The sequence below is a fragment of the Streptomyces sp. NBC_00377 genome, assembly GCF_036075115.1.
GTDB lineage: Bacteria > Actinomycetota > Actinomycetes > Streptomycetales > Streptomycetaceae > Streptomyces.
On record NZ_CP107958.1, the window covers coordinates 3,036,096 to 3,092,489 of the forward strand.

Sequence of the window (56,394 nt, forward strand, 5' to 3'; positions counted from 1 at the left end):
GTAGCTGCTGCGCAGCCGCCGGTACACCGAGCCGGGGTCGGCGTCGAACTCCGCCGTGAGCAGCGGCTGGACGGGCAGCGAACCGAGTGTGGGGCTGCCGGCCGGTGCGAGGGCGTGCGGGTGGGCTTCCATACCGCACACGCTTACCGCACCGGCCGCACACCCGCAGTGATCACGGCACGAACTGTTACGTCTCGGTGATCCAGCGTTACGTCCGGGGTTGTCCCGGGGCTCCCTCAGCCGTCTGCCAGGGCCGCGGCCAGCGCCTTCGGCAGCGGCCTGCTGTGCAGCACCGCCAGCCGCTGGGTCGCCCGGGTCAGCGCCACGTACAGGTCGCTCGTGCCGTACCGGGCCGGTTCCACCACCAGCACGGAGTCGAACTCCAGGCCCTTGGACTGGCGCGGGTCGAGCAGCACCACGCTCCGGGTCAGGTCCGGCTCGGCGCCGGCCGTCACCCCGTCCAGCCGGGCGGCCAGCTTGCGGTGCAGGTCACGGGGGGCGATGACGGCGAGCCGGCCCTCGGCGGGGGTGAGTTCGCCGACGGCCTCGGCGACCGCGCGCGGGAGGTCGTCGGTGGCACGCGCCCAGGGACGTACTCCGGTCGACCGCACGGAGCTCGGCGGTTCGAAGCCGGGGTGCTCAGCGCGGACCACCGCCGCGGCCACGTCCATGATCTCGGCCGGGGTGCGGTAGTTGACGCCCAGCCGCGTGTGCTCCCAGCGGTCCTGGACGTACGGCCGCAGGATCTCGGCCCAGGAGCCGACACCCGCGGCCTCGGCGGTCTGCGCCGGGTCGCCGACCAGGGTCATCGAGCGGGTCGGACTGCGCCGCATCAGCAGCCGCCACGCCATCGGCGACAGCTCCTGCGCCTCGTCGACGATGATGTGCCCGAACGCCCAGGTCCGGTCGGCGGCAGCGCGTTCGGCGGCGCTGCGGTGGTCGTCCTCCTCGTGGCGTTCGGCGAAGCGTTCGGCGTCGATGATGTCGTGCGCGGACAGGACCTCGGAGTCCTCCTCGTGCTTGTCGTCGAACTCGTAGGTGCGCGAGGCGTACGAGACGTCCAGGACGCCCTGTGCGTAGGCGACCTGTGTCTCCCGTTCGCGCTCCGCGCGGGCCCGTGCCACCCGGTCGTCCTCGCCGAGCAGCTCGGCCGCCTCGTCGAGGAGGGGCACGTCCGCCACGGTCCACGTCCGGGTCGTCGGGCGGCGGATGGCGGCCGCGTCGTCGTCGGAGACGTACCCGCCGGGGTCGGCGAGGAAGTCGGCGACCAGGCGCTGCGGGGTCAGCCGCGGCCACAGCTGGTCGACGGCGGCCCAGACCTCGGGGTTCTCGGCGAGTTCGTCGCGGATCTGGGTGATGTCGCTCGGGTCGAGGAGGTTCGAACCGTCGTAGGGGTCCGTGCCGATGCGTTCGGCGACCATCTCCGTGAGCGTGTTGAGGATGTGGCCCTCGAAGAGCTCGCGGGCCGCGTTGTGCGGGAGCTTCGCGGCGCGGGTGCGCTCGCGGGCCATGTTCACCAGGCCGTCGTCCAGCATCAGGATCTCGCGGTCGTGCGCGATGGCGATCACCGGATCGGGCAGCGCCTGCGAGTCGCGTACGACCTCGGCGAGGACGTCCGCCATGTCGGCGCGGCCCTTCACCGCCGCCGCCTCGCGGGTGTCGGCCGCCGTCGCCTTCACACCGGGGAAGAGTTCGCCGACCGTCGCCAGCAGCACGCCCGTCTCGCCCAGCGCGGGCAGCACCTCGCCGATATAGCCGAGGAAGGCGGGGTTGGGACCGACGATGAGCACAGCCCGTTTGGCGAGCAGCTCCCGGTGTTCGTAGAGGAGGTAGGCGGCGCGGTGCAGGGCGACGGCCGTCTTGCCGGTGCCGGGGCCGCCCTCGACCACGAGCACTCCCCGGTGCGGCGCCCGGATGATCTCGTCCTGCTCGGCCTGGATGGTCTGCACGATGTCGTTCATGCGGCCGCTGCGCGCCGAGTTGAGCGCGGCGAGCAGCACGGCGTCGCCGGTCGGGTCCTCGTGGCCGGTGCGGGTGGTGTCGCCGATGTCGAGGATCTCGTCGTGCAGGGCGGTCACCCGGCGGCCCTCGGTGGTGAGGTGCCGGCGCCTGCGCAGCCCCATCGGGGTGTGGCCGGTGGCCAGGTAGAAGGGGCGTGCGACGTCGGCGCGCCAGTCGATGAGGACCGGGGTGCGCTCGGCGTCGTCGGCGCGCAGCCCGATGCGGCCGATGTGGTGGTCGGTGCCGGAGGTGAGGTCGATGCGTCCGAAACAGAGGGAGCCGTCCACCGCGTTCAGCGCGGCCAGCAGCCCTGAGCGTTCGGCGACGAGGATGTCCCGTTCGAGCCGGGCCTGCATGGGTGTGTTGCCCTGGGCGAGCGCGTCCGTCACGGAGCCCTCGGTGTCACCGCGCAACGCGTCCACGCGCGCGTACAGGCCGTCGATGAATTCCTGCTCGCAGCGCAATTCATCATCCGGAAAGTCGGCGTTTGACAATTCCACTCCCGCCCGCATATACTGTGGTCACTGAACTTCTTTGCGACTGTATTCATGGGAAGTCGCGAACCAGCAAATATACGCAGAGAAATCCCCCGGGCGCAATTGCCCGGGGGATTTCTTCGTATGACGTCAGCTCCGTACGCTCACCGCGCCTCACCCGGCAGGACCTCGTCGAGCTCCGCCAGGAGGCGGCGCTTGGGCCGCGCGCCCACCATCGACTTCACGGGCTCACCGGCCCGGAACACCATGAACGTCGGCATCGACAGCACCTGGTACCGGTTGGTGGTCTCCGGGTTGGTGTCCACGTCCAGCTGCACCACCTTCAGCCGTTCCCCCTCCTCCGCGGCGAGCGCGGTGAGCACGGGCCCCATCTGCCGGCACGGCGGACACCAGTCCGCGGTGAACTCCACCAGCACCGGCAGGTCCGCCCCGAGCACCTCCGCCCCGAAGTCCGCGTCCGTCACCTCGGTCACCCCGTCCGCCTTGATCACCGTTCCTGCCCTCCCAGCTCGCACTCGGGCTCCGGACCACCCGGAACCCGCGCCTCGGCGGCCAGCTCGTCCCGCGCCAGCTCGGCCCGCACGAGCTGCCCTGCGACCGTCTCGCGGACCGCCCGCAGCTCCCCGATCAGCGCGTCCAGCTCATCCAGCTTGCGCCGGTAGACCGCGAGCGACGCCGGGCACGAGTCGCCCTCCGGGTGCCCGGCCCGCAGACACTCCACGAAGGGCCGCGTCTCCTCCAGGTCGAACCCGAAGTCCTGGAGGGTCCTGATCTGCCGCAGCAGCCGCAGATCACCCTCGTCGTACGTCCGGTACCCGTTGTCCCCGCGCCGCGCGGGCAGCAGCCCGCGCGACTCGTAGTACCGCAGCGTCCTGGTGGTGGTCCCGGCCCGTGCGGCCAGCTCGCCGATGCGCATGTCCACGAACGTAAGGCTTGACGCCCACGTCAAGGCAAGAGCGGTTTTCGCTCGACCGGTGAGGTGAGCACGATCGAGGTCGTCGTGCGGCCCAGGGCGGAGACCGCCTCGAGGACGTCCTCCAGGTGGACGGTGTCCCGGACGGCGACCTTGAGGATCCAGCAGTCCTCGCCCACCACGTGGTGCACCTCGGTGATCTCGGGGCGCCCGATCAGCTCCAGGGTCCTCGGGTGCTTGAGGTGGTAGCCGCCGTGCGGGTCGACCCGGATGAACGCCTGAATGCCGTAGCCGAGCCGGGCCGGGCTGACGTGCGCGCCGTAGCCGCTGATGACGCCCGCGGCCTCCAGTCGCCGTATCCGCTCCGTCACCGCCGCCGGGCTCAGCCGCACCCTGCGGCCCAGCTCGCTGAGCTTGATCCGGCCGTCGGTCTGGAGCAGTTCCAGGATCTGCCGGTCCAGCGCGTCGAAGGCCACCGGCGTTTTGTCGGCCGAAGCCCGCGGATGCCGAGTTTCTTTCGGTCCGACGGCCCGAACTCCCATGGTCACCCCTTCAGTGCACGCGTCTGCGCCGGGAGAATCATGGTCATGGAAATGACGCAGGAGGGAAAGGCCCGCGAGGTATTGGTGATCGGCGGGAACCGCTATTTCGGCAAGCGGCTGATCGCGCGGCTGCTGGCCGCCGGGGACCGGGTGACGGTACTGAACCGCGGTTCGTCGGCGCCGCCCCCGGGTGCGGTCCACCTGACCGCCGACCGCGACGACGAGAACGCGCTGGACTCGGCGCTCGGCGCCCGCACCTTCGACGTCGTCGTCGACCAGGTCTGCTACACCCCGCGCCAGGCGGCGGTCGCCCGCCGGGTGTTCGCCGGCCGCACCCGGCGCTATGTGCTGACCTCCACGGTCGAGGTGTACGCGTACGAGGACTCCCTCGCCCGGGTGCGGGAGGAGGCCGTCGATCCGCTGGGCGTGGAGGTGGATCTCGCACTCCCCTGGGACGACGCGGAGTTTCTCGCGTCCCACTACGGCGAGGGCAAGCGGCAGGCGGAGGCGGTGTTCGCGGCGGAGCCGGCCTTCCCGTACGTGGCCGTCCGCGTCGCCCATGTGCTGGGCGGGGCCGACGACTTCACCGGCCGGCTGGAGCACTACGCCTCGCGCATCCGCGCGGGCGAGCCGATCACCGTGCCGGCGGTGAACCACCCGGCGACGTACATCCACGTCGAGGAGATCGCCGACTTCCTGTTCTGGACGGTCGGCCAGGACTTCACCGGCCCGGTCAACGCGGCCTCGCACTCCACGCTGACCACGCACGAACTGTGCGAGGCGGTGGCGGCGCACGTCCCCGGCGGCCGGACGGTGTTCCGCGAGACCGAGGCCGGCGCGGTCTCCCCGCTCTCCTTCCGCCGCTTCTACGGCATGGACAACACCCGCGCCACCCGGCTCGGCTTCGCCTTCGGCGACGCGCGAGAGTGGCTGGGCCGCGCGGCCGGGGAGACCCTGCGCGAGGCGGCATGAGAAAAGACCGGGCGGCCGAGCCACGGGGGAGTGCTCGGCCGCCCGGAGACGGTGGGGCTGGGCCCGGGTGTCCGGCCCCGGTTCAGGCGGGGCCGGACACCCGGAGTCGGGAGGATCAGGCCTTGGCGAGTTCCTTCTCGCCGCCCTCGCGCTGCTCGGGCACATCCACCGGCGCGGCGGCGTCGTCCTCGTCGAGCAGGGTCTTCTCGTCGAAGGGCAGTCCGCCGCCCAGCACCAGGTGGACCCGCTCCTTGTCGATCTCCTTGGTCCAGGTGCCGACCAGAACGGTGGCGACGGCGTTGCCCGCGAAGTTGGTGAGGGCGCGGGCCTCGCTCATGAAGCGGTCGATGCCGACGATGAGGCCGATGCCGTCCACCAGGGCGGGCTTGTGCGACTGGAGACCGCCGGCCAGGGTCGCCATACCGGCGCCGGTGACACCGGCCGCGCCCTTGGAGGCGACGAACAGGAAGAGCAGCAGCGGGATCTGCTCGCCGAGGGACATCGGCGTGCCCATGGCGTCGGCGATGAACAGGGACGCCATGGTCATGTAGATCATGGTGCCGTCGAGGTTGAAGGAGTAGCCGGTCGGGACGGTGATGCCGACGACGGGCTTGCTGACGCCCAGGTGCTCCATCTTCGCGATGAGCCGCGGCAGGGCGGACTCGGACGAGGAGGTGGACAGGATCAGCAGGAACTCACGGGCCAGGTACTTGAACAGGGAGAGGATGTTCAGACCCGAGACGACCTTCAGCAGAGCGCCGAGGACGATGAAGACGAAGAGGAAACAGGTGGCGTAGAAGCCGAGCATCAGCACGGCGAGGCTCTTGAGCGCGTCCACGCCGGAGGAGCCGACGACCGCGGCCATGGCGCCGAAGGCACCGATCGGGGCGGCCCACATCACCATCGCGAGGACGCGGAAGACGAGGCGCTGGATGTGCTCGACACCGCGCAGGATCGGCTGGCCGGCCGAACCCATGGCCTGGAGGGCGAAGCCGCAGAGCAGGGCGATGAGCAGGGTCTGGAGGACCTCGCCCTCGGTGAAGGCGGAGACGATCGTGGTGGGGATGATGCCGAGCAGGAACTCGGTGGTGTCCTTGGCCTCCGGCGAGACCTGCGCCTGCCCGGTCTCCTTCACGGCGTCCGTGATGGCGAGGCCCGTGCCCGGCTCCAGGATGTTGCCGACGACGAGGCCGATGCCGAGCGCGACCAGCGACATGACCATGAAGTAGCCGAGGGCGATGCCGCCGACGGCGCCGACCTTGGCGGCCTTGCGTACCGACCCGATGCCCAGGACGATCGTGCAGAAGATGATCGGCGAGATCATCATCTTGATCAGGTTGACGAAGCCGGTTCCGATGGGCTTCAGCTCGACGGCGAAGTCGGGGGCGGCGAGACCCACGGCGATGCCGATGGCGACCGCGACGATCACAGCGATGTACAGGTAGTGGGTGCGGTCCCGCTTGACTGCGGGTGCGGCAGGTGCCGTATCGGGGGTGCTGCTGGCGGCCACGGCTGCCCTCCTTGACGTCTTCGTCGGCATCACCGGCGTGCGGCTCACGTCCGGGGAGTTGTGGGGGATGCCGTGACTATCTCCCGCCCTGTGAGGGCGGTCACCCTTCCGTTCATTTAGTTCACACTTAACCTCGGGGGCACACTGACGACATGCGCATCCCCGCCCTGCCCAGACCCCGCAGCCTGGCCGGCCAGCTGTTCGCCATGCAGGCCGTGCTGATAGCGGTCGTCGTCGCGGGATACGCGCTGTTCACGTACGTCAGCGACCGCAACCAGGCGGAGGAGGCCGCGGGCCGCCAGGCCACGGCCGTGGCCCGCTCGGTCGCCGACTCCCCCTCCGTGCGGGCGGCGGTCCACACCACGAACCCCACCGCCACGCTCCAGCCGTACGCCCTGCGGGTCATGAAGGACACGGAGGTCGACTTCGTGACGATCATGAACCCGGCGGGCATCCGCTGGACCCACCCGGACGAGACCCAGATCGGCCAGCGCTTCCGCGGCAACACGGCGAGGGCCTTGAAGGGCGAGTCCTTCACCGAGACCTACACCGGCACGCTCGGCGCGTCGGTCCGCGCGGTCACCCCGATAGAGGACGGCGACCGGATCATCGGCCTGGTCAGCGCGGGCATCAAGGTCGAGTCGATCAGCAAGCGGGTGCAGGACCAGGTGACGGCCCTGTTCGCGGTGGCCGTCGGCGCGCTCGCCCTCGGCGCGATCGGCACGTACGTCATCAACGCGTCGCTGCGCCGGCACACCCACGGCATGAACGCGGCCGAGCTCAGCCGGATGCACGACTACCACCAGGCCGCGCTGCACGCGGTGCGGGAGGGGTTGCTGATGCTCGACGGGCAGTACAAGGTGGCGCTGATCAACGACGGAGGCCGGGAGCTGCTGGGCGTCTCGGGAAAGGTGGTGGGCATGTCGGTGGCGGACCTCGGACTGCCTGCCCCCCTGACGGGCGCGCTGCTCTCCTCGGAGCCCCGGGTGGACGAGGTGCATCTGACGGCGGACCGGGTGCTCGTGGTGAACACGTCGCCGGTGTCGGGCGGCGAGCGCAGGGGCGCTGTGGTCACCCTACGCGATGTGACCGAACTCCAGTCCTTGATGGGCGAGTTGGACAGCGAGCGCGGGTTCACGCAGGCGCTGCGCTCACAGGCCCATGAGGCGGCGAACCGCCTGCACACGGTGGTGTCGCTGATCGAGCTGGGCCGGGCCGAGGAGGCGGTCGACTTCGCGACGGCGGAGCTGGAGCTGGCCCAGGCACTGACGGACCAGGTGGTCGCGGCGGTCAGCGAACCGGTCCTGGCGGCCCTGCTGCTGGGCAAGACCGCCCAGGCGAACGAGCGGGGCGTGGAACTGGTCGTGTCGCAGGAGAGCACCCTCGACGACGGTCTGCTGCCGGAGTCGCTGCCCGCCCGGGATCTGGTGACGATCCTCGGCAACCTGATCGACAACGCGGTGGACGCGGCCCAGGGGAGCACCCGGGCGCGGGTGACGGTGACCGCCGCCACGCAGGGCGCCGAGCTGATGCTGCGGGTGGCGGACACGGGGGCGGGAGTGGACCCCGCCCATGCCTCCCTCGTCTTCGAGCGCGGCTACTCGACGAAGCCGGCGGGGCCCGGCGGACGGGGCCTCGGCCTCGCGCTGGCCCGGCAGGCGGTACAGCGGCACGAGGGGACGCTTTCGGTGGCGGAGGCCGCGGGCGGCGGGGCGGAGTTCCTGGTACGCCTGCCGTTGCCGACGACGGCCGCGTCCGCCACGGGCGGTTCCGGCACGGGCGGTTCCGGTACGGGCGGTTCCGGTACGGGCGGTTCCGGTACGGGCGGTTCCGGTACGGGCGGTTCCGGTACGGGTGCGTCGGCGTCGGGGTCTGGAGGCAGGGGATGACGAGCGACGAGCCGATCAGAGTGCTGGTGGTCGAGGACGATCCGGTCGCCGCGGACGCCCATGTGATGTACGTGGGACGGGTGCCCGGGTTCGTCGCGGTGGGCAAGGCGCACACCGGCGCGGAGGCCCGGCGCCTGCTGGACCGTACGCCGGTGGATCTGCTGCTCCTGGACCTGCACCTGCCCGACGCGCACGGGCTCCAGCTGGCCCGCTCGCTGCGTGCGGCCGGATATCACGCGGACGTGATCGCGGTGACGTCGGCGCGCGATCTGACGGTGGTGCGCGAGGGCGTCTCGCTCGGGGTCGTGCAGTACGTACTGAAGCCCTTCACGTTCGCCACGCTCCGTGACCGGCTGGTGCGGTACGCCGAGTTCCGGGGGGCCGCGGGCGAGGCGAGCGGCCAGGACGAGGTGGACCGCGCGCTGGCGGCACTGCGCGCGCCCGGGCCCGCCGCACTGCCCAAGGGGCTGAGCGCCCCGACGCTGGAGCGGGTGACGGAGGTCGTCCGGGAGGGGCCGGAGGGCCTGACCGCGGCAGGGGTCGCCGAGGCGGTGGGCATCTCCCGCATCACGGCCAGGCGGTATCTGGAGCATCTGGTGGAGGCGGGCAGAGCCGAGCGGAAGCCGTTGTACGGACAGGTGGGGAGACCGGAACTGGTGTACCGGTGGATACGGACGGCCCGGGGGAAGTGACGGCCGCGCAGGTTCCGACAAGCGGTGACCATGTCCGAACACCCCGTAGTCACCGCGCTCCCGGACCCCTACCTTGTCCTGCGTGCCCAGACCTCCGAGCCACACCCGTCAGCCCGGTCCCCCCTTCGACGCTCCCGCCTCCCGCAGGCTCCGCACGGCCCTCGGCATGACCCCGGACCACGTCGCCCACGGGCTGCGCGCCTCCTACGCCCTCCCCCACGCCACCTCCGACCTCGTCCTCGCCTGGGAGCGCGGGGCGCTCACCCCGACACACTCCGAACTCACCGCGCTGGCGGGCGTGTTGTGGTGTTCGCCGGGTGAGCTGATCGGCAGGCCGCGCACCCTGCGCGAACACCGCGTCGCCCGGGGCTTCGCCCCTCAGGACGTCGCCCGGGCCGTGGGGCACGAGTTCCCGGCGTACGCGCGGATGGAGGAGAGCGGGCAGTGGCGCGGCACCGACCGGCAGTCCGCCGCCCTCGCCGAACTCCTCGGCCTCTCGCCGCCGGACCTGGTCACCGTCACCGGCCAGGAGGGCAGGCTGGCCGATCTGCTGCGCACCGCCGCACGGACCCGCTGGCAGGCCTACGTCGGGCCGGTGAGCAGGATCGTGCCCCTGGACCGGCGCCTGCTGGAGGAGACCCTCCAGGAGCTGCACCAGGACTACCAGGGGCAGATGGCCGCCACACTGAGCTGGAGCGGTGGCAGCGCGGCCGACGACGCGAGCGACGCGGGCCGCGACTTCCTCGACGGGATCGTCGACACCTTCTGGACGAGCCTCGGGAACCGGACCGGGTAGGAGCGGTCCGGGACGGCGAATCCCGGAACGCGCCTGGAGACCGAGCTCTCCGGCAGGCGAACGTGCTAGAAGACCGACTCCGCTTCCTCGATCCGGTCCGCCGGGACGGTCTTCAGCTCGGTCACCGCCTCCGCCAGCGGCACCATCAGCACGTCCGTCCCGCGCAGCGCCGTCATCCGCCCGAACTGGCCGCGGTGCGCCGCCTCCACCGCGTGCCAGCCGAAGCGGGTCGCGAGGACACGGTCGTACGCCGTCGGGACACCGCCGCGCTGGACGTGGCCGAGAATCACCGGTCGGGCCTCCTTGCCGAGCCGCTTCTCCAGCTCGTAGGCCAGCGCCGTACCGATGCCCTGGAACCGCTCGTGACCGAACTGGTCGATCGCGCCCTTGCTGTAGTCCATGGTGCCGTCGGCCGGGTGCGCGCCCTCCGCGACGCAGATCACCGCGAACTTCTTGCCGCGCGAGAACCGCTCCTCGACCATCTTCACCAGGTCGGCGGGGTCGAAGGGCCGCTCCGGCAGACAGATGCCGTGCGCGCCCGCCGCCATTCCGGACTCCAGCGCGATCCAGCCCGCGTGGCGGCCCATGACCTCGACCACCATCACCCGCTGGTGGGACTCCGCGGTCGTCTTCAGACGGTCCATCGCCTCCGTCGCGACGCCGACGGCGGTGTCGAAGCCGAAGGTGCGGTCCGTCGACGAGATGTCGTTGTCGATGGTCTTCGGGACGCCCACCACGGGCAGCCCGGCGTCCGACAGCATCCGCGCCGCCGTCAGTGTGCCCTCGCCGCCGATCGGGATGAGCGCGTCGATCCCGAAGTCGTGGATCATGTCGGAGGCGCTCTCGCACGCCTCGCGCAGCCGGTCGCGCTCGAGGCGGGACGAGCCGAGGATGGTGCCGCCACGGGCCAGGATGCCGCTCACCGCGTTGAGGTCGAGCCCTCGGTAACGGCCGTCCAGCAGTCCGGCATAGCCGTCCTCGAAACCGATGACCTCGTCGCCGTAGTTGTCGACGGCGCGGTGCACGACCGACCGGATGACCGCGTTCAGGCCGGGGCAGTCTCCACCTGCGGTGAGAACTCCGATACGCATCGTGCTGTGTCTCCTGCTCGCTGTTGGTGCCGGTGAGCCGGATCCGATTGTTTCACGCCGTCGAACGGGCTGTCTCTTGACGGGCGCCTTAACCACGGCCGGAGGTATTGTCAAGAGGGATCTGCTCACCTAGGTGGGCGATTTTTGTGCCCTCGTGAGGAAACGGAGAGCTCGCGTGACCCGCAGCGTGTACGTGACCGGAATCGACCGCGGCGACGGCCGTCAGGTCGTCGAGCTGGGAGTCATGGAGCTCCTGACCCGGCAGGTCGACCGGGTGGGCGTCTTCCGCCCCCTCGTCCACGACGGGCCGGACCGGCTCTTCGAGCTGCTGCGTGCGCGCTACCGGCTGGCGCAGGATCCGGCCACGGTCTACGGCATGGACTACCACGAGGCGTCCGCCCTCCAGGCGGAGCAGGGCACGGACGAACTCGTCTCGACCCTCGTCGAGCGCTTCCACGGCGTCGCCCGCGACTACGACGTCGTCCTGGTGCTGGGGACGGACTACGCCGACACCCAGTTCCCGGACGAACTCGCCCTCAACGCGCGCCTCGCCAACGAGTTCGGTGCGTCCGTGATCCCGGTGGTGGGCGGCCGCGGGCAGACGGTCGAATCCGTGCTCTCCGAAACCCGCAACGCCTACCGGGCGTACGAGGCCCACGGCTGTGACGTCCTCGCCATGGTGACGAACCGGGTGGACCGGGAGGACCGGGAGGAGATGGCCGCCGGGCTGGCGACCCGGCTGCCCGTGCCCTGTTACGTCCTGCCCGACGAGCCGGCCCTCTCCGCGCCGACCGTCGCGCAGATCAGCCACGCGCTCGGCGCGAAGGTGCTCCTGGGCGACGACTCCGGGCTGGCCCGCGACGCGCTCGACTTCGTCTTCGGCGGGGCGATGCTGCCGAACTTCCTCAACGCCCTGACCCCGGGCTGTCTGGTCGTGACCCCGGGTGACCGGGCCGACCTGGTCATCGGCTCGCTCGCCGCGCACAACGCGGGCACCCCGCCGATCGCGGGCCTGCTGCTCACCCTCGACGAGGTGCCGAGCGACGCGATCCTCACGCTCGCCGCGCGCCTCGCGCCGGGCACGCCCGTCGTCTCGGTGCCCGGCAAGAGCTTCCTCACCGCCGAGCAGCTGTTCTCCCTCGAGGGCAAGCTGAACGCGGCCACGCCGCGCAAGGCCGAGACCGCCCTGGGCCTGTTCGAGCGGCACGTGGACACCAGCGAGCTGCTCGGGCGCGTCTCCGCGCCGAGCACCGACCGTCTCACTCCGATGATGTTCGAGCACAAGCTCCTGGAGCGGGCCCGCGCCGACAAGCGCCGGGTCGTCCTTCCGGAGGGGACCGAGGAGCGCGTGCTGCACGCGGCCGAGGTGCTGCTGCGCCGGGGGGTCTGCGACCTGACCCTCCTCGGCCCCGTCGAACAGATCCGCAAGAAGGCGGCCGACCTGGGCATGGACCTCGGTGACGCCCAGCTGATCGACCCGGCCACCTCCGAGCTGCGTGACTCCTTCGCCGAGAAGTACGCCGGGTTCCGCGCCCACAAGGGCGTCACGGTGGAGCTGGCGTACGACGTCGTCTCGGACGTCAACTACTTCGGGACGCTCATGGTGCAGGAGGGGCTCGCCGACGGCATGGTCTCCGGGTCGGTGCACTCCACGGCCGCCACCATCCGGCCCGCCTTCGAGATCATCAAGACGAGGCCGGACGCCGACATCGTCTCGTCGGTGTTCTTCATGTGCCTCGCCGACAAGGTCCTCGTCTACGGCGACTGCGCGGTGAACCCCGACCCGGACGCCGAGCAGCTCGCCGACATCGCCGTCCAGTCGGCTGCCACCGCCGCCCAGTTCGGGGTGGAGCCGCGGATCGCGATGCTGTCGTACTCCACGGGTACGTCCGGCTCGGGCGCCGACGTCGACAAGGTGCGGGAGGCGACGAAACTCGTCCGCGAGCGGCGCCCCGACCTGAAGATCGAGGGTCCGATCCAGTACGACGCCGCCGTGGAGCCGACCGTCGCCGCGACCAAGCTGCCGGGCTCCGAAGTGGCGGGCCAGGCCAGCGTGTTGGTCTTCCCCGACCTCAACACCGGCAACAACACCTACAAGGCCGTGCAGCGTTCGGCCCGGGCGATCGCCGTCGGTCCGGTGCTCCAGGGCCTGCGCAAGCCCGTCAACGACCTGTCCCGGGGCGCCCTGGTCCAGGACATCGTCAACACCGTCGCCATCACGGCGATCCAGGCCCAGACCCCGAGCGAGAAGGCTTCCCGGCAGTGACTGCGACCCGTGTCCTCGTCCTCAACTCCGGCTCCTCGTCGGTGAAGTATCAGCTGCTCGACATGCGGGACAGCAGCCGGCTGGCGAACGGCCTCGTCGAGCGCATCGGTGAGCAGTCCTCCCGGCTCAGGCACACACCCCTCGCGACCGGTGGGGAGAGCCGTGAGTGGACCGGGCCGATCGCCGACCACGACGCCGCGCTGAAGGCCGTGGCGGAGGAGCTGGCGAAGGACGGCCTCGGCCTCGACTCCCCCGAACTCGCCGCCGTCGGGCACCGGGTGGTGCACGGGGGCAAGTACTTCACCGAGCCGACCGTGATCGACGGCGCCGTGCTCGCGGAGATCGAACGGCTGATCCCCGTCGCCCCGCTGCACAACCCCGCCAACCTCACCGGCATCCGCACCGCGACGGCCCTGCGCCCGGACCTGCCCCAGGTCGCCGTCTTCGACACCGCGTTCCACACGACGATGCCGGAGGCGGCGGCCCGCTACGCGATCGACGTCGGGACCGCCGACGCGCACCGCGTGCGGCGCTACGGCTTCCACGGGACCTCGCACGCGTACGTCTCCCGGGCGACGGCGGAGCTGCTGGGCAGGAGCCCCGAGGACGTGAACGTCATCGTGCTGCACCTCGGCAACGGGGCGTCCGCCTCGGCCGTCGAGAAGGGCCGGTGCGTGGACACCTCGATGGGGCTGACTCCCCTGGAGGGGCTGGTGATGGGCACGCGCTCCGGGGACATCGATCCGGCCGTCATCTTCCATTTGGCGCGAGTTGGTGAAATGTCCATCGACGAAATCGACACTCTTCTCAACAAGAAGAGCGGGCTCGTCGGGCTGTGCGGCGACAACGACATGCGGGAGATCCGGCGCCGGGTCGACGAGGGCGACGAGCGGGCGAAGCTGGCCTTCGACATCTACATTCACCGGCTGAAGAAGTACATCGGCGCCTATTACGCGGTACTCGGGCACGTGGACGCGGTGGCGTTCACCGCCGGGGTCGGGGAGAACGCGGCGCCGGTGCGGGAGGCGGCCGTCGCGGGCCTGGGCCCCCTGGGCCTGGCGGTGGACGACGAGCTGAACGCGGTACGCGGTGACGCGCCGCGGCTGATCTCGCCCGCCGGCGCGCGGGTGGCGGTGGCCGTGGTGCCGACGGACGAGGAACTGGAGATCGCGACACAGACCTACGCACTGGTGAGGCGGTAATGATATGCGGCTCCACCGCGGACAACTGAGCAGGAAAGCAACTGAGCACACTCCCGCCCATTTGTATCTTCCGCCAGACGGAATATTCCGTAGCGAAACAAACCGATAGGATCGCCCCATGCGCCGTTCGAAAATCGTCTGTACTCTCGGCCCCGCGGTCGACTCCCATGAAATGCTCGTGTCGCTGATCGAGGCCGGCATGAACGTGGCCCGCTTCAACTTCAGCCACGGCACGCACGCCGAGCACCAGGGCCGTTACGACCGGGTCCGGGCCGCCGCCAAGGAGACCGGCCGGGCCATCGGTGTCCTCGCCGACCTCCAGGGCCCGAAGATCCGCCTCGAGACCTTCGCCGAGGGTCCCGTCGAGCTGGTGCGCGGTGACGAGTTCACCATCACCACCGAGGACGTCCCCGGCGACAAGACGATCTGCGGCACGACGTACAAGGGCCTGCCGGCCGACGTCTCGCGCGGCGACCAGATCCTCATCAACGACGGCAACGTCGAGCTGAAGGTCCTGGACGTCGAGGGCCCGCGGGTGAGGACGATCGTCATCGAGGGCGGTGTCATCTCCGACCACAAGGGCATCAACCTGCCCGGCGCGGCCGTCAACGTGCCCGCGCTGAGCGAGAAGGACGTCGAGGACCTGCGGTTCGCGCTGCGGATGGGCGCCGACCTGGTCGCGCTGTCCTTCGTCCGCGACGCCAAGGACGTCAACGACGTCCACAAGGTCATGGACGAGGAGGGCCGCCGGGTCCCCGTCATCGCCAAGGTGGAGAAGCCGCAGGCGGTGGAGAACATGGAGGACGTCGTGGCGGCGTTCGACGCCGTCATGGTGGCCCGTGGCGACCTGGCCGTCGAGTACCCGCTCGAGAAGGTCCCCATGGTGCAGAAGCGCCTCATCGAGCTGTGCCGGCGCAACGCCAAGCCGGTGATCGTGGCGACCCAGATGATGGAGTCGATGATCACCAACTCCCGTCCGACGCGCGCCGAGGCCTCCGACGTGGCCAACGCGATCCTGGACGGCGCGGACGCGGTCATGCTGTCCGCCGAGTCGAGCGTGGGCGCGTACCCGATCGAGACCGTGAAGACGATGTCGAAGATCGTCACCGCGGCCGAGCAGGAGCTGCTCAGCAAGGGCCTCCAGCCGCTCGTGCCGGGCAAGAAGCCGCGCACGCAGGGCGGTTCGATCGCGCGCGCCGCGTGCGAGATCTCCGACTTCCTCGGCGGCCGGGGCCTGGTGGCCTTCACCCAGTCCGGCGACACCGCCCGCCGCCTGTCGCGCTACCGCGCGGCCCAGCCGATCATCGCCTTCACCACCGACGAGGGCACCCGCAACCAGCTGACGCTCAGCTGGGGCGTCGAGTCGCACATCGTGCCGTTCGTGAACAGCACCGACGAGATGGTCGACATGGTCGACCAGGAGATCGCCAAGATCAACCGCTTCAGCCCCGGCGAGATCGTCATCATCACCGCCGGCTCGCCCCCCGGCGTGCCCGGCACCACCAACATGCTCCGCGTCCACCACCTCGGCGGCGGCGCACGCGACTGACCCGTCCGGCCCCGTGAAGGGGCCCGTACGGCGCTGAGGGCGCCCCCTGGTCTCCAGGGGGCGCCCTCAGCTGTTGCGGCTCCCGAACGGGCTTGTGGGGCGATCGCGCTGCTTGCGTCCGCCCCGCGCTGCTCAGCCGGTCGTGTACTGGTGCAGTCCGGGGACGGTGAGCGTGCCACCGAGCTGGCCGGCCTGCTGGACCTTCACGTTGGTGAAGTAGATCAGCGGAATATTCAGCGGCGGCGGACTCTTCGGGCTGAACGTGACGGGGATCAGCCCGAACAGGTTGCCGGAGATGCTCTCCGTGTACATGATCGTGTCGCCGTCACGGATGGTGGACGTGGTGCCCTTGCCCGCCTGCACGTGATAGGTCTTGCCGCTCTGCTTGTCGTCCACGGTCTGGTGCAGGTCGCCGATGTCGGTGCCGTCGGAGATGACGTACTTCAGCACCTCCTTGACCGTGCCGTTGGCCGTCTTCACCTTGACGACGCCCTGGTAGTCGGCGCCCTTGAGGAGCAGCGAACTGGCGTTGAGGTACCAGGGGTCGTCGGGCAGCCTGATCTTGTTGTCGATGCCGCCCTCGTCGTCCGTGGCGGCGGGGCAGTCCTCGGCGTCCACGCCGGCGCTCTCCGAGGGGCTCGGCGAGGCCGCGGCGTCGGCGGCCTTCGCCTTCTCGTCCGCGGCGGCCTTCGCCTTCGCGTCGGCGGCGTCCTCGGCGGTGTCCTTCGCCTTGTCGGTGACGGTGCCGGTCGTGTCCTTGGACGTGCCGGACGAGCCCTTGCCCGAGGAACCGGAAGAACCCGAGGAACCGGAGCCGGAGTCGTCCGAGGAGCCCGAGCCGGAGTCCGACGACGGGTCGCCTGCCGTGGCCGAGGCGGACGGCGACGGGGTCGAACCGGCCGTCGCGTCCGCCTCCTTGCCGTCGAAGAGGTCGGTGATGGCATCGCCGACGGTCTCCAGGACGTTCTTGCTCGTCTCGGAGGCCGACGGGCTCGCGGTCGCGGTGTCGCCGGACGTCGTCGCCTTCTCGGGCGCCGCGGCCGCGGAGGACGCGGCGGGGGCGGGCTCGGCCGCGTCGTCGGAACCTGAATCCGACGAACCGGAGTCGCCCTTGTCGCCCGAGTCGTTCGACGTGTCCTTCGAGTCGTCCTTGGAACCGTCCTCGGAGCTGTCCTTGGAGTCGTCGGCGGACTCACTCGCGCTCGCCGAGGCGGACGGCGACGGCGAGGCCGACGCGGAGGCGTCCGTGCCTTCGAGAGCCGCCACGCAGTCCTTGTACTCGTCGATGGTGAGGCTCTTGGACGCCGGCTGGTCCTCGGCGTTGGCGAGGGTCGGCGTGAAGCCCATGCCCATCAGCACGGCCGTCGGCATGGCCGCCAGGGCTATCGCCTTGCCGGCCGGCATGTGGAACCTGGTGAACAGCGGCTTCTTGGGTGCCGCGTGCCGCGGCCCGGTGGTTCTCACGCGGGCAGCGTCCACATCGCTCCCGGTGGAAACCTCGTCAGCCGGCACTGTGCCTCCCGTTCGCCCCGTTGGCCGGGCTCGTTCCTGACAGATCGTGCAGATCGTGCGGCTCGCCCGCCCCGTCGTCGTCCTTGGTGAAGGACGGCCTCTCGGTGGGGGCCGGGCCCGTGCTGTACGGGTTCTCGGTGAGGTCGCCCGCCGGGGCGGGAGTTGACGGGAACGCGCCCTCGGGGGCGTCCCCGGCGGTCGCGCCGGCCTCCGCGGTCGGGGCCGGGGCGGGCGGTGCGCCCGGCACCCAGGACACGGCCATCGCTCCGCCGATCAGCGCCAGCAGGAAGCCGATGAGGAAGCCGCCCAGGTTGGACACCGGGATGGACACCAGGCCGAGCAGGATCGCCGCGACTCCCGCGAAGACCTGTACGTGCTTCTGGAACCACAGACTGATGCCCAGGACGCCCAGCAGCACGCCGATGATCAGCGACCCCGCGCCCGCGGTGGTGGCCATCGCCAGTGTCAGGTGGCCCACCTGGAGGTGCGCGTAAGGGAAGTAGGCGATGGGGAAGCCGGCGAGAAGGACGAACAGGCCCGCCCAGAACGGCCTGGTCCCCCGCCAGGCGCGGAACTGCTGCCTCCGGCGGGTGAACTGACCGGGGGCGACAGGGGTCTCGGCGCTCATGGAAAACAGCTCCCTGCTGCGGCGTTGCCGTGGTGGTGAGTCGTACTGCTGGTGAAGCCGTGGGCTTCAGACTGGACGGGCGGGGGCGCCACCGGCTCCCCCGCCCGTCAGAGAGTGCTTAGTAGCACTCCTTGACACCCGTCGACAGCGACATCTTCAGGCCGCTGAGCTTGAAGGTTCCGGCAGTGGTGGCCCACGCCGTCTGCTTCACGTCGGTTAGCGTGGCGGAGTCCGCCTGCTGAGCGAACCCGTACGGGTTGGCCGCGTCACCGCTCTTGAGGCCCGGACCCTTGTTGGCGTCCTTCGCGGCCACACCGATGTCGATGCCCCGGAACACGGCGTCCGCGCTCAGGTCCTCGACGTCGATGTAGAGGTTCTCGGCCTCGACCGGCGTACCGTTGCCGCCCGCCTTCAGCTGAAGGCTGACGGAGCCGAGCAGCGGGATGTTCGGGGTGACCACGGACTGGCACATGTTCGTGATCGAGGCGCTCTTGAACGCCGAGACGGCAACGGCGTGAGCCGTCTTCTTGCCGTCGAGGGTGTAACCCGAGTCGATCGCGCCGTACTGCGAGAAGCCCGTGCCTTCGAGCTTGTCGGCACTCACCTTGAACGACTGACCGGACACGCTGAACGACGCGGCCAGCGCACCCTGCGCGAGGGCGACACCTATACATGCCGTCGCTGCGACGCTGGGCACCATGACCACAGCGAAGCGCTTCCATCTGGTCCCGCCACGCACCTGGGACTCCATATTTCCTCCTTCTCGGACGTACATCTCCTGCCCCTGACTAGCCCCCTCGTACGGCGGCTCAGCCGGGCAGGGATGGGAGAAGTGCTACGTCCTCGGGAAGGGGAGCGCCTGTTTCGGAGGCGCGAACCGCGCACCGATCACCGGCGATCACCCCCGAGCGACAACCACTGGTCGCGCCTGACACGCATCACGCACAACCTTGCTGGACAGGCTTCGACGCAGCGAAGACCCCCCTGTCCAAGAGCCGACTCCACTGCCGTCGGACCCTGCTCGGTGGGGACCCAGAAAACCCATTGACCCAACCGGCTGCCGGGGTACGGGATTGGACCGAGCGTGGCCGATCGTGGTGCATTCTCGCCGCCCGCACAAGGGGGTTCGTTACTCGCTAGTAACGGCCGGATAACCGAACAACGACCCGTAGGTCTCGACCGGCAACACAGGGTGTCATCCACGCCCGGGACAAAGCTGTTGATCGATGGACAGAAACCGACAGACCAACGGCCAACTCTTACTTGCAGTAACAGCGGCCGCGTTTACCAAGATTTGGCAAAGCGCGGCCGCAGGGGAACCACATCGGCAAAATATTCACTCGGGCACCACGCGCTCTGACGTTTAGTGACTGGTCAGAACCGGCGCCCGGCGGCTCAGAACAGGGCGCGCGCGAGCGCTCTGCGGGCCGCCGCCACCCTGGGGTCGTCCGGGCCCACCACGTCGAACAGTTCGAGCAGTCGCAGCCGTACGGCGTCCCGGTCGTCCCCGGCCGTCTGCCGCACGGTGTCGATGAGCCGCCCGAAGGCGTCCTCGACGTGACCACCCACCAGATCCAGGTCGGCCGCGGCGATCTGCGCCTCGACGTCCTGGGGCTTCTCGGCTGCTTCCCTGCGCACCAGCTGCGGATCCATGCCGCCCACCCGCTGGAGCAACTCGGCCTGCGCGAGACCGAGTTGCGCCTCGCTGTTGCCGGGGTCCTCGGCGAGCACGTTCTTGTACGCCTGCACGGCCCCGCCGAAGTCACCGGCATCCAGCGCCCTTACGGCCGCTTCGAGCAGCAGGTCGTGCGGCCCGACGGGCTCGGCCGGAGCCTCCTGCGGCGCGCCCTGCTCGGCGTCGGCGTCGACGGTCAGACCGGTGAGCCCGAACCGCTCCTCGGCGACCTGCACCAACTGGTCGAGGGTCTGCCGGATCTGCGTCTCCGCGGCGGCCCCCTGGAAGAGCGGCAGAGCCTGCCCCGCGACGACCGCGAAGACGGCCGGGATGCCCTGCACCCCGAACTGCTGCATCAGCATCTGGTTGGCGTCGACGTCGATCCTGGCGAGCAGGAAGCGGCCGTCGTACTCGACGGCGAGCCGCTCGAGGACCGGGCTCAACTGCTTGCAGGGCTGGCACCACTCGGCCCAGAAGTCGATGACGACGGGCACCTCGGCGGACCGCTGGAGAACCTCCCGCTCGAAGCCCGCCTCATCGACGTCGATGACGAGATCGGCCGGGGAGACGGCCCCCGCGCCGCCCTGCCGTGCCGTTTCGGCGCGCGTCTGCTCCGCCTTCGCCTTGGCCTCCTGGGCCGCCTTCACCGCGGCGAGGTCGACGACTCCGCTCATGGACATGTTCCGTGGCTGCATGCGTCTATCCTCCCCCGTCCGCGCGCCTGCGTGAAAACCGTTCCGAATACGTCCCGAACATCCCGAACACGAGCACCGGGGTCCCCACCCCGCACCCCGCCGGGCCGGTCGGCCCGCGCACGTCCCGCGCGAGCTTTCGCTACGAGTCGTAGCGTAATGGCACGGGGTGCCTCCGCAACACCACCCCTCGGTGATCTCCCTCACGGAAGCCCGCGACAAACCGCCGGTTATGGTCGGGGAATGCAGACCCGCACCCCCGCCTGCCGTCCCGGCCGTCCGCGCAGCGCCGCCGCGGACACCGCGATCCTGGCCGCGACCCGGGAGGCGCTGGTCGAACTGGGCTGGTCGAAGCTGACGCTGGGAGACGTGGCGACGCGCGCCGGCGTCGCCAAGACGACCCTCTACCGCCGCTGGGCCGGCAAGAACGAACTGGTCGTCGACGCGGTCGCGGAACTGTTCGGCGAACTCGAACTCCCGGACCGCGGCAGCCTCGCCGCCGACATCGAGGGCGTCGTCCTCCAGTTCGCGGCGATCCTGGCCCGGCCGGAGGCCAAGAGCGGCCTGATGGCGGCGGTCGCCGAGTCCACCCGCGACGACGCCCTGCGTGAACGCATCCGGGCCTCCATCGTCGATCCGCAGAAGGACCTGGTGCTGGAGGGCCGGGCCCGCGCCCAGGCCCGCGGCGAACTCCCCGCGCAGACCGACCCGGCCGAGGCGGCCCGCACGGTCGACCTCATCTTCGACGTCGTGGCGGGTGCGGTGGTCCACCGCACCCTGGTCAGCGCGGAACCGGCGGACGAGGAATGGGTGCGCAGCTTCACCCGGGTCCTGCTGCTCGGCCTGACGGCGTCCACCGGGCCGGCCGGGGAAGACCCTGCCGACCGGACGTGAGGTCGGCGAGAGCCTTCCCCAGCCCCCATCCCCCATCCCCCGGCCCTCGCCCGCCCTGACCCTCCGCCCCCGCGACGGCCCCCGTCCCCGCCTCCGCACCGGCCCGCCTCGGCCGCGGCCGAACCCCGTCCGGGGTCCGGCCGGGGCCCGCGCTTCCGCCGATCGCCGTCAGGGCCCACGCAGCCGCCGAGCGCCGTCGGGATCCGCCCCCGCGCCGATCGCCCGTCGAGGGCCGCGCCCGCGCCTGTGCTGCCGGTGGCTAGTGCCGCGGCGGGCAACGTTTGCCCGTCAAGGAGCGGCGTCCGGTGCGTGCTCTCGGCGTGCCGGCCGGAAGTCCTCGTACTGGACGTACCTGGGCTTTCGGCCGGTGCGGCGAGAGTGCGTGCCGGGCGTCGCGACGGGGCGAACGTTGCCTGTCGCGGCACTAGAACCCCGGGGGCTCGGTGTACACCCCCCACTCCTCCCGCAGCACGTCGCAGATCTCCCCGAGCGTCGCCTCGGCCCGTACGGCGTCCAGCATCGGCCCGATCATGTTGGAGCCGTCTCGGGCCGCGCCCAGCATGGCGGCGAGCGCGCCTCGCACCGCCGTCCCGTCCCGGGCGGCCTTGCGCGCGCCGAGTTCCCGCACCTGCTCCCGCTCCACCTCGTGGCTGACCCGCAGGATCTCCAGGTCCCCGGTCACCGACCCGGTGTGCGCGTTGACGCCGACGACCCTCTTCTCCCCCTTCTCCAGGGCCCGCTGGTACCGGAACGCCGCCTCCGCGATCTCACCGGTGAACCAGCCGTCCTCGATCCCGCGCAGGATTCCCGAGGTGACCGGCCCGATGGGGTGCCGCCCGTCGGGGTGGGCCCGCAGCCCCCGCTCCCGGATCTGCTCGAAGATCTTCTCGGCGTCGGCCTCGATCCGGTCCGTCAGCTGCTCGACGTACCAGGAACCTCCCAGCGGATCGGCGACGTTGGCGACCCCGGTCTCCTCCATCAGCACCTGCTGGGTGCGCAGCGCGATCTCCGCCGCCTGCGCGCTCGGCAGCGCGAGGGTCTCGTCGAGGGCGTTCGTGTGCAGCGAGTTGGTCCCGCCGAGCACGGCCGCCAGGGCCTCCACGGCCGTCCGTACGACGTTGTTGTACGGCTGCTGGGCGGTCAGCGAGACCCCGGCGGTCTGGGTGTGGAAGCGCAGCCACTGCGCCTTCTCGGACGTCGCCCCGTAGACGTCCCGCATCCAGCGCGCCCAGATCCTGCGCGCCGCGCGGAACTTGGCGATCTCCTCGAAGAAGTCGACGTGCGCGTCGAAGAAGAAGGACAGCCCGGGCGCGAACACGTCCACGTCGAGACCGCGGCTGAGCCCCAGTTCCACGTACCCGAAGCCGTCCGCCAGCGTGTACGCGAGTTCCTGAGCGGCCGTCGCACCGGCCTCGCGGATGTGGTAGCCGGAGACCGAGAGCGGCTTGTAGGCGGGGATGGCGGCCGCGCAGTACTCCATCAGGTCGCCGATGAGGCGCAAGTGCGGCTCGGGCCGGAAGAGCCACTCCTTCTGGGCGATGTACTCCTTGAAGATGTCCGTCTGGAGGGTGCCGTTGAGGACGCCCGGGTCGACGCCCTGCCGTTCGGCGGCGACGAGGTACATGCAGAAGACGGGGACGGCCGGCCCGCTGATCGTCATGGAGGTCGTGACGTCGCCGAGCGGGATGTCCTTGAACAGGACCTCCATGTCGGCGGCCGAGTCGACGGCGACCCCGCAGTGCCCGACCTCGCCCAGCGAGCGCCGGTCGTCGGAGTCGTGGCCCATGAGCGTCGGCATGTCGAAGGCCACGGACAGACCGCCGCCGCCGTTGGCCAGGATCATCTTGTAGCGCTCGTTGGTCTGCTCGGCGTTGCCGAACCCGGCGAACTGCCGGATGGTCCACGTACGGCCGCGGTAGCCGGTCGGGTACAGGCCGCGCGTGAAGGGGTACTCCCCCGGCCAGCCGATCCGCTCGAACCCGTCGTACGAGTCACCCGGCCGCGGTCCGTACACGGGCTCCACGGCGTCCCCGGAGAGCGTGCTGAAGTCCGCCTCACGCTTACGTGAAGCGTCGTACCGGGCCTGCCAGCGACGGCGGCCCTCCTCGATGGCGTCAGCGTCCATGCACCAAATTTACTAGGACGTCCAAGTAAATGTCGACGCGAAACCCCCGAAACCCTCAGGGCATCCGTTGACGGTCCACGAGAGGCCGCCGCATACACACACGCGCGCGTGGATGTAGTCACGGCCACGCGTGCGTGCGTGTGAGTACGGCGGCGGGAGCTGCGCCGGTCCCAGCGAGGTCAGAGGTCAGACGTCGGACGTCCGGGGCCGTGCAGAACCAGGCGATGCAGGAGCGGGTCGTGCGGGACCAGGGGGCCGGGCCCGCTCTCTAGGCCTTGGCGGCCACGGGAGCCCCGTCCGGGGTCCCGGCAGCCAGCTCGTGGCTGATCCTGCGCTCCACGAAGAAGGCGGCCGTCGGAACGGTTCCGGCCAGCAGCACCCACAGCTGCTTGCCGACCGGCCACTTCGCCTTGGAGCCCAGGTCGAAGGCGAAGACCAGGTAGAGGACGTAGAGCCAGCCGTGCGCGATGGCGACGACGCGGGTGAAGTCCGCGGCCCCGTCGACGTCCAGGCCGTACTTGGCGATCATGCCCAGGCACAGCAGGACCAGCAGCACACCGGTGACATAGGCCAGGACGCGGTAGCGGGTCAGCACGCTCTTCTTCATGCCGTCGAGCGTAACGACCCGTTCCGGGAGATCTTGCCCCGGGTCACTCCTCGTCGAAGTCGTGCGCGGCGACCCGCAACGGCCTGAGCATCGCGAAGATCTCCCCGCACTCCTCGGCGTCGTACACCCCGAGGCCGAAGTCCATCGCCATCAGGTCGCGGGTGGCCGCCTCGACGACCTCGCGGCCCTTGTCGGTGATGACGGCGAGGGTGCCCCGGCCGTCGTTGGGGTTGGGACGCCGGGCCACCAGACCGGACTTGACCAGGCGGTCCACCGTGTTCGTCACCGAGGTGGGGTGCACCTGGAGCCGCTCGCCGATCTTCGACATGGTCAGCTCGCCCTCCTTGGAGAAGGTGAGCAGCACCAGCGCCTCGAAGCGCGCGAACGTCAGGCCGTACGGCTTGACGACGGCGTCGACCTCGGCGAGCAGGATCTGGTGCGCGCGCATGATCGAGGTGATCGCGGCCATGGACGGCACGCTCCCCCAGCGCTGCTTCCAGAGCTCGTCTGCGCGGGCGATGGGGTCGAAGGGGAGACTGGGCGGTTTCGGCACGCCTCGAGACCTTACCGGCCGGTCACATCATGGTCAGCCCCGTCTCGCCTTTCGGTCCGCCGGACCTCCCGGGCCACCAGTACGCAGCAGACCGTCCCCAGCGCACCCGCCCCCGCGACGGCGCCCGTCACTCCGACGAGTTCCGCGGCCACGCCCGCCAGGGCCATGCCGACACCCTGGAACGTCATGAGCCCTGCGGTCAGCAGCGTCATGGCCCGTCCGCGCAGTTCCTCGGGCACGTCCCGGACGATCCACTGGTCGAGGCCGAGGGTGTACGCCGCCCCGGCGCCCGAGACCACCAGCAGCAGCAGCGAGACGGCGAGGCCGGGGTGGAGTGCGTACCCGAGATACGGCAGCAGGGTCACACAGACGAGGGGCAGCGCGATGCGCTCACGGGTGACCGGGCGCAGCCGGGATCCCGCGTACAGCTCGCCGGCGACCGCTCCGACCGGCAGGGCGCACATCAGCAGGCCCAGGCCGGTGGAACCGGCGCCGAGGTCGTCGGCGTAGGGCGCGGACAGCGCCTCCGGGGCGACGGTGAAGACCGGCGGCACCCAGAAGAGCAGCAGCAGGGCACGCACCCGCCGGTCGGCGAGGATCTGCCGGGCGCCCCTGAGCGAGTCCGTGACCAGCGCACCGCCGGTCCGGGCCCGGGCAGGGCGGCGGCGGGTGCCGAGGCGCAGCAGGGCTGCGGAGGCGAGGAACGTGCCGACGGTGACGAGGAGGGCGTGGCGCGGAGAGGCGACGGTGAGCAGCAGCCCGCCGAGTCCGAAGCCGGCGAGCAGCGCGCTCTGCGCGGTGATGCGCAGCAGGGAGCGGCCGAGGACGAACAGGTCGCCCTCGCCGAGGATGTCCGCGAGGGTGGCCATCCGGGTGCCCGCGAAGACCGGCGAGACGACGGCGAGGCAGCAGCGCAGGGCGAGCAGGACCGCAAGGGGCGCGCCCGACGCCGTCATCGGCAGGACGCACACCGCGCACACCAGGTCGCAGCCCACCAGCACGCGCCGGGCCGGGAAGCGGTCGGCCACCCCGGCGAGCAGGGTGCCGCCGACGACGTAGGGCAGGAAGCCGAGGGCCCAGGCCAGGGCGCTCATCAGCGGCGAGCCGGTCAGGTCGTAGACCAGGACGGACAGCGCGAGCTCGGCGACGATCACCCCGAGCATGGACAGCAGGTGCGCGGCGAAGACGGCCCGGAACTCACGGACGGCGAAGACACGGAGGTAACCGGCGGGCGGCGTCCTGACCGGGGGTGTCGGGGACGTCGCGGGTGTCCGGGGTGCCGGGGGCGTCCGGGACGTGTGGGGTGCCGGGGGCGTCTCGGGTGTCGGGGGTGCCGGGGGCGTCCGGGACGTGTGGGGTGCCGGGGGCGTCTCGGGTGTCGGGGGCGTCTCGGGAGTGGTGACTTCTGGCATGGCAGCAGCGTGCTCGGGCGGAGGCGAGGGCCCTAGAGTTTCGGACACAGCCGAATGTTCGAAGGGTGAGGTCGTTGCCGTCGCATCTGCACTTCGGGGAGGACGACTTCCTGCGCTGCCGCTTCGCCGTGTCCCCGCTGTGGGAGACGCAGGAGGTCGCGCGCACCCTCAAGCGGCCCGACCGGCAGGGCTACCACGCGCCCTGGCTGCGCAGGATGCGGACGGCCGCCGAGTCGCTCGACCTGACCGGGCTGTGGCTGCTGATGCCCCGCCGGGGCCATTCCCCCGACTGGCTGTGCCCGCCGCCGGTCGGACCCGCGGCCGGGTTCGAGGAGGAGATCGCCGCGGTCCGCTCCGCCGACCCGCGGGCCGCCCGCGCGGACACCGCCCGTTCACTCGCGGACACCCCCGGCGCGCTGGACTCGCCGCGGGGACGGGCCTGGCTGGCCGATCCGGAGGGGATGATCCGGGAGCTGGCCGACGTGATGGAGGAGATCTGGCACACCCTGGTCGCGCCTGACTGGCCCCGGCTGCGCGCCCTGCTGGAGGCGGATGTCGCCTTCCACTCGCGCCGGCTGGCCGAAGTCGGCCTGGGCGGGGTGCTGCCGGAGATCAACCCGCGTTGCGGCTGGCGGGCCGGGACACTGACCGTCGCCTCGAACGGCGAGCACGAGCGTCATCTGGGCGGGCAGGGCCTGGTGCTGATGCCGAGCGTCTTCTCGTGGCCGGACGTGGTGAGCGGCTTCGATCCGCCCTGGCAGCCGACGCTGGTGTACCCGGCCCGGGGGATCGGCGGCCTGTGGACCGACGCCACCGAGCGCTCCCCCGACACGCTGGTCCGGCTGCTGGGCCGGGGCCGCGCCGGCGTGCTCACCGCGCTCGACGACCCGGCCACCACGTCCGCCCTCGCCCACCGGCCCGGCCTGGCCCCCTCCTCGGTCTCCGCACATCTGACGGTGCTGCGCGACTCCGGGCTGCTGGTCTCCCGGCGCTACGGCCACCAGGTGCTGTACGAGCGGACGCCTCTGGGGATGGCCCTGGTGTCGGGAGGCGCCCGGTAGGGACCGGGACTGCCTCCCTGCCCGGTGTGCGCCGTGCCGGGTGGACGCCGTGCCCGATGGGCGCCGTGTCCGTGAGAAGCCTCGCTCAGTAGAGGCTGCGCAGGCCGAGGACGTCGCCCTTGCCGAGGGTGCGGGCGTCGGTGGAGCAGGCGAAGGAGTTCGCGTACATGGTGAGGTTCTCGTGTCCGGCGCCGGAGTGACCGAGGCCGAAGACGTGCCCGGCCTCGTGGGTGGCGACGCTGCGGATGTCGTACGCGTGCGTGCAGCCGCCCGACGGGCGGTTCGTGAACGGGAAGTCCTGGGTGTTGAAGCGGACGTCCGCCTCGAGCAGTTGCTCGGGGTGGCCCCGCATCGGCCGGCTCCAGGAGCAGGTCGTCGCCACGACCTCGCTGCCGATGTCGCCCGCGTCCCACACGCTCAGGCCGTCCCGGTGGGTGCAGCGGGCCTCCTGGTCGATACCGGCCTCGTTGCCGGTGGTGGACAGGTACCTGGCCTTCGCCCTGACCGTGTCGTCGTAGCCGCAGTCGTTGCGGCTGGTGGTGATGGTGGCGATGGCGTCCTCGAAGGCCCGCCGCGCCTCCTCGCGGGACAGATGACCCGGCAGGGGGTCGTCGCCGATGAACCACTTGTACGTGCCGTACACCTTGCGTCCGGCGGTGGAGTAGGCGCCGTCGGCGCAGGGGGCGGGGGCGTCGGCGCGGGCCCTCGCGGCGGCTTCCGTGCGGTCCGCGGGGTGCGTGCCGCCTGCATGATCCGCACGGTCCGCGTGATCCGTGTCGTCCGCCTCGAAGGCGTAGGAGACGGTGCCGTCGGCGGCGACCTTCAGAGTGAAACCGTGCGCCGAGCCGTCCGCCGCGAGCGCGTCGACGCTGACCGTGGTGCCGGGTTCGGGCACCGCCACTCCGGCGCCGGCGTGGGTGACCACACGGCCGACGGCGAGACAGTCCAGCACGGACGAGCCGGCGGGCAGGTCGGCCACGGTCAGCTCGCCCCGGGCCGATGCGCACGCGGGCCGGCGGGCCCCTTCACCCACGCAGACCACCGACAGGGACACCGTTACCAGGAACGCCGTGATCACCCTGCCGACCAGCTCCCGTCCGCGTCGCCGTGCCACCGCACACTCCCCTTCGAAGCCGCGCCACCGCGCGAAACTGATCAGCCTCGGGAAGATTAGCCAGCCGGCACCGGCCGGAACCCTCTGGCCGCACCATCCGACCGAGGGACTACCCGGACGGGCGTTCCGTCGTCGGGGCGGGCCACTCCAGCACGGTCAGCTCCGGCCACTGCTCACGCCACCGCGCGGCCTTCGTCTCGTAGACTTCGCGCGGCGCCAGTACGGGGTTGGGCCGGACGACGAGGTTGAACACGTCGGAGAGCCCGTGGGGTGCGTAGACGCGCCAGTGACCGTCCCGCTCCGAGCGCACTCCCAGGCAGCAGGTGGTCGCCGCGAAGGAGTCGACGGCCGCCTCCGTGGAGGTGTGGGGCGCGCACGGGACGCCGAACTTCTGCTCGTACCAGAGGTGGACGCGTGCCTCGTTGCGGATCTCGACCTCGGCGTCCAGGTCGGCGAACGCCTCGCGGCCCGCCCTGATCACGGCGTCCTCCGCGGCCCAGGAGAGGTCGCCGTCGTCGAAGTAGAAGACGTCGTAGTCCTTGATCCCCGAGGTCGGGGGCCGGCCCGTGACGACGTTCCAGACCGTCTGGAACAGACAGCCCGCCGTCAGGTACCAGCCGGGCAGGCCGAGCGCCGCCGTCCGGTGCAGGACCTCCAGCAGGACGTCGTTGCGGCTCAGCGTGGAGCGCAGTGCCTCGAGTTGTCCGTCCAGCGGAAGGCGGCCCACGTCCCGTGCCACGGACCCACCCCCCGGTCCTGCCCCTCCCCCTACCGCGACCGCTCCCCCAGGTGCCGTTCCACCGTCTCCACCTTGGACGTCAGACCGTCCGTCACGCCGGGACGGATGTCCGCCTTCAGGACCAGGGAGACGCGCGGGGCCCGCTCCTCGACGGCGGCCACGGCGCGCTTGACGACGTCCATGACCTCGTCCCACTCACCCTCGACGGAGGTGAACATGGCGTCGGTGCGGTTCGGGAGGCCGGACTCACGGACCACCCGGACGGCTTCGGCGACGTGTTCGCCGACGTCCTCGCCGACCCCCAGCGGGGTGACGGAGAAGGCGACGATCATGCCTTCGCCACCGATTCCCGGCGGGCGCGCGAGGCGATCACCGCGTCCTCGGCCTCCCGGCGGAGCCTGCGCTCGGCGAAGAAGCCGCCGGTCGGCAGGACCGAGAGGACGAAGTAGAGGGCGGCCGTCCCCAGGGGCCACTTCGCGCGGTTCCAGGCATCGGCCCAGCAGAGCACGTACAGGACGAAGAGCACACCGTGGACCATGCCCATCACGGGCACCGCGTTGAAGTCCGTGGTCCGCTTCAGCACCGAGCAGACCAGCAGCAGAAGGAAGGACACCGCCTCGGGGGCGGAGACCAGGCGCAGTCGGCGGAGGGCGGAGGCTGTCTTCAGGTCCACGGGTCACCTTCGGGGGAGTACGGCGGGGAGCACGGCGACGAACAGTCGGTTTGTGAAAGCACGCACAAGCGCTCGTCCATTGTGGCAAACGGTTCACCTGAGGGAGCGTTCAGGGTCGCTCTCCACCTCCGGGTGCTGTTCGGCGCACCCCTGTGGCGGATACCTTCCCAGCGTGGCGATGTTTCGACTCCAAGGCAGCAAGGTGCTGGCCGTCGACATGACCGGGGACGCCGTGAAGGCGAAGAACGGCTCGATGGTCGCGTACGACGGGCAGATGGCGTTCAAGAAGCTCAGCGGCGGCGGCGAGGGCATCCGGGGGATGGTCACCCGCAGGCTCACCGGCGAGCAGATGACCATGATGGAGGTGAGGGGGCAGGGAACCTGCTGGCTGGCCGACCGCGCTTCCGAGATCAATCTCGTCCGGCTCCAGGGCGACAAGCTGTTCGTCGAGTCGAGCAACCTGCTCGCGACCGACGGCGGCCTGCGGACCGGGACGAGTTTCACCGGTCTGCGCGGCGCGACGCAGGGCAACGGGCTGTTCACGACGACCGTCGAGGGCACCGGCCAGGCGGCGATCACCTCGGACGGGCCGGCCGTGGTGCTGCGCGTCAGTCCGCAGTACCCGCTGACCGTCGACCCCGGCGCCTATGTGGCGCACCAGGGCAACGTCCGGCAGTCCTTCCAGTCCGGTGTGACCTTCCGCACGTTCATGGGCGAGGGCGGCGGCGAGGCGTTCCAGATCAGGTTCGAGGGGGACGGCCTGGTGTACGTCCAGCCGAGCGAGCGCAACACGATCGCGGGGGATGTGTGAGATGACCTTCCGTGAGATCAACTCCAAGATGGTCGAGGCGACCGTCGTCCCCGGACAGCGCCTGTTCAGCCAGCGCGGCGCCATGCTGGCCTACCGCGGCGAGGTGTCCTTCACGCCCAACGTCCAGGGCGGCCAGGGCGGGGTGATGTCCATGATCGGGCGGCGGCTCGCCAACGAGGACACCCCCCTGATGACCGTCGAGGGCAGCGGCACGGTCCTCTTCGGGCACGGCGGCCACCACGTCCAGGTGATCCGGCTCTCCGGCGACACGCTGTACGTCGAGGCGGACCGCCTGCTCGCCTTCGAGGGCACCCTCCAGCAGGGCACGATGTTCCTGGGGTCGCAGGGCGGGGTCATGGGCATGGTCCGCGGCCAGGTCAGCGGCCAGGGCCTGTTCACCACCACCTTGAAGGGTCAGGGGGCCGTCGCGGTGATGGCCCACGGCGGGGTCTTCGAGGTGCCGATCACCCCGCAGCGCCCGGTGCACGTCGACCCCCAGGCCTATGTCGCCCACCACGGCGACGTACGCAACAAGCTGTCGACCGCGCTGGGCTGGCGGGACATGGTCGGCCGCGGCTCGGGGGAGGCGTTCCAGCTGGAGCTGAGCGGCAGCGGTGCGGTGTTCGTCCAGGCGTCGGAGGAGAAGCTGTGAGCATGTACGGGGCTCCGGGCGGCGGCCCGACGGTGCACGACCCGATGACCCTGCCGGTCGACGACAACGTGAACAGCTACACCTTCTGCGTGGAGCTCAAGGGGAGCCAGTGGTTCCTCCAGAAGGGGAAGATGATCGCCTACTACGGGTCGATCGACTTCAACGGCGTCGGACACGGCCGGCTGGACCGTCTCGTACGCACTTCCTTCCATTCGCCTCTGCACGCGAGCGACTGGGTCGTGGCGGAGGGCTCGGGCAAGATGCTCCTCGCCGACCGGGCCTTCGACGTGAATTCGTATGACCTGTCCGACGGCAACCTGACCATTCGCTCGGGCAATCTGCTCGCTTTTCAGCCAACTCTGTCGCTCAAGCAGTCGATCGTGCCGGGATTTCTCACGCTGATCGGAACCGGCAAGTTCGTCGCGGCATCTAACGGCCCGGTGGTGTTCATGGAGCCCCCCATCCGGGTCGACCCGCAGGCACTCGTCGGCTGGGCCGATTGCCCCTCTCCGTGCCATCACTACGACCACGGGTACATGGCCGGCGTAATGGGCGGTCTACGTGCACTGACGGGCCTCGGAGGGGCTTCCGGCGAGGAGCACCAGTTCGAGTTCGTGGGCGCCGGTACGGTACTGCTCCAGTCGACCGAGCTGCTCATGGCCGAGCAGGCCACGGGGGCGGTTCCGCACGAGCCGGGAGTGCCCGGCGGTGGCGCCGGACCCGGTGGGCACGGCGGCCACGGCGCGCAAACCGGCGCACCGCGCCTTCCCGGACAGCTGGGGGACCTCCAGCGTCGCTTCGGGCTGTGAGCGGTAGTCTGCGGAGTGTGACATCGAACGCGTGCGCACCGTCACACCACCCTCACTAGTTCGCCTTTCAACCTTTTAGGTAGACTTCAATTATGGAGACCGAAACGGCCACGCGCTGGCTGACCGATGCGGAGCAGTGCGCCTGGCGCACCCACCTGGAGGTCAACAGGCTGTTGACGTACCAGCTCGAAAAGGATCTCCAGCCGTTCGGCCTGACCATGAACGACTACGAGATCCTGGTGAATCTCTCCGAGTCGGAGGGCGTCCGGATGCGGATGAGCGACCTCGCGTCCGCCACCCTCCAGTCCAAGAGCCGCCTCTCGCACCAGATCACCCGGATGGAGAGCGCCGACCTGGTGCGCCGTGAGAACTGCGAGTCGGACCGCCGCGGCCTGTACGCGGTGCTGACCGAGCACGGCATGGAGACGATGCAGAAGGTCGCGCCCCACCATGTGGAATCCGTCCGCCGGCACTTCGTCGACCTGCTCTCCCCCGAGGCCACCAGGGAGCTCTCCAAGGCCCTGAAGCCCGTCGCGGAACACCTCCGCGGACAGCGGGGACGCCCGTGAGGGCCCCTCACTAGACGATCGGCAGGCGGCGCGCGAACAGAGCGCCGCCTGTCGGCGTCTTCGGGGGCGGGACCGTGGCCGCGCATCCCGGGACGCCCGGCACCCGACGGCTCACCCGGCCGGCCCGGTGACAGGGCTGACGCATTCCGCCCGACGACCGTGCTCACGGCCCCATCGGCCCGGTCTGCCCGGCCGACGCGGCGGGCCCGGGGCGGCGGGCCCCAGGTGGCCCGGTGACAGGGCCGACGCAGTCCGCCCGACGACCGTGCTCACGGCCCCATCGGCCCCATCGGCCCGGCCGACGCGGTCCGCCCGGCGACCGTGCTCACGGCCCCCTCGGCCCCATCGGCCCGGCCGACGCGGCGGGCCCGGAGCGGCGGGCCCCAGGTGGCCCGGTGACAGGGCCGACGCAGTCCGCCCGGCGACCGTGCTCACGGCCCCGACGGCCCCAACGGCCCGGCCGACGCGGCGGGCCCCGGGTGGCGGGGCCGGCCCGGCCGGCCTCACTGTCAGACCTGGGGCACGAGATCGCTCGTGCGGCGCCGCGCGCCGGTGACGGCGGTGGCTGCCGCCGTCACCAGCACCACCGCGCCGGTCGCCGCGAAGCACACCCCCACCGGCAACCGCCCGGCCAGCGCTCCGGCGACCGCCGTACCGGCCGTGCTGCCCGCGTTGACCGCCGTGTTGACCCACGCCCCGGCCCGCACCCGGGCCTCGGGCGCGGCGACCTCGTCGGCGATGAGATAGGCCGTCGTGATGGTGGGCGACACGAAGAACCCTGCGGCCGCGACGGCGACGGCGAGCGTGCCGAGCCCGGGCGCGAGTCCCGCGCCGCACAGCGTCAGCCCGAGTCCCGCGGTGAGCCACGGCAGTCGCGCCCCGGCCGGCGCGCGCCAGGCGACGGCGCCGTTGAGCAGCCCGCCGACCGCGCTGCCGGCCGACAGCGCCGCCAGTACCCAGGCCGCGTTCGACCCACCGCCGCTCCCCTGCCCGTGCAGCTCGGCGAACGCCACGACCAGCAGATCGACCACGCCCAGCGCGAGCCCCACGCCCGCGATGGCGACCACGGGCCGCCCGAGCCCGCGCAGCGCACCGCCGCCCCGCCGCACGGTGGCCTTCCCCGGCGGCACCGCCCGTACGGCCGGCGACGACAGGAACGCGGCCATGCCGCAGGCCATCAGGGCCGCCCCGACCACGATCCCGGCGGCCGGAGGTGCGAAGCCGACGAGGACGCCGACCAGCAGCGGCCCGGTGACGAACAGCAGTTCCTCGGCGACCCCGTCGAGGCTGTAGGCGCGCTGCAACAGGGCGCGGTCCGGGGTGAGCCGCCCCCACACCGCCCGCATGGTGGGCCCGAGCGGCGGCACACAGGCTCCCGCGGCGGCCGCGAGGGCGCCCAGCACGGCGGCCGGGGCGGCGCCCGGGCGCTCCAGGGCGAGGGTCAGCAGGGCGAGCGTCACGAGGTAGGCGGCGGTCATCGGGATCAGCGCCCTGCGGGGCCCGTACCGGTCGATGAGGGCCGCCCTGGGGGGCGACAGGAAGACGGTGGTGGCCCCGAACAGGGCCATCACGGTGCCCGCGACCGCGTACGAGCCCGAGGCCCGGGTCACGGCGAGCATCACGGAGAGCGGGACGATCCCGTACGACAGCCGGCCGGTCAGAGCGCCGGCGAAGGTACGGCGGGCGTGCGGAAGGCGCAGGACGACGGCATACGAAGGCCGCACGGCAGGTGAAGCGGACATGAGGAGTTCCTCGACTCATGGCAGGAAAAGGGGACGCCTGATCGCCGCGAGCGGGACGGCCTGACGCCGCTCCCCGATCGCGGGCCGGGCGGGCCCTATGCCAAGAGAAGGAACATGGACGCGACCGTACCAGCGCGGCCCGGAACCCACGACGGGATTTGCGGGACGGCTCCCCCGCCCCAGCCCCTGCCGCAGGGCCCCCACCTGCCCCGCATCGGCCCTGTGCGGCCGGCCCTCAGCCCTCTGTCAGGCCCGCGACCAGTTCGTCCGCTGCCCGGTAGGGGTCCAGTTCGCCGGCGACGATGCGTTCGGCGAGCGTGCTCAGACGACGGTCGCCGTGCAGGTCGCCGATGCGTTCGCGCAGGGCCGTGACGGCGATCGTCTCGACCTCGCGGGCCGCGCGCGAGCGGCGCCGCTCGGTGAGGACGCCGTGCTCCTCCATCCAGGCGCGGTGCTTCTCCAACGCCTCGACGACCTCGTCGACGCCCTCGGCACGGGCGGCGACCGTCTTCACGATCGGCGGGCGCCAGTCCCCGGGGCCGCGGGCCTCACCGAGGCCGAGCATGTGATTCAGCTCACGTGCGGTGGCGTCGGCGCCGTCACGGTCGGCCTTGTTGACCACGTAGACGTCGCCGATCTCCAGGATCCCGGCCTTGGCGGCCTGGATGCCGTCTCCCATACCGGGGGCCAGCAGGACGACGCTGGTGTCCGCCTGCGAGGCGATCTCGACCTCCGACTGGCCGACGCCGACGGTCTCGACCAGGATCACCTCGCAGCCCGCCGCGTCCAGCACGCGGATCGCCTGCGGGGCCGACCAGGCGAGGCCGCCCAGATGGCCGCGGGTGGCCATCGAGCGGATGTAGACGCCGGGATCGGAGGCGTGCTCCGACATCCGGACGCGGTCGCCGAGCAGGGCGCCGCCGGAGAACGGCGAGGACGGGTCGACGGCCAGCACCCCGACCCGTCTGCCCTGCTTGCGGTAGGCGGTGACCAGCGCGGACGTCGACGTGGACTTGCCGACACCCGGTGAACCGGTCAGGCCCACCACGTACGCGTTGCCCGTGAGCGGCGCCAGCGCCTCCATGACCTCCCTGAGCTGCGGGGACGCCCCCTCCACCAGGGAGATCAGCCGGGCCACGGCCCGTGGCCGGCCTTCCCTGGCCTGGGCGACCAGCGAGGAGACGTCCTGCATCACAGCTCCGTTCAGTTCCGTTTGAGGACGGTCGTACAACAGGCGTACGACGGAACTCAGGCCTTGGGCACCCGCACGATCAGCGCGTCGCCCTGACCGCCGCCGCCGCACAGCGCGGCCGCTCCGACGCCGCCGCCGCGGCGCTTGAGCTCGAGGGCCAGGTGCAGGACGAGGCGGGCGCCGGACATGCCGATCGGGTGACCCAGGGCGATGGCACCCCCGTTGACGTTCACCTTGTCCGTGGACACGCCGAGGTCCTTCATCGACTGCACGGCGACGGCGGCGAAGGCCTCGTTGATCTCGACGAGGTCGAGGTCGGAGACCTCCAGGCCGTCCTTCTTCAGGGCGTGCAGGATGGCGTTGGAGGGCTGGGACTGGAGCGAGTTGTCCGGGCCTGCCACGTTGCCGTGGGCGCCGATCTCGGCGATCCACTCCAGGCCGAGCTCCTGGGCCTTCGCCTTGCTCATCACGACGACGGCCGCCGCGCCGTCGGAGATCTGCGAGGAGGTGCCCGCGGTGATCGTGCCGTCCTTGGTGAAGGCCGGCCGGAGCCTGCCCAGGGACTCCGCCGTGGTGTCGGCGCGGATACCTTCGTCCTTGCTGAAGAGGACCGGCTCGCCCTTGCGCTGCGGGATCTCGACCGGGGTGATCTCCGCCTCGAAGATGCCGTTCTTCTGCGCGGCGGCGGCCCTCTGATGGCTCAGCGCGGCGATCTCGTCCTGCTCGGGACGCGCGATCCCGAGCCGCGTGTTGTGCTTCTCCGTCGACTCGCCCATGGCGATGTTCTCGAAGGCGTCGGTCAGACCGTCGTACGCCATCGCGTCGAGCATCTCGATCGCGCCGTACTTGAAGCCCTCACGGGACTTCGGCAGCAGGTGGGGGGCGTTGGTCATGGACTCCTGGCCGCCCGCCACCACGATGTCGAACTCACCCGCGCGGATCAGCTGGTCGGCCAGCGCGATCGCGTCGAGGCCCGACAGACACACCTTGTTCACGGTGAGCGCGGGGACGTTCATGGGGATGCCGGCCTTGACCGCGGCCTGGCGGGCCGGGATCTGCCCCGCCCCGGCCTGGAGCACCTGGCCCATGATCACGTACTGCACCTGGTCGCCACCGATCCCCGCACGGTCGAGGGCGGCCTTGATCGCGAAACCGCCGAGGTCGGCTCCGGAGAAGGACTTGAGGGAGCCCAGCAGCCGTCCCATGGGCGTACGTGCGCCCGCGACGATCACCGAGGTCGTGCCGTTGGAGCCAGTCGATCCAGTCATGAGCTGCGATTCCCCTTACCGGCCTGCACAGGCCGAGGAGTGAACGAGGGTTTACTTCGAATGTACTGAGCGGTAGTCCGCCCCGTCACCGGCCCTTCAGTGTGATCGCGCGCACGTTGCGTAACCATCTCCGGCGCGCTGCACTGACACCATGCTGACGCGAATCGACCACATCGGGATCGCCTGCCACGACCTCGACGCCACCGTCGAGTTCTACCGGTCCACCTACGGCTTCGAGGTGTTCCACTCCGAGGTCAACGAGGAGCAGGGTGTGCGGGAGGCCATGCTCAAGATCAACGATACCTCCGACGGCGGTGCCTCCTACCTGCAACTTCTCGAGCCGACGCGGCCGGACTCGACCGTCGCCAAGTGGCTCGACAAGAACGGCGAGGGCGTCCACCACATCGCTTTCGGTACGGCGGACGTCGACGCGGACGCCGCGGACATCAAGGACAAGGGCGTACGCGTTCTGTACGAAGAGCCGCGACGCGGCTCCATGGGGTCACGGATCACCTTCCTGCATCCGAAGGATTGCCACGGAGTACTGACAGAACTGGTCACATCGGCGCCTGTTGAGTCACCTGAGCACTGACCCCCGTACATATGGGCCGGTAGGGTTGGGGGCGGTCGCCGCTCACACCGGGGCGACCCGGTCCTGCCGTACGGCGGCGGGACGCAGCCGGGGTCCGGGTTTCGGGGGACGAGCGTCGGGGCGGCAGCCCATGCTCCGCCGTTGATCTGACACCATTCCCCGGGAGCCCCGTCCGGCGGATGGACGGAGCTCGTTCGGGAAGCTTGCGACCAGGGACGGATGGGACCGCGCAGTGCGGGGCTACGAGAGCCAGGAGCGGGAGCCGGCGGCTGACGTCGACCACCTGACTCGGTTCGAAGCCGAGATGAAGCGGCTGAAGACCGAGCGGGAAAAGGCGATCCAGCATGCCGAGGACCTCGGCTACCAGGTCGAGGTGCTGCGCGCCAAGTTGCACGAGGCGCGCCGCACCATCATGTCCCGGCCCGCCTTCGACGGCGGCGACATCGGGTACCAGGCCGAGCAGTTGCTGCGCAACGCGCAGATGCAGGCCGACCAGCTGCGCCAGGACGCCGAACGGGAGCTGAGCCAGGCCCGGGCGCAGACCCAGCGGATCCTCCAGGAGCACGCCGAGCAGGCGGCCCGGCTCCAGGCGGAGCTGCACCAGGAGGCGGTGGCCCGCCGCCAGCAGCTCGACCAGGAACTGGCGGAGCGCCGGCAGAACGTCGAGTCGCACGTCAACGAGAACGTGGCGTGGGCCGAGCAGCTGCGGGCCCGCACCGAGGCGCAGGCGCGCCGCCTGCTCGACGAGTCGCGTGCCGAGGCCGAGCAGGCCCTGACGGCCGCCCGCGCCGAGGCCGAACGGGTGGCCGCGGAGGCCCGCCAGCGGCTCCAGGCCGACGCCGAGGCGACCCGCGCGGAGGCCGAGCAACTGCTGCTGCGGGCCCGCACGGACGCCGAACGGCTGCTCAACGCCGCCTCCAGCCAGGCCCAGGAGGCCAGCGACCACGCCGAGCAGCTGCGCACCTCCACCGTCACGGAGTCCGACGCGGCCCGCCGCCAGGCGGGTGAGCTGAGCCGCGCCGCCGAGCAGCGCATGTCCGAGGCGGAGGAGGCGCTGCGCAAGGCGCAGGCCGAGGCCGACAAGGTCCTCACGGAGGCGAAGACCGCCGCCGAGAAGGCGCTCGCCGGCGCGGAGGCCGCCAAGGAGCAGCGCACCCGTACGGCGAAGGAGCAGGTCGCCCGGCTGGTCAGCGAGGCCACCAAGGAGGCCGAGACCACCAAGGCGGAAGCCGAGCAGCTCGTCGCCGACGCCCGCGCCGAGGCCGAGAAGATCGTCGCGGAGGCCTCCGAGAAGGCCCGCACGCTCACCGCCGAGGAGAGCGCGACCCAGCTGTCGAAGGCGGCGAAGACCGCCGAGGACGTCCTGAACAAGGCGCAGGAGGAGGCGCAGAACACCACCAAGGCCGCCGCCGAGGAGGCCGAGCGGATCCGTCGCGAGGCGGAGACCGAGGCGGACCGGCTGCGCGCCGAGGCGCACGACATCGCCGAGCAGCTCAAGGGTTCGGCGAAGGACGACACCAAGGAGTACCGCGCCAAGACGGTCGAGCTCCAGGAGGAGGCCCGCCGGCTGCGCGGCGAGGCCGAGCAGCTGCGCGCCGACGCGGTCGCCGAGGGCGAGAAGATCCGCGCGGAGGCCCGCAAGGAGGCCGTCCAGCAGATCGAGGAGGCGGCCAGGACCGCCGAGGAGCTGCTGTCCAAGGCGAAGGCCGACGCGGACGAGCTGCGCCAGAAGGCCACCTCGGACAGCGAGAAGGTGCGCACCGAGGCCATCGAGCGCGCCACCACGCTGCGCCGGCAGGCCGAGGACACCCTGGAGCGCACCCGGGCGGAGGCCGAGCGCTCCCGCGAGGAGGCGGTGGAGCTCGCCGAGACCATCACCTCGAACGCCGAGCAGGCGGCCCGCGAGCTGCGCGAGGAGACCGAGCGCGGGATCGACGCCCGCCGGGCGGAAGCCGCCGACGAGCTGACCCGGCTGCACACGGAGGCGGAGACCCGGCTCGCCTCCGCCGAGCAGGCGCTGACCGACGCCCGCGAGGAGGCCGCCCGGATCCGCCGCGAGGCGGGCGAGGAGACCGAGCGGCTGCGCTCGGAGGCCACGGAACGGATCCGCACGCTCCAGCAGCAGGCCGACGCGGAGGCGGACCGGCTGCGCAACGAGGCCGCCGCCGACGCGTCCGCCTCGCGCGCCGAGGGCGAGGCCGTCGCCGTACGGCTGCGTTCGGAGGCCGCCGCCGAGGCGGAGCGGCTGAAGTCGGAGGCGCAGGACACCGCCGACCGGGTACGCGCGGAGGCGCAGGCCGCTGCCGAGCGGCTGGCCACCGAGGCGTCCGAGACGCTGGCCGCCGCCCAGGAGGAGGCGCTCCGGCGCCGCCGCGAGGCCGAGGAACTCCTCGGTTCCGCCCGCCAGGAGGCCGACCAGGAGCGCGAGCAGGCCCGTCGGCAGAGCGAGGAGCTGCTGGCCTCGGCGCGCAAGCGCGTGGAGGAGGCGCAGACCGAGGCCGTGCGGCTGGTCGAGGAGGCCGACCGGCGCGCGGGCGAGATGGTGTCGGCGGCCGAGCAGCACGCGCAGCAGGTCCGGGAGTCCGTGGCCGGGCTGCACGAGCAGGCGCAGGACGAGATCAACGGGTTGCGCTCCGCCGCCGAGCACGCGGCGGACCGTACCCGGCGCGAGGCGGAGGCGGAGGCGGACCGGGTCCGTTCCGACGCCTACGCGGTGCAGGAGCGGGCCACCGACGACGCGAACCGGGTCCGGCGGGAGGCGAGCCAGGCCGCGGAGGCCGCGCAGGCGTTGGCCGAGCGCACCGTGGGCGAGGCGATCGCGGAGGCGGAGCGGCTGCGCTCGGAGGCGTCCGCGCACGCCCAGCGGGTGCGCACCGAGGCCTCGGACACCATTGCCCAGGCCGACCAGGACGCGTCCCGCACCCGTGCGGACGCCCGGGACGACGCGAACCGCATCCGCTCGGACGCGGCGACGCAGGCCGACACCCTCATCACCGAGGCCCGCAGCGAGGCGGAGCGGCTCCAGACGGAGACCATCGTGGAGGCCGAGCGCCTCCAGTCCGAGACGATCGCGGAGGCCGAGCGCCTGCGGGCCGAGTCGGTCGCCAAGGCGGAGAAGCTGATCTCGGACGCCGCCGGGGACGCGGAGCGGCTGCGCGCCGAGGCCGCCGAGACGGTGGGTTCCGCCCAGCGGCACGCCGAGCGGATCCGCGCCGAGTCGGAGCGGGTGAGGACCGAGGCGGCGGCGGAGGCCGACCGTCTGATGAGCGTCGCCCGCGAGGAGGCCGACTCCACGCTGGACGAGGCCCGCAAGGAGGCCAACAAGCGGCGCTCCGAGGCTGCCGAGCAGGTCGACACCCTCATCACGGAGACCGCCGCCGAGGCGGACAAGCTGCTCACCGAGGCGCAGCAGCAGGCGCAGAAGACCACCGCGGACGCGGAGGCGCAGGCCGACTCGATGGTGGGCGCGGCCCGCAACGAGGCGGAGCGGCTCGTCTCCGAGGCGACGGTCGAGGGCAACTCCCGGGTGGAGAAGGCTCGTACGGACGCGGACGAACTGCTGGTCGGCGCCCGCCGGGACGCGACCGCGATAAGGGAGCGGGCGGAGGACCTGCGCGACCGCATCACCAACGAGATCGAGGGGCTGCACGAGCGGGCCCGCCGTGAGGCCGCCGAGACGATGAAGTCGACCGGCGACCGCTGCGACGCGCTGATCAAGGCGGCCGAGGAGCAGCTCGCCAAGGCGCAGGCGAAGGCCAAGGAGCTGGTGTCGGACGCCAACTCGGAGGCGGGCAAGGTCCGCATCGCCGCGGTGAAGAAGGCGGAGGGGCTGCTCAAGGAGGCCGAGCAGAAGAAGTCGACGCTGGTGCGGGAGGCCGAGGAGCTCAAGGCCGAGGCGATCCGCGAGGCGCGGCGCACGGTCGAGGAGGGCAAGCGCGAGCTGGAGGTCCTGGTGCGGCGGCGTGAGGACATCAACGCCGAGATCTCCCGGGTCCAGGACGTGCTGGAGGCGCTGGAGTCCTTCGAGATCCCGACCGGCGGCAAGGACGGGGTCGTCAAGGCGAGCGCGACGATCGGCGCGCCACGATCGGGTGGGAAGGCCTCGGACGGATAGCGGAATGTGTGAATTGCGTTAAAGTCTCACGCCGTAGGCCGCACCTTTGGCAAGTGGTCCCCGGTTCAGCCACCCAAAAGGGGTGTCATTCTCCAGATCAAACACGTATACGCTCGATGACACACCGTTCTGGGCCCTAGGATTCCACCTATCACCTCACCGGTCTCATTCGACAGGAACCCCATGAGCGACACTTCCCCCTACGGCTTCGAGCTTGTGCGGCGTGGATACGACCGCGCTCAGGTGGACGAACGCATCTCGAAGCTCGTCTCCGACCGCGACAGCGCTCTGGCTCGTATCACTGCTCTGGAAAAGCGCATCGAGGAGCTGCACCTCGAGACGCAGAACGCCCAGGCCCAGGTGAGCGACGCCGAGCCGTCGTACGCCGGTCTCGGCGCGCGTGTCGAGAAGATCCTCCGCCTCGCCGAGGAAGAGGCCAAGGACCTGCGCGAGGAGGCCCGTCGCGCGGCCGAGCAGCACCGTGAGCTCGCCGAGTCGGCGGCCCAGCAGGTGCGCAACGACGCAGAGTCGTTCTCTGCGGAGCGCAAGGCCAAGGCGGAGGACGAGGGCGTCCGGATCGTCGAGAAGGCCAAGAGCGACGCGTCGCAGCTGCGCTCCGAGGCGCAGAAGGACGCTCAGTCGAAGCGTGAGGAGGCGGACGCCCTCTTCGAGGAGACCCGCGCCAAGGCCGCGCAGGCCGCCGCGGACTTCGAGACCAACCTCGCCAAGCGCCGCGAGCAGTCGGAGCGCGACCTGGCGTCCCGTCAGCAGAAGGCGGAGAAGCGTCTCGCGGAGATCGAGCACCGCGCCGAGCAGCTGCGCCTGGAGGCGGAGAAGCTGCGCACCGACGCCGAGCGTCGCGCCCGTCAGACCGTCGAGACGGCGCAGCGCCAGGCCGAGGACATCGTGGCCGACGCCAACGCCAAGGCCGACCGGATCCGTTCCGAGTCCGAGCGCGAGCTGGCGGCTCTCACCAACCGCCGCGACTCGATCAACGCCCAGCTGACGAACGTCCGCGAGATGCTCGCCACGCTCACCGGTGCCGCGGTGGCCGCGGCCGGCACGCCGTCCACGGACGACGAGCCGGTCTCCCGTGGGGTTCCGGCGCAGCAGTCCCGGTAACGTCCGGGGGTACGACGACCGAACATCGGTGAAGCCCTCTGCCACTCCGGTGGCAGAGGGCTTTGCCGCGCTCTAGCGTGGCCGCATGATCGAGTTGTCCGGCCTGACGAAGCGGTACGGCGGGAAGATCGCGGTGAACGACCTCACCTTCACCGTCAGACCGGGCATCGTCACGGGCTTCCTCGGCCCCAACGGCGCCGGCAAGTCCACCACCATGCGGATGGTGCTCGGCCTCGACCGGCCGACCGGTGGGGACGTGCGGATCGACGGGCAGCACTACGACCGGCTGAAGGACCCCCTCAAGTACATCGGCGCCCTGCTGGACGCCAAGGCGATGCACGGCGGGCGCAGCGCGTTCAACCATCTGCTGTGCCTGGCCCAGAGCAACGGCATCGAAAAGAGCCGGGTGCACGAGGTGCTGGACACCGTCGGGCTCACCTCCGTGGCGAGGAAGAAGGCGAAGGGGTTCTCGCTGGGCATGGGGCAGCGGCTCGGCATCGCGGGCGCGCTGCTCGGGGACCCGCGGATCCTGATGTTCGACGAGCCGGTCAACGGTCTCGACCCCGAGGGCATTCACTGGATCCGCAACCTGATGAAGTCACTCGCGGCCCAGGGGCGGACCGTGTTCGTCTCCTCCCATCTGATGAGCGAGATGGCGCTGACCGCCGATCATCTCGTCGTCATCGGACAGGGCCGGCTGCTCGCCGACACCTCCATGGCCGACTTCATCGCGCAGAACTCGCGCTCGTTCGTCCGCATCCGCACCCCTCAGCGGGAGCGGCTGCTCGATGTGCTGCACGACGCCGGGATCCCGGTCGTCGAGACCGGCAGCGGGGTGCTGGAGGTCGACGACGGCAAGTCCGAGCACATCGGGGAGCTGGCCGCCCGGCACCAGATCGTGCTGCACGAGCTGAGCCCTCAGCGGGCCTCGCTCGAGGAGGCGTTCATGCAGCTGACCGCGGAGTCGGTGGAGTACCACGCGCACTCGGACGCGCCCGAGGACGCGCTGCTCGGCCCGCTCACGGAGACACCCCCCGAACCGCCCCGGCAGCCGTGGGGCGACGACTGGACGAGGAGCTGATGATGGCGGCGACCCAGGTCGTCCGATCCGAGTGGACCAAGATCCGGTCGGTGGCCTCCACCGTCTGGACGCTCTCCCTCGCCGTGGTCGTCACCGTCGCCCTCGGCATGCTGATCTCGGCGCTCTCCCGGCACGAGTTCGACAACATGAGCCGCGACGACCGGCTCTCGTTCGACCCCACCTTCATCAGCTTCGCCGGGATGAGCCTCGGCCAGCTCGCGATGATCGTGTTCGGGGTGCTGGTGGTGTCGAACGAGTACAGCACCGGCATGATCCGCACCTCGCTGGCCGCCGTGCCGCAGCGTGGCGCCTTCCTGTTCAGCAAGATCGCGGTGGCGACGGGGCTGGCGCTGGCCGTGGGACTCGCCACCAGCTTCGTCACGTTCTTCCTGGGGCAGGCCATGCTCGGCTCCCACCGGGCGTCGATCAGCGACAGCGGTGTCCTGCGGGCGGTCATCGGCGGCGGTCTGTACATGACGCTCATCGCGGTGTTCTCGATGGGCGTGGCCACGATGCTGCGCTCGCCGATGCTGTCGCTGGGCATCCTGATGCCGTTCTTCTTCCTGATCTCCAACATCCTGGGCAACGTCTCCGCGACGAAGAAGATCGGCCGGTATCTGCCCGACCAGGCGGGCAGCAAGATCATGCAGGTGGTCACGCCGATCGACGACGACACCCCGTACGGGCCCTGGGGAGGGTTCGCCATCATGGCGGTGTGGGCGGTCGCCGCGCTCGCCAGCGGGTACCTCCTGCTGAAGAAACGCGACGCGTAACGCTTTGGGCTTTGCTTTCATTTGAGCGGAACCGTCAGCGCCCCGATAGTCTCCTAACCCTTACGGGGGCGTGTGCCCTGCTGTCCTGAACCTTTTCGATGGGTGCGGAGCATGATCGAAGCAGTCGGCCTGACCAAGCGCTACGGCGACAAGACCGCTGTGTACAACCTTTCCTTCCAGGTGCGGCCCGGCGCGGTCACCGGCTTCCTAGGGCCCAACGGCTCGGGCAAGTCGACGACCATGCGCATGATCCTGGGCCTGGACAACCCGACCGCCGGCACGGTGACGATCGGCGGCTACCCGTACCGCAAGCTGCCGAACGCCGCACGCCAGGTGGGCGCCCTGCTGGACGCCAAGGCGGTGCACGGCGGCCGGCACGCCCGCAACCACCTGCTGAGCCTGGCCCAGCTGTCCGGTATCCCGGCCCGGCGGGTCGACGAGGTCCTCGGTGTGGTCGGCCTCCAGGACGTGGCCCGCAAGCGTTCCAAGGGCTTCTCGCTGGGCATGGGCCAGCGGCTCGGCATCGCGGCCGCGCTGCTGGGCGACCCGCAGGTGCTGCTCTTCGACGAGCCGGTCAACGGTCTCGACCCGGAGGGCATCCTCTGGGTGCGCAACCTGATGAAGTCGCTGGCCGCCGAGGGCCGCACGGTGTTCGTCTCCTCCCACCTCATGAGCGAGATGGCGGTGACCGCCGACCATCTGATCGTCATCGGGCGCGGACAGCTGCTCTCCGACATGAGCGTGACGGACTTCATCTCGGCGAACTCCGCCGACTTCGCGCGCGTACGCACCCCGCACACCGAGCCCTCGCTGCGCGAGAAGCTGGCCTCCGCGCTCACCGAGGCCGGCGGCCATGTGCTGCCGGAGCAGGACGGCGCGCTGCGGGTGACCGGGCTTGCGCTGCCCCGCATCAGCGACATCGCCCACGAGGCCGACGTACGCCTGTGGGAGCTGTCGCCGCACCAGGCTTCGCTGGAGGAGGCGTACATGCGGATGACGCAGGGCGCCGTCGACTACCGGTCCACCATCGACCAGAAGGCCGGTCTCCAGCAGCAGCTGCCGCCGGGCGCGCAGCCGCCGATGCCGGTGCCGGGCCAGGGCCAGCCGGGCTGGTACGCCCCGCCGCCCCCGCAGCAGCCCGGGTACGCGTCCCCGCAGCCGGCACAGGCGCCGCCGGCGGCCTCCTACGGGGCGTACGGCGCCCCGGGGGCGCCCGCCGCGCCGCCCGGCCCGAGCGGGGCCAACCCGTACGCGCAGGCGCCCGTACAGGCCCCGGCCCAGCCGGCCGCCCCGGTCGCGCCCGCGCCCCAGGCTCCGGCCGCCGCCGCGTCGCAGGACACGGCACCGGCCGCCCCCGTACAGGCACCCGCCACCCCCGTTGCCGCGCCCGACGCCGCCCCGACCAAGTCCGAGGACGCCCGATGAGCACCCCGCAGCACCCGTCGCCGCAGGCCGCGCCCGCCTGGCAGGCGGCGCCCGGTCCCTCGTACGCCACGGCCGGTCCGGTGTACACCTCACCGATCCCGATCGTGCGCACGCACCTCGGGCACGCCGTCACCTCGGAGTGGACGAAGATCCGGTCGGTGCGCTCCACCATGTGGACGCTGGGCGTGTTCGTGCTGCTCGTCGTCGGCATCGGACTGCTGGCGGGGGCGGTCGTCGCCTCCAACGCGTCTCCTGAGGACCTGGAGGGCGACACCGCTCTGTCGTTCGGCTTCTTCGGGCTGCTCCTGGGCAGCATGTGCGTCATCACGCTGGGCGTGCTGACCACGGCCTCGGAGTACGGCACCGGCATGATCCGCACGACGATGGTGGCCTGCCCGTCCCGTGGCCGGGTCCTCGCGGCCAAGGCGGTCGTGTTCTTCGCCGTCGCGTTCGTCGTCACGCTCCTGTCCTCGGGCTTCGTCGCCCTGGTGGACGTGGGCATGCTGGGCGACGCCCGGCAGCCGTCCGCCGGGGAGTGGCTGAAGGCCACCTTCGGCGTATCCCTCTACATTGCGCTGCTCGGGCTGATCTCGCTGGCCGTCGGCTCGATCATCCGGCACTCGGCCGGCGCCATCACCATCATGATCGGCGTCCTGCTGGCCCCGCTGGTCATCGCGATCTTCATGTTCTCGTCCTCCCTCGAGGACCTGCGCCAGGCCCTGTTCGAGTACTCGATCCCGAACCAGCTGAGCGTCTTCTACTCCACCTCGCTCAGCGACAGCGGCCCGAGCGGCTGGGACCCGCTGTGGATCGCGCTCGGGCTGACCGCCGTCGCGCTCGGCGCGGCCTTCGCCCTGCTGGAGAAGCGCGACGTGTGAGCCGCTAGAACTTCGGCGCGTTACGGGACCGCCGCACCCCCGGGGTGCGGCGGTCCCGTGCGTTCCAGCACGCCTTGTGCCAGTGCCGGCGGTCGTCGACGCCCGCGTGCTCGGGCCAGGCGACGACATGCGGCACACCGTCGGGGATCAACTGGTCGCAGCCGGGGCACCGGTACGCCTTGCCCTGCGCGCTGGCTCCCGCCACGTGCCGTACGCTCCACTGCTCGCCCTGCCAGCTCTCCCCCGACTGCCAGCCCCCGTACCGGCTCTCGCGGTCGTCCTCGGCGCTCCGGGCGGACGAGCCCTCACCCTTGGGTCGGTTGCGACGCGGGGACACGGGACACCTCACGGGGCTATACAGGGAGCAGGAGCGGTGTCCAGCCTACGCGGCGTGCGCGCGGGTATCCGTAGGGCAGCGGTCCCCCAAGTCGCCCTCCCGGACGTCCATTCTCCAGACAATCCGCAAATCTCTCCGCCAGGCCGTGTCCTCGGCACGTGTCGGACGGTTATGCCGGGTGGGGGAGCTCCGTGTCGGAGCCAAGGAAGCAGGAAAGTCCATGCGCGTTGGAAGTTTCGTGTTGGGAGCCCAGTTCCCCGGCCAGGGTCAGGGTGAGGCGCTGCACCGCGCGGTCCGCTCGGCCGAGGTGGCCGAGGAGGCGGGCCTCGACTCGGTCTGGCTGGCCGAACACCACTTCGTGCCCTACGGCACCTGCCCGTCGGCGGTCACGCTCGCCGCTCTGCTGCTGGGCCGCACCCGCCGCCTCCGGGTGGGCACGGCGGTCAGCGTACTGCCCACCGTCCACCCCGTCGCCCTGGGCGAGCAGGCCGCGCTGCTGCACCTGACGAGCGGCGGCCGCTTCTCGCTGGGCGTGGGGCGCGGCGGCCCGTGGGTCGACCTGGAGGTGTTCGGCTCGGGCCTGAAGGCGTACGAGCAGGGCTTCCCGGAATCACTCGATCTGCTGGTGCGCTGGCTGCGTGAACCCTCGGTGGGGGCCGACGGCGAGCGTTTCCGCTTCCGCGAAGTCCCCGTCGTGCCCAGGCCGTCGGAGGCGCTGACGGACGCGGCGGGCCCGGAGATCGTCGTCGCGTGCACCTCGCCCGCGAGCGTACGGCTGGCCGCAGAGCGCGGACTGCCGATGCTCCTCGGCATGCACGTGGGGGACGAGGAGAAGGCGGAGATGGTCGCCCTGTGGCGGCAGCACGCGCGCGCGGCCGGGCGGTCCGGGGACGAGATCCGGGGCGCCGCGCATGTCTCGGCGGGCGTCTGCCAGATCGCGGACCGGCGCACGGACGCGGTGGAGACCCTGGTGAAGGCGATGCCGGGCTGGCTGAAGCAGGGGCTCGACGCTCATACGACGGTCGACGGCCGGCCCCGCTCCATGCGGGACCCGGTCGCGTACACCGAACTGCTCTGCGGACTGCACCCGGTGGGCACCCCGCGGCTGTGCGCAGACCGCCTCGCGGCGACCAGCGAGCGCACCGGCATCTCCCGTTTCGCGCTGCTGGTCGAAGGCTCCGGCGACCTGGCGGCCACGGAGGAGAACGTACGGCGGCTGGGCTCGGAGGTGCTCCCCCACCTCCGGTGAACAGCCCAACCGGCCGCGAGGCTTGCCGCTCCTGTACTGATGGAACCTCCCGCGTCAGGAGCGGCAAGCAACAGGCTCACGTGTCAGCAGTCCCGGAATTCCGGGGACTGGTTCAGCACCTGGCTACGTACCGAGGTGAAGCGGACGAGCTTCTCGTCGACAGCCGGCTCCAACGGGAACACCGCCACCCGGTGGCAGTTCTGGAAGGCCAGCCGCACACCGAAGTGCCGCTGAAGCGCGCCGCGTATGGCGTCACTCGCGAGCGCGCGCAGCAACTGCCCGCGTGCCTGCTCGTCCGGCGGGGGCGTCTGGTTGTCGGCGAAGTCTCCGCCGTCCACCTTCAGCTGGGCCACCAGGGAGCTGACCATCTCCCATGCGTAGGGCAGGGAGGTCCGGACGCAGTCGACGAATTCTGCTTCGTCGACCTCGCCTCGCTCGGCCTGTTCGAGTAGGGCCGGTGAGACGTCGAGCGACATGGGTACTCCTCTCGCACCCCCGGGAACATCAGGGGTTGCCGGACAGGGAAAGGGAGTTCGCATGCCGAAACACCGCACACGCTGAGTACACGCATCGCGACCTCCCGTTCACTACGGTAGGCAACGGACCGTGACCGCACCAGGAGAATGGGCACATAGGGAACTCCGAGTAGGCACACAATCGGCCACTGTCGATCCACTGCCGAACGATTTGTTACCAGGTCGAAAGGGGCGGCCCGGAGTTGCCCCGGTGGAGGGTGAGGGCGGACGACAGGTGGGCGAATCGCGTGTCCGGTGGGGCGTCGGATAGCGTTGCGGACCATGCGTCTCGTCATCGCCCGGTGCTCCGTCGACTACGCCGGCCGGCTCACCGCCCACCTGCCCTCAGCCCCCCGTCTCATCCTGGTGAAGGCGGACGGCAGCGTCTCGATCCATGCGGACGACCGGGCCTACAAGCCCCTGAACTGGATGTCGCCGCCCTGCACCCTGAAGGAGGGCGCGGGCGAGGAGGAAGGCGTCTGGACCGTCGTCAACAAGGGCGGAGAGAAGCTCATCATCACGATGGAGGAGATCCTCCACGACTCGTCGCACGAACTCGGCGTCGATCCCGGCCTGATCAAGGACGGCGTGGAAGCGCACCTCCAGGAGCTGCTCGCCGACCGCATCGAGATCCTCGGCGAGGGGTACACCCTCATCCGCCGCGAGTACATGACCGCCATCGGCCCGGTCGACATCCTGTGCCGGGACGCGCAGGGGCAGACCGTCGCGGTCGAGATCAAGCGGCGCGGCGAGATCGACGGCGTCGAGCAACTCACGCGCTATCTGGAGCTGTTGAACCGCGACCCGCATCTCGCCCCGGTCCGCGGTGTCTTCGCGGCCCAGGAGATCAAGCCGCAGGCCCGTGTCCTCGCCACGGACCGCGGCATCGGCTGCCAGGTCCTGGACTACAACGCGATGCGGGGCATCGAGGACGACAAGCTGCGGCTGTTCTGACCCGCGTGGCCGGACGACCGAGAGGGCCGGGTTCCCGTGATCGGGAGCCCGGCCCTCTCGTGTGCCCGCAGGCTCAAACGATCTGGTCCGGCGAGACCCGGGCCGAGGGGCCGGCGGAGCTGACCGAGCTCGCGGGCGAGGAGGACATCGTGGTGTTGGCCGAGTTCGACGTCGGGGGCCCGGTGTCGGACGGGGGCGGGGTGGTGGTGCCGGACTGCGAGGCGGAGGGCGAGGGCGAGGCCGACGTACCGCTGCTGGTCGAGCTGGACGGCGACGAGGACGGCGACCCGGAGTGCGAGGCCGACGACGACGGCTTCGGCGGGCGGGACGAACTGCCGCCCCCCGGCCCGTGTGAGCTGCTCGCCTCCGACGACGGTGACGCCGTCCCCGTGGGCGTCGGGTCGTCCGAGGTGCCCATCGTCCCGTCCGGGCCCGGGTCCGTCGGCCTGCTGGTCGCCTCGCCCGTGTCGGCGGAGCCGCTGGTGCCGCCCGGGGCGTCCGGGCCCGGGCCGCCGTCGTCCAGACCGGTGGTGGCGGACGGCTGCACTCCGACGCGGTCGGAGGGGTCGTCGGCGTCGTTGTTGGAGGTCGCGCCGAGCGTCACGACCGTGCCGAGCACGGCGACGAGCAGCGCGCCCGCACCGGCCGCGACGAGGTTGCGCTTGGCCAGTCTCTTCAGACCGCCCCTGTTGTGCCGGACCGGCGGGCCGGGGAGCTCACGGCGGGCGACGACGGTCTCGGCCTCCGGCGGATAGGTCGGCAGCGCCGCCTGAATGCCGCGCGGCGGGGACGCCGACTCCTCGTGGCGGGCGTCGGGCACCTCCTCACCGGCCGTCGCCACCGCGAGGCCGGGTACATCCCCGGAGCGGTCGGCGACCAGGGCGAGGGCGCGGCGGCCGGCGACGGTGCCGCGCTTGTCGGCGATCGCCCCGCGCAGCGCGAGGGAGGCCTCCAGCTCGGAGCGTGCCCGGTCGAGCTGTCCGCCGCAGAGGGCGAGCACGCCCAGCTCGTGGTGGAAGTAGGCGCGGTCGGCGGACTCCCCGGCGAGCCGGGCGGCCTCGGCACCCTCGTGCAGGGTGTTCTCCCAGGCGCTCCAGTGCAGGCCCGCGGCGAAGGCGGGCGCGGCGGTGCGGGCGAGCCGGACGGCGACGGCCTCCTCGTCCTCCTCGGGCCTGGTGGTCGTGGGGACCGTCACGGTGAGGGCGGCGAGTACGGCGTCGGCCTCCGCGCACACCCGCTCGGGCGTGACCGAGGGGTGCCCGGCCCACCAGGCGTAGTGCTGGGCGGCGGCGCGGGCGCGGGTCTCGACGTCGTCGGCGTATCCGGCGGCCTCCAGCTGGGTCCGGACGCCGGCGGCGAGCCGGTAACGGGTGCCGACCGGGGAGACGAGTCCGCAGGCGGCCAGTTCGCCGAGGGCCGCGTCGGCGTGGGTGTCGCCGACCAGGGCGGGCAGGTGGGCCTGGTGCGGGACCTCGCCGTCCAGGGCGACGGCGAAGCGCAGGGTGGCCCGGGCGGAGGCGCTGAGGCGGGCGGCGAGCAGCGGCGCGGGCGCGGCGGCCTCACCGAGCGAGGGCAGGGGTATCTCCTCGGCCTCGCCGGCTCCGGCGAGGCCGTCGACGGACTCGGTGAACGGCCGGGCGTCCTCGAAGACGCCGAACGCGTCGACCGCGTCGGCTCCGGCCCGCAGCCGGTCGCGCTGCGAGAGCAGGGCGCCGGCCTGCACGAACCGCAGCGGCAGGCCCTCGGACTCGAACCACAGGTCGCCGGCCCAGTTGGCCTCCTCCTCGGTGAGGACGCGGCCGACGCCGTTCTCGATCACCTCGACGCCGCCGGCGCGGCCCAGTCCGCTGAGGACGACCTCCTCGACCGCCGATTCCGCGGAGGGCGGCGGGGTGTCCGGGGTCGCGCCGAGCAGGAAGGCGCACTCGGGCGTCGCGTCCAGCAGTTCGTCGAGGGCGGCGCCGCCCTGGTCGAGGTCGTCGACCACGACGACCGCGCCGATCTCGCGGACGAGGGCGCGCAGGTCGTCGTCCGCGGGGCGGTACAGCGGGGCGTCGTAGACGGCGTGGAACAGCTCGTGCATCAGGTCGGCCGTGGTGCGGCGGAAGCCGGTGAGGCGGACGACGCCGTCGGGGGCGAGGTCCTCGCAGTCCTCGGCGACCAGGTCGAGGAGGCTGGTGCGGCCGGAGCCTGCCGGTCCGGTGAGACGGACGGAGCGGCCGCGGGCCAGCAGTCGGACCAGCTGTTCGCGTTCGTCCTGGCGGCCCAGGAGAGGCTGCACGGGCCGGGCGTGGCCGGCGGGGGCGGGCGGCCGGGCGGCGCGCTCGGCCTCGGCGCGCTGCTCGGGCGTGCGCTTGGCGGGGCGCTGGGGTATCTCCGTGGGCGGGCAGAGTTCTATCTCGCTGCCGTCGACCGGATTGACCGTGAGCAGGTGTTCGCCGACGACCAGCCGTACGGTGCGGGCCAGGGCCGGCGCGTGCTGGCCGAAGTCGGGCGTGAGGGGGTCCCTGGACGGGCGCGGACGCGGCTGGGTCGCGTCGTCGTCCTGGCCGTACTCCTCGGGTCCCCGGACGTTCGGGTCCATAGGTTCAAGCCCCCCAAAAGCGTCGTGTGGCGGTAGCCCCTCCCGGCCTTGCTGCACACTTCGCTGTCGCGTCTGGTCCGGTGCCCGCTCGAGGGTGAGGGCGGCGGGCAGACGAACCGTAAACCTTCGCACAGTATCCAGGACAGCCCGGGGTGCCGGGCCGCCCGAAGCGTCACAGTCTCATGAGGATTGCGCCCGCCGTACGTTCCCCGCGTCCGCAGGCCACGCCCCCTCCGCCGGTCACACCCGGGGCAGGGACTCCACGCCGATGCCGCCCTCGATCGCGAGGATGCGGTGCAGCCGGGTGGCCACCAGCAGGCGTTGCATCTGCGGAGGCACACCACGCAGCACCAGACGCCGGCCGCACCGGCCGGCCCGCCGGTGGACGCCCATGATGACGCCGAGTCCGGTGGCGTCCCAGGAGTCCAGCTCCGACAGGTCGAGCACCAGGTCGCCGACGCCGTCGTCCACGGCCGTGTGCAGGGCCGTACGGGCGTCCGCCGCGCTGCGGACGTCGAGGCGGCCCCCGACGACCAGCTCTACGTGGTCGCCCCTGATGTGCATAGCGCTCCCCTAAGCGTGCGTCTCGTGCTCCGCGGTGTGGTGTCCGGTGTTGCCACCTCTGACTGCGTGAAGCGGCCGGAGGTTGCCGTCTGTGAGCGAACCGATACCGAATTCACTCCCAGGGGTGAGGCCCATGGGGCCTGTGCGGTTTCGGTGCTTGTAGAAGCCCTGCCCGCTCACGCGTCCGATGTCACCGGCATCAACCATCCGGCGCAGCCGCTCCGCATGCCTCTCGGCCGGAGATTAGCGGGCGTGAGGCGCTGTGTGACCGGTTAGTAACGCGTTTCACGTCTCAGGGCGTGAGACGCCGGTCACGTCGTCAAATACCGTCCGATTCATACCGATTGGCCCGGGAGTGGCCGGGTGCCGACGGCCGTGACGAAGGGAACGGAACCGATCCGCCGGGACGGTCTAGATTGGCCGCATGGTCAATCTGACGCGCATCTACACGAGGACCGGCGACCAGGGCACCACCGCTCTCGGCGACATGAGCCGGGTCGCCAAGACCGACCTGCGGATCGCCGCGTACGCCGACGTCAACGAGGCGAACGCGGCGCTCGGCACGGCGCTCGCGCTGGGCGGGCTGGACGAGGAACTCACCGGTGTCCTGACCCGCGTCCAGAACGACCTGTTCGACGTGGGCGCGGACCTGTCGACGCCGGTCGTGGAGAACCCGGAGTTCCCGCCGCTGAGGGTCGAGCAGTTCTATGTCGACCGTCTGGAGGCGGACTGCGACCGGTTCAACGAGCGGCTGGAGAAGCTGCGGTCGTTCATCCTGCCCGGCGGCACCCCGGGTGCGGCCCTGCTGCACCAGGCCTGCACCGTCGTCCGGCGGGCCGAACGCTCCACCTGGGCCGCGCTGGAGGTGCACGGCGAGCTGATGAACCCGCTCACCGCGACCTACCTCAACCGTCTCTCGGACCTGCTGTTCATCCTGGCCCGCACCGCGAACGCGGCGGTGGGGGACGTGCTCTGGGTGCCGGGCGGGGAGCGCTAGCGCATCTTGGCCTGTTCCCGCTCCGATTCACCCGCCGGTTCGCCCTGCGGTACCCGGTTCGCCTCCCGCTTCGGCTCCCGCTTCGGGAACAGGGTGTAGCTCAGGGCGATGACGGCGTTGATGCCGATCACCCACAGCATCCGCTGCTGCCACGCCCGCAACGAGCCGGTGTCGCCGTGCCCGCCGACGTACCAGAGCGCTGCCTGGAGGAGGGCCGCGGCGACGAGCGCGGCGACGGTCCAGCGCCCCGCGACCCTCCACTCGTGGACGGCGCGGGCCCGTCCGTACTTCGGCGGCCGCACGGGCGGCGGGCCGCCGGCGAACCGGTGGGCGACCCGGGCGTCCGCCCACCTGACGGTGGAGTGCCCGAGGCCCACGGTGAAGCCGATGTAGACGGCGGCCAGGCCGTGCCGCCAGTCCGGCTCGGCGCCGTTCCTGAGGTCGATCGCGGTCACCGCGAACAGCACGACCTCCAGCAGCGGCTCGCACAGCAGCAGGGCCAGCCCCAGGCGCGGCATCCGGAACACGTACCGCAAGGCCAGTCCGGCGGCCAGCAGCACCCAGAAGGCCACCTCGCAGGCGATGATCAGTCCGACGACCACGGTTCGCTCCTCTCGTCCACCCTCCCAGGCTCCCGGCGGGCGGGGCCGGGCGCGTCGTCGGCGGTGACGAGGTCGGGGTACATCGAAAGATGCAGTTCGGGACCGTTCCAGAGGAGCAGGCACACGCCATGCGGGGCGTGTTGGATGGAGGGCATGGCCGCACCGGAACCGCACTCCCCGCGCCGCCCTCACCGCTTCGACGTCTACATCGCGGTCGGCGGGCTGCTCGGCGGGCTGTTGCTGGCCGCCATCGGCCTGGGCACCAGGCCGTCCGACGATCCGATCACCCTCCTCGACGGCACCTGGCCGGTCCTGGTGCCGCTCGGGGTGATGGCCGGCTGCGAGGTGGTACGCCGGGTCGCGCCGCGCACGGCCCTGCTGACCGGCACGGCCGCGATCCTCCTGGACACCCTGACCCAGGGCAGTCTGTTCACGGTGCTGATGTACACCGACGTGATGTACGCGGCCGTCCTGTACGGCCCCCTCGCGTCGGCCCGCCGGATCCAGTGGATCACCGGGCTGCTGACGGTGGCCGGAACGCTGGTGCCGTTCGCGGTGTGGCGGGTGCCGCAGGCGCTGCTGATCGGCGTGGTGGTCGGCATCGTGGCCTACGCGCCCGCGGCCACCGGCTGGATCGTCCGCGACCACCGCGACGCGGCCGAGGCGGCCCGGCTGCGGGCCGAACAGACCGCGCTGCTCGCCGAGATGGACCGCGTCCAGGCTGTCACGACGGAGCGGGCGCGGATGGCGCGCGAGTTGCACGACATGGTGGCCAACCATCTGTCGGCGATCGCCATCCACTCGACGGCCGCCCTCTCCATCGATGATCCGGAGACCTCCGGACAGGCACTGTCCGTCATCCGTGAGAACAGCGTCGAGGGGCTGGCGGAGATGCGGCGGCTGATCGGGATCCTGCGCGACGGCAGCGGGGACCGGGAGCCCGCCGCGGCCCCCACCCTGGACGGGCTGGAGGCTCTCGTCGACGGCGCCCGCGCCAACGGTCTCGACGTCACCCTCGTGACCGGACACGGTGGGGTGCCCGTCCCGGTCGAACTCGCCGCCTACCGGATCGTCCAGGAGTCGCTGACCAACGCGCTGAAGCACGCCTGCCCGGGCCGGGTCACCGTCACCCTCGTGCGGCGTGACGGTGCGCTGGAGGTGCGGGTGCGCAGTCCGTACGGTCGCCGGGAGGGGCCCCGCGCCCCTGGTTCCGGCGCCGGGCTGGTCGGGATGCGGGAGCGGGCGGCACTGCTCGGCGGCACGTTCGGCGCCGGACCCGAGGGCTCCTGCTGGACGGTACGCGCCACGTTCCCCCTCGTGGAAGGAGAGCCGGCATGAGCTCCCCCATCCGTGTCCTCGTCGCCGAGGACCAGTCCGCCGTGCGCGCCGGGCTCGTCCTCATCCTGGGCAGCGCCCCCGACATCGAGGTGGTGGGCGAGGCGGCGGACGGGGAGCGGGCCGTGGCCCTGGCCCGTGCGTTGCGGCCCGACGTGATCCTGATGGACGTTCAGATGCCGCGCCTCGACGGGGTGTCGGCGACCCGGCAGGTGGTCGAGGAGGGGCTCGGCGACGTCCTGGTCCTGACCACCTTCGACCTCGACGCGTACGTGTTCGGGGCGCTGCGGGCGGGCGCCGCGGGCTTCCTGCTGAAGAGCACGGAGGCGAGGGATCTCCTGGCCGCGGTCCGGACGGTGGCGGGCGGGGAGGGGCTGATCGCTCCCGCGGTGACCCGCCGGCTCATCGCCGAGTTCGCCGCGCAGCCGGCACGGACGCCGAAGGCGGATCCGTCGGTTCTCGACGCCCTGACGCGGCGCGAGCGCGAGGTGCTGGCCTGTCTCGGCGAGGGGATGTCCAACGCGGCCGTCGCGGAGCGCCTCGACATGGCGGAGGCGACGGTGAAGACGCACGTCAGTCGGCTGCTGGGGAAGCTCGAGCTGCGCAGCCGGGTACAAGCGGCCG

Annotated in this window: 53 protein-coding genes (2 of these 53 running past the window's edge); 25 read left to right on the forward strand and 28 right to left on the reverse strand. The window is 71.5% G+C overall.

Going from position 1 to position 56,394, the window contains the following annotated elements; translation table 11 throughout:
• The 5 genes from OHS71_RS13545 to OHS71_RS13565 form a co-directional block, all read right to left on the reverse strand.
• Positions 1-132: the beginning of a cytochrome gene (locus OHS71_RS13545; protein ID WP_328479635.1), read on the reverse strand. 1,272 nt of this gene lie to the left of the window's left edge; only the first 132 of its 1,404 coding nucleotides appear in the window; it begins with the start codon at positions 130-132; its stop codon lies beyond the left edge, outside the window.
• Positions 133-236: 104 nt separating this feature from the next.
• Positions 237-2,513, reverse strand: a complete 2,277-nt coding sequence (locus tag OHS71_RS13550) for a HelD family protein (RefSeq protein ID WP_328479636.1) — start codon at positions 2,511-2,513, stop codon at positions 237-239.
• A gap of 128 nt (positions 2,514-2,641) precedes the next feature.
• The gene (locus OHS71_RS13555; RefSeq protein WP_328479637.1) at positions 2,642-2,989 is read right to left on the reverse strand and encodes a thioredoxin family protein; all 348 of its coding nucleotides are present in this window, start codon (positions 2,987-2,989) and stop codon (positions 2,642-2,644) included.
• The gene (locus tag OHS71_RS13560; RefSeq protein ID WP_020131119.1) at positions 2,986-3,414 is read right to left on the reverse strand and encodes a MerR family transcriptional regulator; all 429 of its coding nucleotides are present in this window, start codon (positions 3,412-3,414) and stop codon (positions 2,986-2,988) included. The genes OHS71_RS13555 and OHS71_RS13560 overlap by 4 nt, the downstream gene beginning before the upstream one ends.
• Positions 3,415-3,443: 29 nt before the next feature.
• On the reverse strand, positions 3,444-3,887 hold the full coding sequence (locus tag OHS71_RS13565) for an Lrp/AsnC family transcriptional regulator (protein WP_328479638.1): 444 nt from the start codon (positions 3,885-3,887) through the stop codon (positions 3,444-3,446).
• A gap of 105 nt (positions 3,888-3,992) precedes the next feature.
• Here OHS71_RS13565 and OHS71_RS13570 point away from each other — a divergent pair, with 105 nt between their 5' ends.
• Positions 3,993-4,925, forward strand: coding sequence for an NAD-dependent epimerase/dehydratase family protein (locus OHS71_RS13570; protein ID WP_328479639.1), 933 nt, complete (start codon positions 3,993-3,995; stop codon positions 4,923-4,925).
• Positions 4,926-5,040: 115 nt separating this feature from the next.
• Here OHS71_RS13570 and OHS71_RS13575 read toward each other — a convergent pair whose 3' ends face one another.
• A complete protein-coding gene (locus tag OHS71_RS13575; RefSeq protein WP_328484499.1) occupies positions 5,041-6,465 on the reverse strand; it encodes a cation:dicarboxylate symporter family transporter in 1,425 nt (474 codons plus the stop codon).
• Positions 6,466-6,587: 122 nt separating this feature from the next.
• Between OHS71_RS13575 and OHS71_RS13580 the strand changes: the two genes are divergently transcribed.
• The 3 genes from OHS71_RS13580 to OHS71_RS13590 all read left to right on the forward strand — a co-directional run bounded on the left by OHS71_RS13580 (position 6,588) and on the right by OHS71_RS13590 (position 9,812).
• Positions 6,588-8,324, forward strand: coding sequence for a sensor histidine kinase (locus tag OHS71_RS13580; RefSeq protein ID WP_328479640.1), 1,737 nt, complete (start codon positions 6,588-6,590; stop codon positions 8,322-8,324).
• Entirely contained in the window at positions 8,321-9,016 is a 696-nt protein-coding gene (locus OHS71_RS13585; protein WP_328479641.1) for a response regulator, read from the forward strand. The genes OHS71_RS13580 and OHS71_RS13585 overlap by 4 nt, the downstream gene beginning before the upstream one ends.
• Before the next feature lie 82 nt (positions 9,017-9,098).
• Entirely contained in the window at positions 9,099-9,812 is a 714-nt protein-coding gene (locus OHS71_RS13590) for an XRE family transcriptional regulator (RefSeq protein ID WP_443046934.1), read from the forward strand.
• Between the two features lie 65 nt (positions 9,813-9,877).
• Here the strand turns inward: OHS71_RS13590 and OHS71_RS13595 are convergent, their stop codons facing one another.
• Positions 9,878-10,903 (reverse strand): ATP-dependent 6-phosphofructokinase, encoded by a 1,026-nt coding sequence (locus OHS71_RS13595; protein WP_328479642.1) that lies wholly within the window; start codon positions 10,901-10,903, stop codon positions 9,878-9,880.
• A gap of 175 nt (positions 10,904-11,078) precedes the next feature.
• Here OHS71_RS13595 and pta point away from each other — a divergent pair, with 175 nt between their 5' ends.
• The 3 genes from pta to pyk all read left to right on the forward strand — a co-directional run bounded on the left by pta (position 11,079) and on the right by pyk (position 15,920).
• Positions 11,079-13,169, forward strand: coding sequence for a phosphate acetyltransferase (gene pta / locus OHS71_RS13600; RefSeq protein WP_328479643.1), 2,091 nt, complete (start codon positions 11,079-11,081; stop codon positions 13,167-13,169).
• Positions 13,166-14,371 carry an acetate kinase gene (locus OHS71_RS13605; RefSeq protein WP_328479644.1) on the forward strand — a complete coding sequence of 402 codons (1,206 nt, stop codon included), beginning with the start codon at positions 13,166-13,168 and terminating at the stop codon, positions 14,369-14,371. The genes pta and OHS71_RS13605 overlap by 4 nt, the downstream gene beginning before the upstream one ends.
• A gap of 118 nt (positions 14,372-14,489) precedes the next feature.
• Positions 14,490-15,920 (forward strand): pyruvate kinase, encoded by a 1,431-nt coding sequence (gene pyk, locus OHS71_RS13610; RefSeq protein ID WP_328479645.1) that lies wholly within the window; start codon positions 14,490-14,492, stop codon positions 15,918-15,920.
• A 132-nt stretch (positions 15,921-16,052) separates the two neighbouring features.
• Here the strand turns inward: pyk and OHS71_RS13615 are convergent, their stop codons facing one another.
• The 4 genes from OHS71_RS13615 to OHS71_RS13630 form a co-directional block, all read right to left on the reverse strand.
• Complete coding sequence (locus OHS71_RS13615; protein WP_328479646.1) at positions 16,053-17,432, reverse strand: hypothetical protein; 1,380 nt, start codon at positions 17,430-17,432, stop codon at positions 16,053-16,055.
• Positions 17,422-18,060, reverse strand: a complete 639-nt coding sequence (locus tag OHS71_RS13620) for a DUF6114 domain-containing protein (RefSeq protein WP_328479647.1) — start codon at positions 18,058-18,060, stop codon at positions 17,422-17,424. Before OHS71_RS13620 ends, OHS71_RS13615 begins: the two co-directional genes overlap by 11 nt.
• 118 nt (positions 18,061-18,178) lie before the next feature.
• On the reverse strand, positions 18,179-18,811 hold the full coding sequence (locus OHS71_RS13625; protein ID WP_328479648.1) for a DUF6230 family protein: 633 nt from the start codon (positions 18,809-18,811) through the stop codon (positions 18,179-18,181).
• A gap of 644 nt (positions 18,812-19,455) precedes the next feature.
• Complete coding sequence (locus OHS71_RS13630; protein WP_328479649.1) at positions 19,456-20,430, reverse strand: tetratricopeptide repeat protein; 975 nt, start codon at positions 20,428-20,430, stop codon at positions 19,456-19,458.
• 240 nt (positions 20,431-20,670) lie between these two features.
• On the opposite strand from OHS71_RS13630, the gene OHS71_RS13635 reads away from it, so the two are divergent.
• Entirely contained in the window at positions 20,671-21,321 is a 651-nt protein-coding gene (locus OHS71_RS13635) for a TetR/AcrR family transcriptional regulator (protein ID WP_328479650.1), read from the forward strand.
• A 424-nt stretch (positions 21,322-21,745) separates the two neighbouring features.
• Here OHS71_RS13635 and OHS71_RS13640 read toward each other — a convergent pair whose 3' ends face one another.
• The 4 genes from OHS71_RS13640 to OHS71_RS13655 form a co-directional block, all read right to left on the reverse strand.
• On the reverse strand, positions 21,746-23,446 hold the full coding sequence (locus tag OHS71_RS13640; protein WP_328479651.1) for an acyl-CoA mutase large subunit family protein: 1,701 nt from the start codon (positions 23,444-23,446) through the stop codon (positions 21,746-21,748).
• A 268-nt stretch (positions 23,447-23,714) separates the two neighbouring features.
• Positions 23,715-24,053 carry a DUF3817 domain-containing protein gene (locus tag OHS71_RS13645; RefSeq protein WP_328479652.1) on the reverse strand — a complete coding sequence of 113 codons (339 nt, stop codon included), beginning with the start codon at positions 24,051-24,053 and terminating at the stop codon, positions 23,715-23,717.
• A 43-nt stretch (positions 24,054-24,096) separates the two neighbouring features.
• Positions 24,097-24,606, reverse strand: a complete 510-nt coding sequence (locus tag OHS71_RS13650; RefSeq protein WP_328479653.1) for a MarR family winged helix-turn-helix transcriptional regulator — start codon at positions 24,604-24,606, stop codon at positions 24,097-24,099.
• Positions 24,607-24,617: 11 nt separating this feature from the next.
• Positions 24,618-26,018 carry an MFS transporter gene (locus OHS71_RS13655; RefSeq protein ID WP_328479654.1) on the reverse strand — a complete coding sequence of 467 codons (1,401 nt, stop codon included), beginning with the start codon at positions 26,016-26,018 and terminating at the stop codon, positions 24,618-24,620.
• A 74-nt stretch (positions 26,019-26,092) separates the two neighbouring features.
• Here OHS71_RS13655 and OHS71_RS13660 point away from each other — a divergent pair, with 74 nt between their 5' ends.
• The gene (locus tag OHS71_RS13660; RefSeq protein ID WP_328479655.1) at positions 26,093-27,079 is read left to right on the forward strand and encodes an ArsR/SmtB family transcription factor; all 987 of its coding nucleotides are present in this window, start codon (positions 26,093-26,095) and stop codon (positions 27,077-27,079) included.
• Between the two features lie 85 nt (positions 27,080-27,164).
• Here the strand turns inward: OHS71_RS13660 and OHS71_RS13665 are convergent, their stop codons facing one another.
• The 4 genes from OHS71_RS13665 to OHS71_RS13680 all read right to left on the reverse strand — a co-directional run bounded on the left by OHS71_RS13665 (position 27,165) and on the right by OHS71_RS13680 (position 29,605).
• Positions 27,165-28,193, reverse strand: coding sequence for a matrixin family metalloprotease (locus OHS71_RS13665; RefSeq protein WP_328479656.1), 1,029 nt, complete (start codon positions 28,191-28,193; stop codon positions 27,165-27,167).
• Positions 28,194-28,302: 109 nt separating this feature from the next.
• On the reverse strand, positions 28,303-28,932 hold the full coding sequence (locus OHS71_RS13670) for a nucleotidyltransferase family protein (protein ID WP_328479657.1): 630 nt from the start codon (positions 28,930-28,932) through the stop codon (positions 28,303-28,305).
• Between the two features lie 29 nt (positions 28,933-28,961).
• A complete protein-coding gene (locus OHS71_RS13675; RefSeq protein ID WP_328479658.1) occupies positions 28,962-29,264 on the reverse strand; it encodes an MTH1187 family thiamine-binding protein in 303 nt (100 codons plus the stop codon).
• On the reverse strand, positions 29,261-29,605 hold the full coding sequence (locus tag OHS71_RS13680; protein WP_328479659.1) for a DUF3817 domain-containing protein: 345 nt from the start codon (positions 29,603-29,605) through the stop codon (positions 29,261-29,263). Before OHS71_RS13680 ends, OHS71_RS13675 begins: the two co-directional genes overlap by 4 nt.
• Before the next feature lie 178 nt (positions 29,606-29,783).
• Between OHS71_RS13680 and OHS71_RS13685 the strand changes: the two genes are divergently transcribed.
• The 4 genes from OHS71_RS13685 to OHS71_RS13700 all read left to right on the forward strand — a co-directional run bounded on the left by OHS71_RS13685 (position 29,784) and on the right by OHS71_RS13700 (position 32,446).
• Positions 29,784-30,416: an AIM24 family protein gene (locus tag OHS71_RS13685; protein ID WP_328484501.1), complete on the forward strand. Its 633-nt coding sequence runs from the start codon at positions 29,784-29,786 to the stop codon at positions 30,414-30,416.
• 1 nt (position 30,417) lies between these two features.
• The gene (locus OHS71_RS13690; RefSeq protein ID WP_189919623.1) at positions 30,418-31,068 is read left to right on the forward strand and encodes an AIM24 family protein; all 651 of its coding nucleotides are present in this window, start codon (positions 30,418-30,420) and stop codon (positions 31,066-31,068) included.
• A gap of 2 nt (positions 31,069-31,070) precedes the next feature.
• Complete coding sequence (locus tag OHS71_RS13695; protein WP_328484502.1) at positions 31,071-31,877, forward strand: AIM24 family protein; 807 nt, start codon at positions 31,071-31,073, stop codon at positions 31,875-31,877.
• A gap of 92 nt (positions 31,878-31,969) precedes the next feature.
• Positions 31,970-32,446 carry a MarR family winged helix-turn-helix transcriptional regulator gene (locus OHS71_RS13700; protein WP_328479660.1) on the forward strand — a complete coding sequence of 159 codons (477 nt, stop codon included), beginning with the start codon at positions 31,970-31,972 and terminating at the stop codon, positions 32,444-32,446.
• A gap of 509 nt (positions 32,447-32,955) precedes the next feature.
• Here the strand turns inward: OHS71_RS13700 and OHS71_RS13705 are convergent.
• From OHS71_RS13705 to OHS71_RS13715, 3 genes are all read right to left on the reverse strand, one after another.
• Positions 32,956-34,188: an MFS transporter gene (locus tag OHS71_RS13705; RefSeq protein WP_328479661.1), complete on the reverse strand. Its 1,233-nt coding sequence runs from the start codon at positions 34,186-34,188 to the stop codon at positions 32,956-32,958.
• 235 nt (positions 34,189-34,423) lie between these two features.
• On the reverse strand, positions 34,424-35,380 hold the full coding sequence (gene meaB / locus OHS71_RS13710) for a methylmalonyl Co-A mutase-associated GTPase MeaB (RefSeq protein ID WP_328479662.1): 957 nt from the start codon (positions 35,378-35,380) through the stop codon (positions 34,424-34,426).
• Positions 35,381-35,436: 56 nt separating this feature from the next.
• Complete coding sequence (locus OHS71_RS13715) at positions 35,437-36,648, reverse strand: acetyl-CoA C-acetyltransferase (protein ID WP_328479663.1); 1,212 nt, start codon at positions 36,646-36,648, stop codon at positions 35,437-35,439.
• Between the two features lie 151 nt (positions 36,649-36,799).
• Between OHS71_RS13715 and mce the strand changes: the two genes are divergently transcribed.
• From mce to OHS71_RS13750, 7 genes are all read left to right on the forward strand, one after another.
• Entirely contained in the window at positions 36,800-37,240 is a 441-nt protein-coding gene (mce, locus tag OHS71_RS13720) for a methylmalonyl-CoA epimerase (protein WP_057603473.1), read from the forward strand.
• Between the two features lie 232 nt (positions 37,241-37,472).
• Complete coding sequence (scy, locus tag OHS71_RS13725; RefSeq protein WP_328479664.1) at positions 37,473-41,354, forward strand: polarized growth protein Scy; 3,882 nt, start codon at positions 37,473-37,475, stop codon at positions 41,352-41,354.
• 183 nt (positions 41,355-41,537) lie between these two features.
• The gene (locus OHS71_RS13730) at positions 41,538-42,476 is read left to right on the forward strand and encodes a cellulose-binding protein (protein ID WP_328479665.1); all 939 of its coding nucleotides are present in this window, start codon (positions 41,538-41,540) and stop codon (positions 42,474-42,476) included.
• Positions 42,477-42,561: 85 nt separating this feature from the next.
• Positions 42,562-43,557 carry an ABC transporter ATP-binding protein gene (locus tag OHS71_RS13735; protein WP_328479666.1) on the forward strand — a complete coding sequence of 332 codons (996 nt, stop codon included), beginning with the start codon at positions 42,562-42,564 and terminating at the stop codon, positions 43,555-43,557.
• Between the two features lie 2 nt (positions 43,558-43,559).
• Positions 43,560-44,330 (forward strand): ABC transporter permease, encoded by a 771-nt coding sequence (locus OHS71_RS13740; RefSeq protein WP_328484503.1) that lies wholly within the window; start codon positions 43,560-43,562, stop codon positions 44,328-44,330.
• Positions 44,331-44,441: 111 nt separating this feature from the next.
• Positions 44,442-45,755: an ABC transporter ATP-binding protein gene (locus OHS71_RS13745; protein WP_328479667.1), complete on the forward strand. Its 1,314-nt coding sequence runs from the start codon at positions 44,442-44,444 to the stop codon at positions 45,753-45,755.
• Complete coding sequence (locus OHS71_RS13750; protein WP_328479668.1) at positions 45,752-46,633, forward strand: ABC transporter permease subunit; 882 nt, start codon at positions 45,752-45,754, stop codon at positions 46,631-46,633. Before OHS71_RS13745 ends, OHS71_RS13750 begins: the two co-directional genes overlap by 4 nt.
• 4 nt (positions 46,634-46,637) lie before the next feature.
• Here the strand turns inward: OHS71_RS13750 and OHS71_RS13755 are convergent, their stop codons facing one another.
• Entirely contained in the window at positions 46,638-46,970 is a 333-nt protein-coding gene (locus OHS71_RS13755) for an ATP/GTP-binding protein (RefSeq protein ID WP_328479669.1), read from the reverse strand.
• 220 nt (positions 46,971-47,190) lie between these two features.
• Between OHS71_RS13755 and OHS71_RS13760 the strand changes: the two genes are divergently transcribed.
• Positions 47,191-48,219: an LLM class flavin-dependent oxidoreductase gene (locus OHS71_RS13760; RefSeq protein ID WP_328479670.1), complete on the forward strand. Its 1,029-nt coding sequence runs from the start codon at positions 47,191-47,193 to the stop codon at positions 48,217-48,219.
• 83 nt (positions 48,220-48,302) lie between these two features.
• On the opposite strand, the gene OHS71_RS13765 is transcribed toward OHS71_RS13760, so the two are convergent.
• Positions 48,303-48,695, reverse strand: a complete 393-nt coding sequence (locus tag OHS71_RS13765; protein ID WP_307165450.1) for an SCO5389 family protein — start codon at positions 48,693-48,695, stop codon at positions 48,303-48,305.
• 321 nt (positions 48,696-49,016) lie between these two features.
• Here OHS71_RS13765 and nucS point away from each other — a divergent pair, with 321 nt between their 5' ends.
• Entirely contained in the window at positions 49,017-49,688 is a 672-nt protein-coding gene (gene nucS, locus OHS71_RS13770) for an endonuclease NucS (RefSeq protein WP_328479671.1), read from the forward strand.
• 73 nt (positions 49,689-49,761) lie between these two features.
• Here the strand turns inward: nucS and OHS71_RS13775 are convergent, their stop codons facing one another.
• On the reverse strand, positions 49,762-52,272 hold the full coding sequence (locus OHS71_RS13775) for an ATP-binding protein (RefSeq protein ID WP_328479672.1): 2,511 nt from the start codon (positions 52,270-52,272) through the stop codon (positions 49,762-49,764).
• 240 nt (positions 52,273-52,512) lie between these two features.
• Entirely contained in the window at positions 52,513-52,836 is a 324-nt protein-coding gene (locus OHS71_RS13780) for an STAS domain-containing protein (protein ID WP_020131168.1), read from the reverse strand.
• Between the two features lie 424 nt (positions 52,837-53,260).
• Here OHS71_RS13780 and OHS71_RS13785 point away from each other — a divergent pair, with 424 nt between their 5' ends.
• On the forward strand, positions 53,261-53,833 hold the full coding sequence (locus OHS71_RS13785; protein WP_328479673.1) for a cob(I)yrinic acid a,c-diamide adenosyltransferase: 573 nt from the start codon (positions 53,261-53,263) through the stop codon (positions 53,831-53,833).
• Here the strand turns inward: OHS71_RS13785 and OHS71_RS13790 are convergent.
• Positions 53,830-54,435 (reverse strand): hypothetical protein, encoded by a 606-nt coding sequence (locus tag OHS71_RS13790; protein WP_328479674.1) that lies wholly within the window; start codon positions 54,433-54,435, stop codon positions 53,830-53,832. The two genes, OHS71_RS13785 and OHS71_RS13790, sit on opposite strands and share 4 nt — an antisense overlap.
• Complete coding sequence (locus tag OHS71_RS13795) at positions 54,420-54,590, reverse strand: hypothetical protein (RefSeq protein WP_328479675.1); 171 nt, start codon at positions 54,588-54,590, stop codon at positions 54,420-54,422. Before OHS71_RS13795 ends, OHS71_RS13790 begins: the two co-directional genes overlap by 16 nt.
• Between OHS71_RS13795 and OHS71_RS13800 the strand changes: the two genes are divergently transcribed.
• Together OHS71_RS13800 and OHS71_RS13805 are read left to right on the forward strand one after the other, a co-directional pair.
• On the forward strand, positions 54,589-55,773 hold the full coding sequence (locus tag OHS71_RS13800) for a sensor histidine kinase (protein ID WP_443046936.1): 1,185 nt from the start codon (positions 54,589-54,591) through the stop codon (positions 55,771-55,773). The genes OHS71_RS13795 and OHS71_RS13800 overlap by 2 nt on opposite strands.
• Positions 55,770-56,394, forward strand: partial view of a response regulator transcription factor gene (locus tag OHS71_RS13805; RefSeq protein WP_328479677.1) — the 5' portion only. The gene runs 56 nt beyond the window's last position; only the first 625 of its 681 coding nucleotides appear in the window; its start codon is at positions 55,770-55,772; its stop codon lies off the right edge, out of view. The genes OHS71_RS13800 and OHS71_RS13805 overlap by 4 nt, the downstream gene beginning before the upstream one ends.

Excerpts from the sequence above, each read along its gene's own strand:
- OHS71_RS13630 (WP_328479649.1), bottom strand. The coding sequence starts at position 20,430 with ATGCAGCCACGGAACATGTCCATGAGCGGAGTCGTCGACCTCGCCGCG.
- meaB (WP_328479662.1), bottom strand. The coding sequence starts at position 35,380 with ATGCAGGACGTCTCCTCGCTGGTCGCCCAGGCCAGGGAAGGCCGGCCA.
- OHS71_RS13745 (WP_328479667.1), top strand. The coding sequence starts at position 44,442 with ATGATCGAAGCAGTCGGCCTGACCAAGCGCTACGGCGACAAGACCGCT.
- OHS71_RS13795 (WP_328479675.1), bottom strand. The coding sequence starts at position 54,590 with ATGCCCTCCATCCAACACGCCCCGCATGGCGTGTGCCTGCTCCTCTGG.
- OHS71_RS13585 (WP_328479641.1), top strand. The coding sequence starts at position 8,321 with ATGACGAGCGACGAGCCGATCAGAGTGCTGGTGGTCGAGGACGATCCG.
- OHS71_RS13560 (WP_020131119.1), bottom strand. The coding sequence starts at position 3,414 with ATGCGCATCGGCGAGCTGGCCGCACGGGCCGGGACCACCACCAGGACG.
- OHS71_RS13645 (WP_328479652.1), bottom strand. The coding sequence starts at position 24,053 with ATGAAGAAGAGCGTGCTGACCCGCTACCGCGTCCTGGCCTATGTCACC.
- OHS71_RS13800 (WP_443046936.1), top strand. The coding sequence starts at position 54,589 with ATGGCCGCACCGGAACCGCACTCCCCGCGCCGCCCTCACCGCTTCGAC.
- OHS71_RS13690 (WP_189919623.1), top strand. The coding sequence starts at position 30,418 with ATGACCTTCCGTGAGATCAACTCCAAGATGGTCGAGGCGACCGTCGTC.
- OHS71_RS13640 (WP_328479651.1), bottom strand. The coding sequence starts at position 23,446 with ATGGACGCTGACGCCATCGAGGAGGGCCGCCGTCGCTGGCAGGCCCGG.
- nucS (WP_328479671.1), top strand. The coding sequence starts at position 49,017 with ATGCGTCTCGTCATCGCCCGGTGCTCCGTCGACTACGCCGGCCGGCTC.
- OHS71_RS13635 (WP_328479650.1), top strand. The coding sequence starts at position 20,671 with ATGCAGACCCGCACCCCCGCCTGCCGTCCCGGCCGTCCGCGCAGCGCC.
- OHS71_RS13700 (WP_328479660.1), top strand. The coding sequence starts at position 31,970 with ATGGAGACCGAAACGGCCACGCGCTGGCTGACCGATGCGGAGCAGTGC.
- OHS71_RS13780 (WP_020131168.1), bottom strand. The coding sequence starts at position 52,836 with ATGCACATCAGGGGCGACCACGTAGAGCTGGTCGTCGGGGGCCGCCTC.
- OHS71_RS13675 (WP_328479658.1), bottom strand. The coding sequence starts at position 29,264 with ATGATCGTCGCCTTCTCCGTCACCCCGCTGGGGGTCGGCGAGGACGTC.
- OHS71_RS13740 (WP_328484503.1), top strand. The coding sequence starts at position 43,560 with ATGGCGGCGACCCAGGTCGTCCGATCCGAGTGGACCAAGATCCGGTCG.
- OHS71_RS13735 (WP_328479666.1), top strand. The coding sequence starts at position 42,562 with ATGATCGAGTTGTCCGGCCTGACGAAGCGGTACGGCGGGAAGATCGCG.
- OHS71_RS13620 (WP_328479647.1), bottom strand. The coding sequence starts at position 18,060 with ATGAGCGCCGAGACCCCTGTCGCCCCCGGTCAGTTCACCCGCCGGAGG.
- mce (WP_057603473.1), top strand. The coding sequence starts at position 36,800 with ATGCTGACGCGAATCGACCACATCGGGATCGCCTGCCACGACCTCGAC.
- OHS71_RS13685 (WP_328484501.1), top strand. The coding sequence starts at position 29,784 with ATGTTTCGACTCCAAGGCAGCAAGGTGCTGGCCGTCGACATGACCGGG.
- OHS71_RS13625 (WP_328479648.1), bottom strand. The coding sequence starts at position 18,811 with ATGGAGTCCCAGGTGCGTGGCGGGACCAGATGGAAGCGCTTCGCTGTG.
- OHS71_RS13785 (WP_328479673.1), top strand. The coding sequence starts at position 53,261 with ATGGTCAATCTGACGCGCATCTACACGAGGACCGGCGACCAGGGCACC.
- pyk (WP_328479645.1), top strand. The coding sequence starts at position 14,490 with ATGCGCCGTTCGAAAATCGTCTGTACTCTCGGCCCCGCGGTCGACTCC.
- OHS71_RS13705 (WP_328479661.1), bottom strand. The coding sequence starts at position 34,188 with ATGTCCGCTTCACCTGCCGTGCGGCCTTCGTATGCCGTCGTCCTGCGC.
- OHS71_RS13550 (WP_328479636.1), bottom strand. The coding sequence starts at position 2,513 with ATGCGGGCGGGAGTGGAATTGTCAAACGCCGACTTTCCGGATGATGAA.
- OHS71_RS13595 (WP_328479642.1), bottom strand. The coding sequence starts at position 10,903 with ATGCGTATCGGAGTTCTCACCGCAGGTGGAGACTGCCCCGGCCTGAAC.
- OHS71_RS13775 (WP_328479672.1), bottom strand. The coding sequence starts at position 52,272 with ATGGACCCGAACGTCCGGGGACCCGAGGAGTACGGCCAGGACGACGAC.
- OHS71_RS13715 (WP_328479663.1), bottom strand. The coding sequence starts at position 36,648 with ATGACTGGATCGACTGGCTCCAACGGCACGACCTCGGTGATCGTCGCG.
- OHS71_RS13580 (WP_328479640.1), top strand. The coding sequence starts at position 6,588 with ATGCGCATCCCCGCCCTGCCCAGACCCCGCAGCCTGGCCGGCCAGCTG.
- OHS71_RS13575 (WP_328484499.1), bottom strand. The coding sequence starts at position 6,465 with ATGCCGACGAAGACGTCAAGGAGGGCAGCCGTGGCCGCCAGCAGCACC.
- OHS71_RS13760 (WP_328479670.1), top strand. The coding sequence starts at position 47,191 with ATGCGCGTTGGAAGTTTCGTGTTGGGAGCCCAGTTCCCCGGCCAGGGT.
- OHS71_RS13695 (WP_328484502.1), top strand. The coding sequence starts at position 31,071 with ATGTACGGGGCTCCGGGCGGCGGCCCGACGGTGCACGACCCGATGACC.
- OHS71_RS13655 (WP_328479654.1), bottom strand. The coding sequence starts at position 26,018 with ATGCCAGAAGTCACCACTCCCGAGACGCCCCCGACACCCGAGACGCCC.
- OHS71_RS13750 (WP_328479668.1), top strand. The coding sequence starts at position 45,752 with ATGAGCACCCCGCAGCACCCGTCGCCGCAGGCCGCGCCCGCCTGGCAG.
- OHS71_RS13570 (WP_328479639.1), top strand. The coding sequence starts at position 3,993 with ATGGTCATGGAAATGACGCAGGAGGGAAAGGCCCGCGAGGTATTGGTG.
- OHS71_RS13730 (WP_328479665.1), top strand. The coding sequence starts at position 41,538 with ATGAGCGACACTTCCCCCTACGGCTTCGAGCTTGTGCGGCGTGGATAC.
- OHS71_RS13765 (WP_307165450.1), bottom strand. The coding sequence starts at position 48,695 with ATGTCGCTCGACGTCTCACCGGCCCTACTCGAACAGGCCGAGCGAGGC.